This is a genomic window from Vibrio sp. B1FIG11 (assembly GCF_905175335.1).
Classification (GTDB): domain Bacteria; phylum Pseudomonadota; class Gammaproteobacteria; order Enterobacterales; family Vibrionaceae; genus Vibrio; species Vibrio campbellii.
Window position 1 is genome coordinate 403,700 of the sequence record NZ_HG992751.1, and the last position, 57,671, is coordinate 461,370.

At 46.4% G+C, this 57,671-nt stretch carries 52 protein-coding genes, 1 tRNA gene and 1 pseudogene (2 of these 54 running past the window's edge); 28 read left to right on the plus strand and 26 right to left on the minus strand.

The features are described from left to right. The 6 genes from KHO06_RS01915 to KHO06_RS01940 all read right to left on the minus strand — a co-directional run. Positions 1-210, minus strand: the 5' end (the start) of a protein-coding gene (locus KHO06_RS01915; RefSeq protein WP_212582026.1) for an HAD family phosphatase. Its footprint begins 435 nt before the window's first position; 210 of the gene's 645 nt are visible here — the first part of the coding sequence; the start codon lies at positions 208-210; its stop codon lies off the left edge, out of view. Between the two features lie 105 nt (positions 211-315). After that, the gene (locus tag KHO06_RS01920) at positions 316-846 is read right to left on the minus strand and encodes an MltR family transcriptional regulator (RefSeq protein ID WP_038890856.1); all 531 of its coding nucleotides are present in this window, start codon (positions 844-846) and stop codon (positions 316-318) included. A gap of 87 nt (positions 847-933) precedes the next feature. Continuing rightward, positions 934-2,082, minus strand: a complete 1,149-nt coding sequence (locus KHO06_RS01925; protein ID WP_212582027.1) for a mannitol-1-phosphate 5-dehydrogenase — start codon at positions 2,080-2,082, stop codon at positions 934-936. Positions 2,083-2,195: 113 nt separating this feature from the next. Then, entirely contained in the window at positions 2,196-4,148 is a 1,953-nt protein-coding gene (locus tag KHO06_RS01930; RefSeq protein WP_212582028.1) for a PTS mannitol transporter subunit IICBA, read from the minus strand. A gap of 591 nt (positions 4,149-4,739) precedes the next feature. Further along, positions 4,740-6,503, minus strand: coding sequence for a GNAT family N-acyltransferase (locus tag KHO06_RS01935; protein ID WP_212582029.1), 1,764 nt, complete (start codon positions 6,501-6,503; stop codon positions 4,740-4,742). Positions 6,504-6,644: 141 nt separating this feature from the next. After that, complete coding sequence (locus KHO06_RS01940) at positions 6,645-6,911, minus strand: hypothetical protein (protein ID WP_005528797.1); 267 nt, start codon at positions 6,909-6,911, stop codon at positions 6,645-6,647. Between the two features lie 163 nt (positions 6,912-7,074). On the opposite strand from KHO06_RS01940, the gene KHO06_RS01945 reads away from it, so the two are divergent. Further along, entirely contained in the window at positions 7,075-7,794 is a 720-nt protein-coding gene (locus KHO06_RS01945) for an SIMPL domain-containing protein (protein ID WP_045402380.1), read from the plus strand. 87 nt (positions 7,795-7,881) lie between these two features. On the opposite strand, the gene KHO06_RS01950 is transcribed toward KHO06_RS01945, so the two are convergent. Next, positions 7,882-8,928, minus strand: coding sequence for a DUF4382 domain-containing protein (locus tag KHO06_RS01950; protein ID WP_045370058.1), 1,047 nt, complete (start codon positions 8,926-8,928; stop codon positions 7,882-7,884). A 315-nt stretch (positions 8,929-9,243) separates the two neighbouring features. On the opposite strand from KHO06_RS01950, the gene KHO06_RS01955 reads away from it, so the two are divergent. Further along, complete coding sequence (locus KHO06_RS01955) at positions 9,244-9,516, plus strand: hypothetical protein (RefSeq protein ID WP_005430451.1); 273 nt, start codon at positions 9,244-9,246, stop codon at positions 9,514-9,516. Between the two features lie 108 nt (positions 9,517-9,624). Here KHO06_RS01955 and KHO06_RS01960 read toward each other — a convergent pair. The 5 genes from KHO06_RS01960 to rpsU form a co-directional block, all read right to left on the minus strand. Beyond that, a tRNA-Ile gene (locus KHO06_RS01960) sits at positions 9,625-9,700 on the minus strand. Between the two features lie 146 nt (positions 9,701-9,846). Then, positions 9,847-11,709 (minus strand): RNA polymerase sigma factor RpoD, encoded by a 1,863-nt coding sequence (rpoD, locus tag KHO06_RS01965; RefSeq protein ID WP_045370054.1) that lies wholly within the window; start codon positions 11,707-11,709, stop codon positions 9,847-9,849. A 99-nt stretch (positions 11,710-11,808) separates the two neighbouring features. Next, complete coding sequence (dnaG, locus tag KHO06_RS01970; protein WP_005430490.1) at positions 11,809-13,569, minus strand: DNA primase; 1,761 nt, start codon at positions 13,567-13,569, stop codon at positions 11,809-11,811. Positions 13,570-13,717: 148 nt separating this feature from the next. Beyond that, positions 13,718-14,161, minus strand: coding sequence for a GatB/YqeY domain-containing protein (locus tag KHO06_RS01975; protein WP_005430430.1), 444 nt, complete (start codon positions 14,159-14,161; stop codon positions 13,718-13,720). A gap of 28 nt (positions 14,162-14,189) precedes the next feature. Next, complete coding sequence (gene rpsU / locus KHO06_RS01980) at positions 14,190-14,405, minus strand: 30S ribosomal protein S21 (RefSeq protein ID WP_001145625.1); 216 nt, start codon at positions 14,403-14,405, stop codon at positions 14,190-14,192. 230 nt (positions 14,406-14,635) lie between these two features. On the opposite strand from rpsU, the gene tsaD reads away from it, so the two are divergent. Both tsaD and KHO06_RS01990 read left to right on the plus strand, forming a co-directional pair. Beyond that, positions 14,636-15,652, plus strand: coding sequence for a tRNA (adenosine(37)-N6)-threonylcarbamoyltransferase complex transferase subunit TsaD (tsaD, locus tag KHO06_RS01985; RefSeq protein WP_038890849.1), 1,017 nt, complete (start codon positions 14,636-14,638; stop codon positions 15,650-15,652). 187 nt (positions 15,653-15,839) lie between these two features. Further along, complete coding sequence (locus tag KHO06_RS01990; protein WP_212582030.1) at positions 15,840-16,655, plus strand: alpha/beta fold hydrolase; 816 nt, start codon at positions 15,840-15,842, stop codon at positions 16,653-16,655. A gap of 37 nt (positions 16,656-16,692) precedes the next feature. Here KHO06_RS01990 and plsY read toward each other — a convergent pair whose 3' ends face one another. Beyond that, the gene (gene plsY / locus KHO06_RS01995) at positions 16,693-17,304 is read right to left on the minus strand and encodes a glycerol-3-phosphate 1-O-acyltransferase PlsY (RefSeq protein WP_005528783.1); all 612 of its coding nucleotides are present in this window, start codon (positions 17,302-17,304) and stop codon (positions 16,693-16,695) included. 265 nt (positions 17,305-17,569) lie between these two features. On the opposite strand from plsY, the gene folB reads away from it, so the two are divergent. Genes folB through KHO06_RS02010 form a run of 3 tightly spaced genes read left to right on the plus strand, consistent with a single transcriptional unit; the run spans position 17,570 to position 19,227 of the window. Then, positions 17,570-17,929 carry a bifunctional dihydroneopterin aldolase/7,8-dihydroneopterin epimerase gene (folB, locus tag KHO06_RS02000; protein ID WP_212582031.1) on the plus strand — a complete coding sequence of 120 codons (360 nt, stop codon included), beginning with the start codon at positions 17,570-17,572 and terminating at the stop codon, positions 17,927-17,929. After that, positions 17,926-18,408, plus strand: a complete 483-nt coding sequence (gene folK / locus KHO06_RS02005; RefSeq protein WP_010646484.1) for a 2-amino-4-hydroxy-6-hydroxymethyldihydropteridine diphosphokinase — start codon at positions 17,926-17,928, stop codon at positions 18,406-18,408. Before folB ends, folK begins: the two co-directional genes overlap by 4 nt. 15 nt (positions 18,409-18,423) lie before the next feature. Then, entirely contained in the window at positions 18,424-19,227 is an 804-nt protein-coding gene (locus tag KHO06_RS02010) for an undecaprenyl-diphosphate phosphatase (RefSeq protein ID WP_009707763.1), read from the plus strand. Positions 19,228-19,299: 72 nt separating this feature from the next. On the opposite strand, the gene KHO06_RS02015 is transcribed toward KHO06_RS02010, so the two are convergent. Next, entirely contained in the window at positions 19,300-20,520 is a 1,221-nt protein-coding gene (locus tag KHO06_RS02015; protein WP_212582032.1) for a multifunctional CCA addition/repair protein, read from the minus strand. Between the two features lie 148 nt (positions 20,521-20,668). Between KHO06_RS02015 and KHO06_RS02020 the strand changes: the two genes are divergently transcribed. Together KHO06_RS02020 and KHO06_RS02025 are read left to right on the plus strand one after the other, a co-directional pair. Continuing rightward, positions 20,669-22,294: an ExeA family protein gene (locus tag KHO06_RS02020; protein WP_212582033.1), complete on the plus strand. Its 1,626-nt coding sequence runs from the start codon at positions 20,669-20,671 to the stop codon at positions 22,292-22,294. Next, the gene (locus KHO06_RS02025; RefSeq protein WP_212582034.1) at positions 22,294-23,016 is read left to right on the plus strand and encodes a general secretion pathway protein GspB; all 723 of its coding nucleotides are present in this window, start codon (positions 22,294-22,296) and stop codon (positions 23,014-23,016) included. The genes KHO06_RS02020 and KHO06_RS02025 overlap by 1 nt, the downstream gene beginning before the upstream one ends. Positions 23,017-23,235: 219 nt before the next feature. Here KHO06_RS02025 and KHO06_RS02030 read toward each other — a convergent pair whose 3' ends face one another. The 3 genes from KHO06_RS02030 to KHO06_RS02040 all read right to left on the minus strand — a co-directional run bounded on the left by KHO06_RS02030 (position 23,236) and on the right by KHO06_RS02040 (position 26,099). Then, entirely contained in the window at positions 23,236-23,847 is a 612-nt protein-coding gene (locus tag KHO06_RS02030) for a TIGR04211 family SH3 domain-containing protein (protein WP_005528771.1), read from the minus strand. A gap of 181 nt (positions 23,848-24,028) precedes the next feature. Next, positions 24,029-25,288, minus strand: a complete 1,260-nt coding sequence (locus tag KHO06_RS02035; RefSeq protein WP_005431976.1) for an inorganic phosphate transporter — start codon at positions 25,286-25,288, stop codon at positions 24,029-24,031. Between the two features lie 130 nt (positions 25,289-25,418). Further along, positions 25,419-26,099: a TIGR00153 family protein gene (locus KHO06_RS02040; protein WP_005431974.1), complete on the minus strand. Its 681-nt coding sequence runs from the start codon at positions 26,097-26,099 to the stop codon at positions 25,419-25,421. 205 nt (positions 26,100-26,304) lie between these two features. On the opposite strand from KHO06_RS02040, the gene KHO06_RS02045 reads away from it, so the two are divergent. Next, entirely contained in the window at positions 26,305-27,837 is a 1,533-nt protein-coding gene (locus KHO06_RS02045) for an inorganic triphosphatase (protein WP_005431972.1), read from the plus strand. A 24-nt stretch (positions 27,838-27,861) separates the two neighbouring features. On the opposite strand, the gene KHO06_RS02050 is transcribed toward KHO06_RS02045, so the two are convergent. Beyond that, entirely contained in the window at positions 27,862-28,680 is an 819-nt protein-coding gene (locus KHO06_RS02050) for an ion transporter (RefSeq protein ID WP_005431971.1), read from the minus strand. A 48-nt stretch (positions 28,681-28,728) separates the two neighbouring features. Here KHO06_RS02050 and KHO06_RS02055 point away from each other — a divergent pair, with 48 nt between their 5' ends. From KHO06_RS02055 to hldE, 3 genes are all read left to right on the plus strand, one after another. Beyond that, on the plus strand, positions 28,729-29,985 hold the full coding sequence (locus tag KHO06_RS02055; RefSeq protein ID WP_038890844.1) for a methyl-accepting chemotaxis protein: 1,257 nt from the start codon (positions 28,729-28,731) through the stop codon (positions 29,983-29,985). A gap of 120 nt (positions 29,986-30,105) precedes the next feature. Next, positions 30,106-32,949, plus strand: coding sequence for a bifunctional [glutamate--ammonia ligase]-adenylyl-L-tyrosine phosphorylase/[glutamate--ammonia-ligase] adenylyltransferase (glnE, locus tag KHO06_RS02060; RefSeq protein WP_081234257.1), 2,844 nt, complete (start codon positions 30,106-30,108; stop codon positions 32,947-32,949). A gap of 77 nt (positions 32,950-33,026) precedes the next feature. Beyond that, positions 33,027-34,457: a bifunctional D-glycero-beta-D-manno-heptose-7-phosphate kinase/D-glycero-beta-D-manno-heptose 1-phosphate adenylyltransferase HldE gene (gene hldE / locus KHO06_RS02065; RefSeq protein WP_077261913.1), complete on the plus strand. Its 1,431-nt coding sequence runs from the start codon at positions 33,027-33,029 to the stop codon at positions 34,455-34,457. A gap of 301 nt (positions 34,458-34,758) precedes the next feature. Here hldE and tolC read toward each other — a convergent pair whose 3' ends face one another. Further along, a complete protein-coding gene (gene tolC, locus KHO06_RS02070; protein WP_038890841.1) occupies positions 34,759-36,096 on the minus strand; it encodes an outer membrane channel protein TolC in 1,338 nt (445 codons plus the stop codon). A 229-nt stretch (positions 36,097-36,325) separates the two neighbouring features. On the opposite strand from tolC, the gene nudF reads away from it, so the two are divergent. The 6 genes from nudF (at position 36,326) to parC (ending at position 43,350) form a co-directional block, all read left to right on the plus strand. After that, positions 36,326-36,976: an ADP-ribose diphosphatase gene (gene nudF, locus KHO06_RS02075; protein ID WP_038890840.1), complete on the plus strand. Its 651-nt coding sequence runs from the start codon at positions 36,326-36,328 to the stop codon at positions 36,974-36,976. Then, positions 36,976-37,419 carry a DUF1249 family protein gene (locus tag KHO06_RS02080; RefSeq protein WP_005395930.1) on the plus strand — a complete coding sequence of 148 codons (444 nt, stop codon included), beginning with the start codon at positions 36,976-36,978 and terminating at the stop codon, positions 37,417-37,419. Before nudF ends, KHO06_RS02080 begins: the two co-directional genes overlap by 1 nt. 61 nt (positions 37,420-37,480) lie before the next feature. Beyond that, positions 37,481-38,287, plus strand: a complete 807-nt coding sequence (cpdA, locus tag KHO06_RS02085) for a 3',5'-cyclic-AMP phosphodiesterase (RefSeq protein WP_038890839.1) — start codon at positions 37,481-37,483, stop codon at positions 38,285-38,287. 55 nt (positions 38,288-38,342) lie between these two features. After that, entirely contained in the window at positions 38,343-38,927 is a 585-nt protein-coding gene (gene yqiA, locus KHO06_RS02090) for an esterase YqiA (RefSeq protein WP_212582035.1), read from the plus strand. Between the two features lie 250 nt (positions 38,928-39,177). After that, positions 39,178-41,058, plus strand: coding sequence for a DNA topoisomerase IV subunit B (gene parE / locus KHO06_RS02095; protein WP_010445819.1), 1,881 nt, complete (start codon positions 39,178-39,180; stop codon positions 41,056-41,058). Positions 41,059-41,061: 3 nt separating this feature from the next. Then, on the plus strand, positions 41,062-43,350 hold the full coding sequence (gene parC / locus KHO06_RS02100) for a DNA topoisomerase IV subunit A (protein WP_212582036.1): 2,289 nt from the start codon (positions 41,062-41,064) through the stop codon (positions 43,348-43,350). Between the two features lie 37 nt (positions 43,351-43,387). Here the strand turns inward: parC and degS are convergent. The 3 genes and pseudogenes from degS to zapG all read right to left on the minus strand — a co-directional run bounded on the left by degS (position 43,388) and on the right by zapG (position 46,672). Next, a pseudogene (degS, locus tag KHO06_RS02105) lies at positions 43,388-44,454 on the minus strand (outer membrane-stress sensor serine endopeptidase DegS). A 204-nt stretch (positions 44,455-44,658) separates the two neighbouring features. Next, on the minus strand, positions 44,659-46,026 hold the full coding sequence (locus tag KHO06_RS02110; protein ID WP_005528743.1) for a Do family serine endopeptidase: 1,368 nt from the start codon (positions 46,024-46,026) through the stop codon (positions 44,659-44,661). Positions 46,027-46,228: 202 nt separating this feature from the next. Further along, entirely contained in the window at positions 46,229-46,672 is a 444-nt protein-coding gene (gene zapG, locus KHO06_RS02115; protein ID WP_005528741.1) for a Z-ring associated protein ZapG, read from the minus strand. Positions 46,673-46,869: 197 nt separating this feature from the next. Between zapG and zapE the strand changes: the two genes are divergently transcribed. The 8 genes from zapE to sspB all read left to right on the plus strand — a co-directional run bounded on the left by zapE (position 46,870) and on the right by sspB (position 53,433). Continuing rightward, positions 46,870-47,973 (plus strand): cell division protein ZapE, encoded by a 1,104-nt coding sequence (gene zapE, locus KHO06_RS02120; RefSeq protein WP_038890835.1) that lies wholly within the window; start codon positions 46,870-46,872, stop codon positions 47,971-47,973. A 253-nt stretch (positions 47,974-48,226) separates the two neighbouring features. Further along, positions 48,227-48,655, plus strand: a complete 429-nt coding sequence (gene rplM, locus KHO06_RS02125) for a 50S ribosomal protein L13 (RefSeq protein ID WP_005372872.1) — start codon at positions 48,227-48,229, stop codon at positions 48,653-48,655. 15 nt (positions 48,656-48,670) lie between these two features. Beyond that, positions 48,671-49,063, plus strand: a complete 393-nt coding sequence (gene rpsI / locus KHO06_RS02130) for a 30S ribosomal protein S9 (protein ID WP_005436094.1) — start codon at positions 48,671-48,673, stop codon at positions 49,061-49,063. A 549-nt stretch (positions 49,064-49,612) separates the two neighbouring features. Continuing rightward, positions 49,613-50,203, plus strand: a complete 591-nt coding sequence (petA, locus tag KHO06_RS02135) for a ubiquinol-cytochrome c reductase iron-sulfur subunit (protein WP_005436095.1) — start codon at positions 49,613-49,615, stop codon at positions 50,201-50,203. Next, positions 50,203-51,468 carry a cytochrome bc complex cytochrome b subunit gene (locus KHO06_RS02140; protein ID WP_005436097.1) on the plus strand — a complete coding sequence of 422 codons (1,266 nt, stop codon included), beginning with the start codon at positions 50,203-50,205 and terminating at the stop codon, positions 51,466-51,468. The genes petA and KHO06_RS02140 overlap by 1 nt, the downstream gene beginning before the upstream one ends. Further along, positions 51,465-52,202, plus strand: a complete 738-nt coding sequence (locus tag KHO06_RS02145) for a cytochrome c1 (protein WP_005436103.1) — start codon at positions 51,465-51,467, stop codon at positions 52,200-52,202. Before KHO06_RS02140 ends, KHO06_RS02145 begins: the two co-directional genes overlap by 4 nt. Before the next feature lie 96 nt (positions 52,203-52,298). Beyond that, entirely contained in the window at positions 52,299-52,934 is a 636-nt protein-coding gene (gene sspA / locus KHO06_RS02150; RefSeq protein WP_005428584.1) for a stringent starvation protein SspA, read from the plus strand. 19 nt (positions 52,935-52,953) lie between these two features. After that, positions 52,954-53,433, plus strand: coding sequence for a ClpXP protease specificity-enhancing factor (gene sspB, locus KHO06_RS02155; RefSeq protein WP_005528731.1), 480 nt, complete (start codon positions 52,954-52,956; stop codon positions 53,431-53,433). Between the two features lie 104 nt (positions 53,434-53,537). Here the strand turns inward: sspB and KHO06_RS02160 are convergent, their stop codons facing one another. Genes KHO06_RS02160 through KHO06_RS02175 form a run of 4 tightly spaced genes read right to left on the minus strand, consistent with a single transcriptional unit; the run spans position 53,538 to position 56,979 of the window. Then, positions 53,538-54,197, minus strand: coding sequence for a BON domain-containing protein (locus KHO06_RS02160; RefSeq protein ID WP_005528729.1), 660 nt, complete (start codon positions 54,195-54,197; stop codon positions 53,538-53,540). Between the two features lie 21 nt (positions 54,198-54,218). Continuing rightward, positions 54,219-54,809: a phosphoheptose isomerase gene (locus tag KHO06_RS02165; RefSeq protein ID WP_005428581.1), complete on the minus strand. Its 591-nt coding sequence runs from the start codon at positions 54,807-54,809 to the stop codon at positions 54,219-54,221. A gap of 3 nt (positions 54,810-54,812) precedes the next feature. Beyond that, positions 54,813-55,181, minus strand: coding sequence for a YraN family protein (locus tag KHO06_RS02170; protein WP_005428580.1), 369 nt, complete (start codon positions 55,179-55,181; stop codon positions 54,813-54,815). Beyond that, on the minus strand, positions 55,168-56,979 hold the full coding sequence (locus KHO06_RS02175) for a penicillin-binding protein activator (RefSeq protein WP_045370013.1): 1,812 nt from the start codon (positions 56,977-56,979) through the stop codon (positions 55,168-55,170). The genes KHO06_RS02170 and KHO06_RS02175 overlap by 14 nt, the downstream gene beginning before the upstream one ends. Before the next feature lie 68 nt (positions 56,980-57,047). On the opposite strand from KHO06_RS02175, the gene rsmI reads away from it, so the two are divergent. Further along, positions 57,048-57,671, plus strand: the 5' portion of a protein-coding gene (gene rsmI, locus KHO06_RS02180; RefSeq protein WP_077201105.1) for a 16S rRNA (cytidine(1402)-2'-O)-methyltransferase. The gene runs 240 nt beyond the window's last position; the window shows 624 of its 864 coding nt (coding positions 1-624); its start codon is at positions 57,048-57,050; its stop codon lies off the right edge, out of view.

Sequence of the window (57,671 nt, forward strand, 5' to 3'; positions counted from 1 at the left end):
GGCTTTATAGCGCGGCATATCGATGGCGTCTTGAAAATGCTCGGCGAGTATTCTTTCACATTCAGGGTCTTGGACACCGATGAACTGTTGGTAGAAATCATCGGTGATAGTTAAGCCTTGCTTGGTGGCGGCGTATTGCCAACTTTGTTTGTAGATGGATTCGGTATCGAAAATCAGTCCATCCATATCAAAAAGTACCGCTTTTAACATTGGGTAGGGCTCCTACGTTTTTGGGCAGAGCGGCTGACATTACTGCTTGTTATACCTAAGCAACCTCGAATCCTTTTGAAGGGAGCTTGGGTATACAATGTGGCGTTAGAATGGGCTCTCTTTACCTAGTTCATTACATATCTCGACAATCGCAAGTGAGAGCCCTGACTTAATGATTTGTTGTTGACGTTGCAGTTGCAGCTGATAAAACTCAAGGTCGATGTCGTCATCTGGTTCGCTGACTTCCAGTTGCACCATGCCCATTTTCTTTACCAGATGCAGTTTTTTGATTGGGTCTAGAATATTTGGGTCGGTAAACTCGTAATCACAAGCGTCACTATTGAGTTGGTTCTTGAGCTTAATGATGTCTTCGATGTCGTGGTAAATATCATCAGGAAGTACACCCAAGCCAAACAGTAACTTTAAACGAACAGATAGATCGCCCAGCGGTCCTGAGTCTTGTAGCAGCGGACCAACCACGGATTGAACGGCGAAGTTATCTTTACGAAAGATCCTTTGTACTAGCCCATCGATCGAATCGTTAAAGACGTCGACTGCCGCAATAAAAAAGCCTCGTACCGAAGGTGCGCTGTTTAATCGCTCAATGATCTCGGTTTCGTTGATGTTATCTGCCATATACTGAATACATTTCTAGTTATTAGGTATCCCAATCTCTTCAAGCGGAAAAGGATACAGAAGGGGAGCTAAGCTCCCCTAGGTAAATCAAAGTTGGTGGTAAAGCGCCTCAATTTGAGCTACTTCTGCACTGTCTTCTGCAAGACCTGTGTACACCGCCAGCGTTTTCTTCACGCCCACTTCTTTTAATGAGTTTTGCAGCTCTATGGCTTGTGGGTCAGTGTCGTTAGTGTACTTCAACGCAGCGGCAATGCCTTTCAAAAGTGTTTGATTTTCAGTGCCATACTCAATTGTACCGAGTAACGGCTTCACTAATCTATCGTTTGCGCCCAATTTGCGAATTGGTTGGCGACCGACACGGTCAACTTCATCGACTAAGAACGGGTTGGCAAAGCGACCTAGAATCTTCTCGATGTACGCATTGTGCATGTCGCGATCAAAACCGTAACGTTTGATCAGCACTTCACCACTCTCTTGCATTGCCTGTTTTACTTCAGCATAAATGCTTGGATCTTCAATCGCTTCACGAATGGTGCGGTGGCCTTTTAAGCAACCTAAGTAAGCGGTAATGCAGTGACCCGTATTGAGGGTGAACAGCTTACGCTCGACAAACGCCATTAGATTGTTGGTTCTTTCCATGCCTGCGATGTCAGGGATTTCGCCTTTGAATTGCTGTTCATCCACAATCCATTCGCTAAAGCTTTCTACCGTCACTTCGAGTGGATCATCGTTCGCCGCTTCTGCTGGTGGCACGATGCGGTCTACCGCTGAATCGACAAAGCCAACCAAATCGTCTGCTTTTGCATGTAATGATTCATCTAAGTGTTTGTACACCTCACCTTTTAGGTGCGTCGTGCCGCGAACCATATTTTCACACGCGATGATGTTCAATGGTTTATCGTTGCCTGCAGCAAAGCGCTTAGCAATGCCTGTGGCGATGGTTTTTGCAATGATGTCCAGTACGTTAGGGCCCACTGCTGTTGTTACTAAGTCGGTTTTTACAATGCGCTCGATGACATCTTCACTGGCGGAGTTAACCGCGGTGACGTGAGTCACGGTGTCGATTTGGCACTCAGTGCCGACCACTTTTACTTTGTATTCTTGCTTGTGACTCAGTTGGTCGATGAGTGGAGCGTCAACGTCCGCGAATGTCACCTCGACTTCTGCGTCTGCTAAGAGTTTACCGATGAAGCCACGACCAATATTACCTGCGCCAAAATGAACTGCGTTTTTCATAATGCTTACCTACCAATGTCTGAAATATTGACTAAAACGAATCTAGGGTGAGGCCAACCGCATAGGGGGTGACAGCTGACCTCAGTTTGCTCAGGAGCAAATAAAAGGAGTGATTAAGCCGCTTGCTGGCCGCCAAGGATGTTCAGAATCTCTTCCACATAGTTGGTGCTAGTTAGCTTCTCAATTGCCTCCGGCTCATCGAGCGCGTTTGTAATGGTGGTAATCACCTGGATGTGCTCATCGTTCTTAGCGGCAATGCCGATAACCAGTTTCGCTACATCATCGTCGTCTTCAGTAAATTGGATACCCGATGGGTATTGGCAGATTACAATGCCAGTTTTCTTCACGCGGTCTTTCGCTTCTACCGTACCGTGAGGTACTGCGATAGATTCGCCGAGGTAAGTTGGAACCAACGCTTCACGCTCAAACATCGCGTCTACGTATTCTGGTTCTGCGTAGCCAAGTTCAACCAATTTGTTGCCTGCAAAGCGAATGGCTTCTTCTTTGTTGGCTGCTTTCAAACCGAGATGAATGTTCTCACGCTGGATTTGGAATACCGATGGTTGTTGTGGCTCAAAGCTGTCGTCGTTCGCCGCCATGACGGACACTTTTACCATTTGGTCGTCATTGGCTGCGGATTGGTTTTGTGCTGCTAGTAGTTTGGTGACTAGCTGGTTGTACATTTCGCTGTCTAGGAAGTTAGTCAATGAAATGTGGTGTGCGTTTGGAGCATGCTTACGTGCACGATCCGTTAAGTCTTTATGAGTAATCACGATATCTGCACTCTCTGGTAAGCTGTTAATAGCAAGGTTGGTTACGTGGATGTTCAGGCCAGCGCCTTGAACCTTTTTGCGTAGCATGCTCGCACCCATGGCGCTTGAGCCCATGCCCGCATCACAAGCGACAATGATGCTTTGAACTGTCGCTAGGTCTACGTCACCTTTGCTTTGGTTGTTTACCACCGCATCGTTTTTAGATGCAGATTTCATGTCTTTCATTTGTGATGTTGCTTTTTCTAGTGCTGCTTCATCACCGTCTTCTTCCGTTGACGTTTGTGTCTTCATTAGCAGTGCTGCTACAGCGAATGACACGCCTGTTGCTGCTGCGATAGAGGCTAGTACACCAACGATTGAACCTTTCTGAGTCATCAATAAGATTGCAAAGATTGAACCTGGTGATGCTGGAGAAACGATACCTGCGTTAAAGATAGTAAGGACGAATACGCCAGTCATACCACCTGCGATAGCCGCAAGGATTAGACGAGGGTTCATTAGGATGTATGGGAAGTAAATCTCGTGGATACCGCCGAAGAAGTGGATGATTGATGCACCACCTGCAGTTTGACGAGCCGTACCTTTACCAAACACCATGTAAGCTAGCAGGATACCTAGACCAGGACCTGGGTTTGCTTCGATTAGGAAGAAGATCGATTGACCTGTCTCAGACGCTTGTTGGATACCTAATGGAGAGAAGATACCGTGGTTGATCGCGTTGTTTAGGAAAAGGATCTTTGCTGGTTCAACGAAGATTGAAGTCAGTGGTAGAAGGTGAGCTGATACTAGGAAGTTAACGCCTGCCGCCAAGCCACCAGAAAGAATTTTTACGAATGGACCGATAAACAGGAAAGCAAGGATCGCACACAGCATACCGATGATGCCTGCAGAGAAGTTGTTGACCAACATCTCGAAACCGCTTTTCACTTTACCGTCGATGTAGTTATCGAATTTCTTGATAGCCCAGCCGCCCATCGGGCCGACCATCATTGCGCCCATAAACATTGGGATGTCGGTACCGACAATCACGCCCATTGTTGTGATTGCACCGACTACCGCACCGCGATCGCCACCAACCAATTTACCACCGGTGTAGCCGATAAGCAGTGGCAGCAAGTAGGTAATCATAGGGCCAACCATAGATGCCAAGGTCTCGTTTGGCAGCCATCCAGTTGGGATAAATAGAGCAGTGATAAAGCCCCACGCGATAAACGCGCCGATGTTTGGCATTACCATGTTTGACAGAAAACGACCAAAATTTTGTATCTTGATCTTGGCATCTGGTGATATCATAACAATTCCCCGTTCGATGTTCTGATGAATTTTGTTGTAGTAAACGGTTCGCCAAAACCGTTTGTTTGATTGCTTAGTACCCAATCAATTTACCACACATTTTCCAATTGGAACTGACAACGGGTTTTTCGTGATCAACCCCCGCATTTCTTAGGCTGAGAAACGGTTTTTAAGTGACTAACTTCAACTTATTGACTTGTAACTTAATAACAAAAAGCCACTTTCAAATCTGTCAATAAAAATCTTAGTGATCAATTCGATCTTCTGACAAATTTAAAATCAAAATACTTTGTGACTTTGATCACTTTTGATTTCTTTTGAAATTCAAATTAAATGCTAGTAACGATCGATGTCACATTTTGTGTTGATTTGGTCTGGGAGCTTAATGTGATCTGACTCGACTTTGGTGTTTTGTGAAAGTTTGTGACGGGACGGGTGTGATCAATGTCATTGCGACTCTTCGATAGAATGTATTTATAAGAGTCTTTTCGGCGTACTTCACGAAGTGTTCTTATCTCATTGATAGAAAAATAAAAGAGAGTCGCAACCCTGCTTTTTATTGGCTCACAACTCTCTTTTTACTGACTGCTCTTACTTATGGTTGCTATTTGCATGATAGGTGAGGTACTCATGAGTTTGCTCGCGTCCCATATACCTCGCCAACGTCTTTTCTTGAACATCGCGCAAGTCAACCATGATTAACCCATCTAGAGCATTATTGAACGCAGGATCGACATTAAAGCACACCAGTTTGCCATTGAGGCTTAAGTACTGACGCAATAAAACTGGCACACCTTTTCCTTCATCGATTCTGGCAATGACGCGTGATAATAGCTGTAAGTCCCCTAATGCGGTGAGCATGCTGGTATTCCAGTCACGTTGGTGGTCAGGAAGTGGATTAGAAGGCGTGACGTACTCTGCGCAGTTGTTATCGTAGTGGTGCAGTGTCATTGATTGAGCTAGCAGTTGGCGTGCAGTATCGCTGTAGTCGTTGCTAATGCTCACCGGACCAAATAGGTGAGTGTAATCTGGGTTTTGATGCACAAAGGTTGCGATGCCTTTCCACAGCAGCAGTAGCGCGCTCATACTCTTTTGATATTGCTGCGCAATCACTGAGCGTCCCATCTCAATGGATTTACCCATTTGGTCGATAAAGCGTTGGTCATAGTTAAACAACGTTCGTGAATACAGACCGACTACGCCGCGCTTTTCAATCAGTTGGTCAACCAGACCTAAACGATACGCGCCCACCAAACACTGGTTTTCTCTGTCCCACACAAACAGATGCAGGTAATCATGATCGAAATGGTCAATGTCTATTGCCAGCCCAGTTCCTTCGCCAACCTGTCGAAAATTGAGCTCACGCAGGCGACCAATTTCATGCAGTAGGGAAGGGATATTCTGCGACTCCGTGCAGTAGACATCGAACTCACCACTTGTTAGCAGCTTGGACTCTTTTGGTAAGTTGTTCAGCTCTTCAAGCAATTCGCCTACGGGTAACCCTGCCGCTATTGGAGAGAGCAGTGCTGATGATGAAGAGGGCTTCACTGATTGGGTTTCGCGATTGAGCAAGTAAGTGTTGAGCCGCAAATAGTTCACCACTTGATCATCGCTAAGTGTGTTGAGCTCTTTAAATTTAATCGCTTGGCCAAAAGACAAGTTGATGGTTTGCGCGTGTTTGTTCAGCAGCTCTCGACCAAGCATTAGGGTGCGTAGAAGCGGATGGATTTTTCCCGCCATATAAAAACGTTTCGAGTTTTGACCGCTGATGAAGACCGGAACTGTCGTGGCTTTGTTTTTGCGGATAAGGCTACTTACGCTTCGACTCCAATCCTTATCTTGCAAACGTTGCTGTTTGGCATCGACTAACTGGGACACTTCACCGGCGGGAAAGACAAGCAATAAGCCGCCACTTGCCAGATGTTTATTGGCCGCTCTCAGGGCTTTCATATTGGACTTGACCGCGTCTTTACCTTCAAATACATCGACGCCAATAAAGAGCTTGTCTAACTCTGGCACGGTTTTAAGGTATTGATTAGCTAGGATTTGGATATCGTCTCTGACCATCAACAGTAATTCAGCCAAAATCACGCCTTCTACACACCCAAGCGGGTGGTTCGCCACAATGACGGTAGCACCTTGTTTGGGTACTGAGTCTAGTGAACCATGAGCAATGCGATAGTCGATGCCTAAGATATCCAGCGTGAAGCGGAGAAAAGTTTTTGTATCGGTATTAACGGGGCGTTGGGCGTAGAACTTATCGAGCTGGTTTAAACCGGTTGCCCATTCAGCAACGTTTTCACCAATGCCAAACGGCGTCTTACGTGGGAGACGAAAAGGGGTCGAACTATCCATATTTACCTCAGCGTACAAGTTGCTGATTGGATAGTAGAAATTACAGATGACAGTTCAGAGGCAAAAACATGAGCCTTTGGTGACAAACCAATGAAGCTTTATTGACCAAAGACTCTGAAATGAATGAGTGTGAGGGACTATTTAAGTTTTATCACCAGCAAACATCAGGATGCTCATGGCGTTGAGAGTCTTACTGATTGATTCTATCGAGCTCAATACCTGCTTGGTTGGCTCGTTTTCAAGTAGCAAGCGTCCATCAAAGCCTTTGCCTTCGCAATGTTCTTCGCTGCATGCGAGCTCTTGAGACTCTTCTGACATTGCATCTTCAATCAGGCTCTCGCTACTTGCAAAGCAAGAGGAAGATACAATCAAGCCACCGAGCATTATCATCAATTTTGTTTTCAACATGAGTATTAGGCTCTTAATAAAACACTGTTCGATTTTATATTGTTGTGCTCATTATTTCGAGCGAAATGACACAAATTTAGCTTCCGGTCGTTATTTTATTGCCATAACTGAACTATCTTATCGAGATAACAAATTGATCAATTTAGTGAAATTAGGAGGGTGAATGGAGAGAATTTCTAATAAGTCGTCAGTGTGGCTTGGGTTGAGCTTGATTATTGGTTTGGGTGTGTTGGGCTTTTTCATTCAACAGACCGCCGTCAAATATAAAGCTTATGAACGGGTCGTGACGGTAAAGGGGTTATCTGAGCGGGAGTATCCAGCGGACACGGTAATTTGGCCAATTCAGTTTACCGTCGCGAGTAATGATATGCCGACGATGTTTGATGAGATTGATCAGCAGACCAAACTAGTGCTCGACTTTCTCGCATCAAAGGGGTTGGATGAGTCCAACTTTTCGTTGTCTTCACCTGCTGTAACAGACCGTAAGGCGCAGCAGTATGGAAACGAACAAGACATTGAGTATCGCTACTTAGCAAACCGCACTGTGACGGTTTATAGCCAGAATATTGATGTTGTTAGAGCAGCCATCAATGAGATCGGTGAGTTAGGTAAACAGGGTGTTTTACTTAACCAAGACCCATATTCAAACCGGGTTGAATACAGCTTTACTAAGCTTAATGACATCAAGCCAGATATGATTGAGGAAGCGACCAAGAACGCTCGAGAAGTGGCAGAGAAGTTCGCCAAAGATTCACAAAGCTCACTCGGTAAAATCAAGCGTGCGACGCAAGGTCAGTTCTCTATTTACGATCGTGATAGCAACACACCGTATATTAAGAAAGTACGCGTTGTCTCAACCGTTCAGTATTATTTGTCGGATTAATGATGTCTTTGTGTATTTTTGAAGGGTAAGTAAAAACCGCTCAAATGAGCGGTTTTTTTCGGCCTTGTATTTTACAAGGTAGGTGCTTTACAAGATAGGTTCAATATCCTGCTCGGTGTGCTCACCCTCTACAACTTCCACTGGCGTGTAGTGTTGGTAGATCAGGAAGCCATCTTCTGAGGTTTCATGCGAGTTTGGATCGTCGATGTAAGCCGTACAAGTGTAGCCAAGCGTGTAAGTACCTGGGCCAACAAAGCCAAACTCGTAGTCGTAAGTTGTGTTGCCTTCTTCATCAACTGACTCATTTACGTTTGCGGCCGCAACCGGTGTATTAAACGGTTCTGGAGCGCCCATGTCACCCATGGTAGAGCGATCCATTGCGCCTGCGTAAAGGTACACGGCGTGTACTGGAGGCACATCGTTAATTGCATTCCATGCGGCGCTGTCTGCCTCACAAGCTTGATACTGAACTTCACTAACTTGGCCACCAATATGGCCTGCTTCTGAAGCATTGACTAGGCTTACGGCATTTGAATTCATGTTCATGTAATCAAGGCCAACAGGGTCTGCAAGGCCGTTACGTAAATCAAACTCCACCACGTAGCTGTTGTGGCCGACATTAATTTTTACATACTCGCCTTTACCAGAGAACTTAAGGCGACCTTGATCACTGGTATCTGGTTTAAAACCAAAACAGCTGCCACGGCTTGGTACGACTAAGCCTTTCACAGAACCATCGGTTTTCTCTACATAAGAGAGAGTCGTGTCGTTCAACTGTCTGCCGTCTTTTGCGTAGACACACATTGCGTAGTCACCCGGTGGGATATCTTGTTCACTGATGATGGTTTCTGCGTTGCTGCCTTGGTACTGCATCAAATCAACTTGATTCAGTTCGCCGTCGTCGCTGGCATCTAAAAGGATATGTTCACCTGTTTGCTGACCCGTTTCAGGATCGAAAGGAACGAGCACAACATCTTTGAAGGCTAAAACGACTTTGTTGGCATCATCCACGGGTGCGTCAGAAACACTGAGAGAAAAAGTTGCTGCATCTGGGGATGATGAATCGTCACTACCACAGCCAACCAGTAACAGTCCGCCGGAGAGTGCAAGGATAGGGTAAGTGTAATTTTTCATAGCTTCCTACTGCTTTTTAAATGAGATCATTCAAAGTTTAGTTTCAGTCTTGAGAAACCATGTCAAGAAAGAGTCTTTAGTGAGTAAATTAATAATAGCGGTGGTGGTCAATCACCTTTATGTGTGGGTATAGAAATTAAAGGGTATTGAGCATATTAATTGAATGCTAGATCAGTGGTCTTGCCTGCTATGCAAGTGATTTTTTATAAAACTAAGTTCTTATTTGTTTGGCGCTGAAGTTGATAAAAGTCAATTCAGATAAGGAGTGAGAGGCGTAGCTTTGACCGCACTGGTTAGCTAGAAGGAATTACTAGAATGGCATTTAAACATTACCTCAGAGAGTTACTGGGTTTGGCTATCGTAGTCTCTGTGGTGTTCGGGGCTTTGAGCATCTTATTGGATTTCTGCGCCCTTGCGGCACTGTGCGAGCATCAAGAAGACATCGCACACATCTTCTTCCATGAGTCGTTTTACTTCGTCGCATTTCTGATCCCACCTTACTTCTTATGGAAAGTGATTAACCGCCCAGACCTCGTTGCGGCAACAGAAGAGTACCAAGCCAATAAGCTGGAGTTGGAGCGCTCGTAGGCAGCTCCCTGAATAAGAGTAAGTTTTGGTGTGATGGGGGACTGGATGGAATCTCTATCTTCCAGATACAACAAAGGCCCGTAGATTTCTCTACGAGCCTTCTGAATTTGGTGGCCCCTCCCAGACTTGAACTGGGGACCAATCGATTATGAGTCGACTGCTCTAACCACTGAGCTAAGGGGCCTTAATAGGTCAACGATTATAGGGGAAGCATTACGAGGTGTCTAGCCACTAGGTAGGGCAATTGCGCTTAGTTTTTATTCACTTAGCTTCACAGATAATAAAAAAGGTGACGCTCGGTCACCTTTTTTTTGTTTTTAATCGCTGCGATTACTCGTCTAGGAAGCTGCGCAGTGTTTCTGAGCGGCTTGGGTGACGAAGTTTACGTAGTGCTTTCGCTTCGATCTGACGGATACGTTCACGAGTAACGTCGAACTGCTTACCAACTTCTTCTAGAGTGTGGTCAGTGTTCATGTCGATACCAAAGCGCATACGAAGTACTTTTGCTTCACGTGGCGTTAGACCTGCAAGTACGTCTTTCGTTGCCATTTTCAGGCTCGTTGCCGTAGCAGAATCTAGCGGTAGTTCTAGCGTAGTATCTTCGATGAAATCACCTAGATGCGAATCTTCGTCGTCACCAATTGGTGTCTCCATAGAGATTGGCTCTTTAGCGATTTTCAGTACTTTACGAATCTTGTCTTCTGGCATTTGCATACGCTCTGCCAGTTCTTCCGGTAATGGCTCACGACCCATCTCTTGCAGCATTTGACGAGAGATACGGTTTAGCTTGTTGATCGTTTCGATCATGTGTACCGGGATACGAATCGTACGTGCTTGGTCCGCGATTGAACGAGTGATTGCCTGACGGATCCACCACGTTGCGTAAGTCGAGAACTTGTAACCACGACGGTATTCGAACTTATCTACCGCTTTCATCAGACCGATGTTACCTTCTTGGATTAGATCCAAGAACTGTAGACCACGGTTGGTGTATTTCTTCGCGATAGAAATTACTAGACGTAAGTTCGCTTCAACCATCTCTTTCTTCGCACGGCGAGCTTTTGCTTCACCGATAGACATGCGACGGCTGATGTCTTTAATGTTTTGAACGTTTAGAGAAGTCTCTTCTTCAATCATTTTTAGTTTAGCGATTGAACGACGGATTTCTTCTTCGTTACGTTTGATCTTTTCAGCGTATGGCTTGTCAGATGCTAGGATCTCATCTAGCCATGCTTCGCTTGATTCGTTGCCTGTGAACAGCGCGATGAATGATTTCTTCGGCATTTTGCCGTATTCAACTGCAGACTTCATGATCAGACGTTCTTGAGTACGAACGCGATCCATTGCTGTACGCAGTTCATTCACTAGGTGATCGAACTGTTTTGGCGTTAGACGGAATTCTTTGAATACGTCTAGCATCAACTCGTTAGCTACGGTCGCTTTAGGACTCTCGTAACCGTGTTCGTTGATTGCAAGCTGAAGGTTTTGGTACGTGCTGCGTAGCTGGTTGAATTTCTCAAGCGCTAGCTCTGGGTCGATACCAACATCTTCTTCAGATTCATCTGAATCGTCATCGCTTTCTTCGTCGTCATCAACGTCTTCTTCATCTTCTTCTTCTAGCTGAGATTCAGTCAGCTCAGAACCGATGTGCGTTGCTGTTGGTGCAGCTGTATCGTCTGCATCAGGGTCAACAAATCCAGAGATTAGGTCTGTTAGACGAAGTTCTTCTGCTTGAACTTTATCAAACTGCTCAAGAATGTATGGGATAGTGCCAGGGTATTCAGCAACAGACGATTGAACTTGGTTAATACCTTCTTCAATACGTTTTGCGATGTCGATTTCGCCTTCGCGAGTCAGCAGCTCCACAGTACCCATTTCACGCATGTACATGCGCACTGGGTCTGTTGTACGACCAATTTCACTTTCTACGCTAGAAAGTGCTGCTGCTGCAGCTTCAGCTGCATCTTCATCGGTAATGTTTGTGTCATCGTTCAGCGCTAGATCATCGGCATCAGGAGCAGTTTCTACTACCTTGATACCCATGTCGTTGATCATCTGAATGATGTCTTCTACCTGTTCTGAATCTACGATTTCAGCAGGTAGGTGGTCATTTACTTCGGCGTAGGTCAGATAGCCTTGTTCCTTGCCTTTAATAACAAGTAACTTTAGCTGTGACTGCGGATTTTGATCCATAGACGGTATCCAACTTCGTAATCTGGTGAAGGAATCAGTATGCGAAATGCAAACCACTTACTATAACAAATTAAATTGTTGCTGACTAATTAAACAGGGTTACGCTTTTAAATCTAGCATCAAAGCTAGCAGCTCCCTTTTCTCTTCGGCTGATAAACCGACACTTCTTGCTTTGGCCTGCAGGTTTTCAATTTGCTTTTCTACGCACTGGGCAATAATTTTATCCAGTGAGTCTAAAAATATTTCTTCTTGGTTGTCTTCATCGAGGGGAATGTCCCAGCTCGCTAGACGAGACAGAAGGGTCTCATTTTGGCTATTTCGCCAATGCTCTAATAATTGGCCTGTGTTTATATGGGGATGTGCCTGGCATTTATCAAGTACATCAACAAATAAACTTAGTCCCGGTATTGATAATTCTCTTACCGAAGACAAATCAGGTACCATTTGAGCATAGCTCGGATTTTGAATAAGTAGAGCGATTACCTCGCGCATCGGAGTTCGTTTGATCTCTTTGTGCGGCTGAGGTCGAGTTTCACTCGTCTTTTTACGCGGTTGGCGTAAGCGGTTATCAAAGCCCGTGCGTTCATCAAGCAGCTTTTCGAGTAATTCCTGAAAGTAGGGATCAGGTATCTTGTCGATCAACGCACTTGCGTAGGCGCGTAGTGCGGATTTACCTTCATTGTTGCCCAAGTTGATTTGGTGCAATTCAATCAAGTTATCAAACAGATAGCTCGAAAGCGGCGTCGCTTGTTCAATTTGTTGTTCGAAGGCTTGTTTGCCATATTTGCGAACGTAGCTGTCCGGGTCTTCACCATCAGGCAAGAACAAGAACTTCAATGTGTTACCTGTTTTTAGGTATTGAAGTGCGTTCTCTAATGCGCGCCATGCGGCTTCTTTACCTGCTCGGTCACCATCGTAACAACACACTACCGTGTTGGTTTGACGGAACAGCATTTGAATGTGGTCACCCGTAGTGGATGTGCCCAATGATGCGACAGAGTAATCTACGCCATATTGCGCTAAAGCCACCACATCCATATAGCCTTCAACGACCAAAACTCGTGGCGGTTCACGATATGCCTGCAAAACTTCATAAAGGCCGTAAAGTTCTTTACCTTTATGGAAGATAGGCGTCTCTGGTGAGTTGAGGTATTTCGGTGTGCCATCACCAAGTACACGGCCACCAAAGCCGATGACTCGACCACGACGATCACGAATCGGGAACATGATACGACCACGGAAGCGGTCATAGCGGTTGCCTTTATCGTTTTCAATCAACATGCCGCCAGTTACCAGCATGTCTTGGTTGTCTTTATTCTGGCCGAAGTTTTTACGGACTAAGTCCCATTCATCAGCCACATAGCCGATGCCAAACTTCTGTACGATTTCGCCAGATAGACCACGATCTTTCAGGTACTCAATCGCCACTTTACTTGCTGGCTGTTTGAGTTGGTTACGATAGAACTGAGCAATGCTGCCCATTAAATCGTACAGATTGCGTTTTTCACTGCTGCTTGCTTGAGGACCAGAATTAAACTGTCCACCGCCGCCACTGCGTTGTTCACGCGGTACATCCAAACCGAGGTAAGACGCCAGCTCTTCAATTGCTTCGACAAACTCTAACCGTTCGAACTCCATGATGAAGTCGATGGCATTGCCGTGAACGCCGCAACCAAAACAGTGGTAAAACTGTTTCTCTTGGCTGACGCTGAATGAAGGGGTCTTTTCGTTATGGAAAGGACAGCAAGCACCGTAGTTTTTGCCTTTTTTCTTAAGTTTCACGCGTGCGTCGATGATATCGACAATATCGAGTCGAGCTAGGAGGTCATCAATAAAACTGCGAGGGATGTGTCCAGCCATAAAACCTAACAAAAAAAGAAAATCATGATTGGTGTGAATGGGTTACAAAGAAAAGCATATGTGAGGCTTTTTGTTATTCCATTCTGCCAGATACAAACAAGCCGTGCGTTCCAAAGGATAGCACGGCTTGCTGCAATTGGGTGGGGTATTAAGCCAATTTAGCGCGAACTAAACCGCTCACTTTACCCATATCTGCACGCCCTTGAATTTGCGGTTTCAGAACGCCCATTACTTTGCCCATGTCTTGCATGCCAGCTGCGCCAGATTCAGCAATTGCGTTCTCGATAAGAGCAGCAACTTCTTCGTCTGTCAGTGGTTGAGGCATAAAGTCCTCAAGAACGGTAATTTCAGCTTGTTCCGCATCAGCAAGATCTTGACGACCTGCTGCTTCAAATTGCGATACAGAGTCGCGACGTTGTTTAACCATCTTGGTCAGTACAGCAAGGATGTCGTCATCGCCCAGAGTAATCTGTTCGTCAACTTCACGCTGCTTAACTGCTGATAGAGCTAAACGAATAGTACCAAGGCGCAATTTGTCCTTGGCTTTCATCGCTAATTTTTGCTCTTCTTTGAGTTTATCAATCAGAGCCATAACTAAATTCCTTTCCGGAGCTCAGTTATTAGTACAGGCGAACGCGACGAGCGTTTTCGCGAGCTAGCTTCTTAGCGTGACGCTTTTGAGCTGCTGCTTTAGCGCGTTTGCGAACTGTAGTTGGTTTTTCGTAGTGCTCACGACGACGCACTTCAGAAAGGATACCTGCTTTTTCGCAAGAGCGCTTGAAACGACGTAGAGCAACGTCGAACGGTTCGTTTTCACGTACTTTAACTACTGGCATATGCCTTTCACCTCAGGGGTTATTCGTTAACGCTGGAATTTAATGAACCAAATCACAATTGTTTGGTCAGTTACCAGCTTGATCAAAAATGGTGCGGAATTTTAATCCGATCAACACAGCTTTGTAAAGCCTTTTATCGCTTATTGTCTGTACAAAATTTGTTTGAAGCACCAAGGCAGGGTAATATGACGCCCAAATTTCCTCTATATAGAAAGCATACTGAGAAAACCATGCGCATTATTGGTATTGAAACCTCTTGTGACGAGACTGGCATCGCGATTTATGACGATGAAAAAGGTCTGCTATCACACAAGCTTTACAGCCAAGTAAAACTTCACGCAGATTACGGCGGCGTGGTGCCTGAGTTGGCTTCACGTGACCATGTTAAGAAAACCATCCCTCTTATTAAAGAGGCACTGAAAGAAGCAAATCTGACTTCTAAAGACATTGACGGTGTAGCATACACGGCAGGTCCAGGTTTGGTGGGCGCACTCCTTGTTGGTGCTACCATCGGTCGCAGTATTGCTTACGCTTGGGGTGTACCAGCGGTGCCTGTTCATCACATGGAAGGTCACCTACTGGCGCCTATGCTAGAAGATAACCCACCACCGTTCCCATTTGTGGCGGTATTGGTATCGGGTGGTCACTCAATGATGGTGGAAGTAAAAGGCATCGGCGAGTACAAAATCCTAGGCGAATCAATTGACGATGCGGCGGGTGAGGCATTTGATAAGACAGCGAAGCTCATGGGCTTAGATTACCCAGGTGGTCCGCTGCTTTCTAAGCTGGCTGAAAAAGGCACGCCGGGTCGCTTTAAGTTCCCACGTCCAATGACGAATGTACCAGGCTTGGACATGAGTTTCTCTGGTCTAAAAACCTTTACGGCGAACACGATTGCTGCCAACGGTGATGATGAGCAAACACGTGCAGATATCGCTTTAGCATTCGAAGAAGCCGTGTGTGCTACGCTGGCTATCAAATGTAAGCGCGCACTTGAGCAAACGGGTATGAAACGCATTGTTATTGCTGGTGGTGTAAGTGCGAACCGCCGTCTGCGTGCCGAGCTTGAGAAGCTGGCGAAGAAAGTTGGCGGCGAAGTTTACTACCCACGCACTGAGTTTTGTACCGATAACGGTGCGATGATCGCTTACGCAGGTATGCAACGTTTGAAGAACGGTGAAGTGGCTGATATGTCAGTTGAAGCACGCCCACGTTGGCCGATCGATCAACTAACGCCAATCGCGTAATCAAACTTCTGCTAAAGGTTTGAAATAGATTAACGAAGATAAAGGTCTCTGCTCATCAGAGGCCTTTATTTTTAGATATCTAATTGAAAGGCTTTGTGTAATTGATGGTAAGAGCCTGACTGATGCGAGCAGTTTTATATCGTTTCAGTGATAGGATGGTTCTCAAAAATAATAGATGGATATAACAATGAACAAGTTTGAAATTGAAGGCCAGCAACTTGCTTACTTAGATAAGGGTGAAGGCCCTGTGCTTCTGTTTGGTCACAGCTACCTTTGGGATTGCCAAATGTGGGCACCACAAATTGAAGTGTTGAGCCAATCGTACCGCTGTATTGTGCCAGACCTTTGGGCACACGGTGAGTCGGATGCTGCACCCGCTTCAACACGATCTTTGGTGGATTACGCACAGCACATGTTGGCGTTGATGGATCATCTGGAGATCGAGCAGTTCTCTATTGTTGGTTTGTCTGTCGGTGGTATGTGGGGGGCTGAGCTGACTTCTCAAGCTCCTCAACGTGTGAAGTCATTGGTTCTGATGGATACATTCATCGGTCTAGAACCTGAAGTGACGCATAAAAAGTATTTCGCAATGTTAGATACCATCAGCCAAGTGCAAGCTGTTCCGGCACCGATTGTTGAAGCTGTAACGCCACTATTCTTTGCTAATAATGCAGAGCAAGTGAATCCGGCATTGGTTGCATCATTCAAGCAAAGCCTTGAAGCATTGCAAGGTGAGCGTGCAGTCGAAGTCGCCCGTATTGGTCGTATGGTGTTTGGCCGCCGTGATGTGATTGAAGATTCTGAAATGTTTGCATTGCCAACGTTGATTGCGGTTGGTCGTGAGGACAAGCCACGTCCAGTATTTGAATCTTACTTAATGAATGACTGTATTACTGGCAGTGAGTTGGTGGAGATCCCTGAAGCAGGCCACATTAGTTCGCTAGAGCAGCCAGAGTTCGTCAATCAAATGCTGTTAGACTTTCTAAACAAAGTGCACGCATAGTTCTGCGTTCGAAAGCTTAAAACTAAAAAACTCGGCATCAAGCCGAGTTTTTTTCTATCAGTTTCTTTTCGCCAATTTTAGGCTCTTCGCCAGACAATAAACGGCGGATATTTTGGTGATGCTTAAATACAATCAAGCAGCACAGCATGGCAACGGGCAGAGTATATTGGGGTTTGAACATCCACGTATAAAACGGGGTAACTAAGACCGTCACTAATGCAGCCAAAGAAGAGTAGCGAAATAGCACCGCGACCGACAACCAAGTCAGCATCACCAACCCTGTTAAATCCAAACCGATAGGGGCAATTGCGCCAAGTGCCGTTGCTACACCTTTTCCACCTTTAAAATGGAAGAAGATCGGATACATATGACCAAGACAGGCTGCAATAGCGATGACGCCAAGTATGATAGGGTCGATACCAAGGAAGTAACCGCCCCAAACAGGTATGGTGCCTTTGAGCATATCGCAGAGCAATACTGCGACCGCCGCGCCTTTTCCGCCGATGCGTAACACATTGGTTGCACCTGGGTTATTGGACCCCACTTTACGCGGGTCTGGCAACCTTAATAAACGACAAATCAGCACCGCACTGGAGATCGAACCCAGCAAATAGGCGGCCATTGTCATTATCAGTGCCAGTGCGTCCATAGAAGTCCTTGATGGATTGGAATTTAATGCTCAGTTCCTGAGTAGTTGCTATCATACCGCGATTCGGCGGTGAGCAAAAATACTCTCTGCGATAGAGCTTGCATTATGGGATTTCTTGTATATAAAGAGTCTTCGCAGTTTATACCCAAGTGACTTTTACCGCTAATTGACGCGCTTAAAGGTCTCTATAGGTTACTTGGGTATAGAATAGTACGATCAAATTGCCCAAATCGGGTATCCGACCTCTGAAATAGAAGGACATAAGATGGCTCTGGATAAAGTTTTTATTGAACAGTTAGAAGTAATCACCACCATCGGCGTTTACGATTGGGAACAGCAAATTAAGCAGAAGCTGGTTCTGGATATCGAAATGGCGCATGACAACAAGCCGGCGGGTAAGAGTGATGATGTTCAAGACGCGTTGGATTACTCACAAGTGAGCGAAGCGGTGTTAAACCACATCGAAAATGGTCGCTTTTTGTTGGTTGAACGCGTTGCAGAAGAAATTGCAGAGCTTATCATGCAGCGCTTCTCTGTGCCTTGGGTCAAAATTCGCTTAGCGAAACCAGGTGCGGTTCCTCAAGCACGCGCGGTGGGCGTTGTGATTGAGCGAGGCCAAGCATGATCAAAACGTATATCGGCGTAGGCACCAATATTGAAAGAGAGCACCACGCACTTGTGGCTTATCAAGAGCTGCAAAAGCTTGGCTGCGATCTGTGTGTTTCGCCGATATATGAATGCGAGCCTATTGGCTTTAGCAGTCAAAATTTCTACAACTTCGTGATTAGTTTCTTCACGGAGTTGTCACTCGAAGAGTTGAGTCACCGCTTACGCGAGATTGAATTTCAGTGGGGGCGTGAAGAAAACGCGCAAAAGTATCAGGATCGAACCTTAGATCTCGATATAGTCTTGTTCGGTGAGTGTATTTCGCAGCAAAAACCTGAGCTACCTCGCAGTGATATCTACAAATATCCTTTTGTAACAAAGCCCCTGTATGATCTCGAACCTCAATTGGTGATCCCCGGCGATGGCAGAACAATCGCAGATATTTGGCAGGCGATGCAGCCCGTCGATTCACTCAAACCAGTTTCCTTTTCACTTTAATCTTGAGTTGTTTACATGAGTTACTTTGAAGCCTTTATTCTGGCTCTGATTCAGGGTCTGACAGAGTTTTTGCCAATTTCCAGCTCTGCTCACTTGATCCTGCCTTCAGCCATTCTTGGTTGGGAAGACCAAGGCTTGGCATTTGATGTTGCCGTTCACGTTGGTACGCTAATGGCGGTGGTGATCTATTTCCGTCAAGAAGTGATCACGCTTTTCCAAGCACTGTTCGCCTCGATCTTTAAAGGTGATCGCAGCAAAGAAGCTAAACTGGCGTGGATGATCGTGATTGCAACGATCCCAGCGTGTGTATTTGGCCTACTGATGAAAGACATCATCGAAGTTTACCTGCGCAGTGCTTACGTGATCGCAACCACCACGATCATCTTTGGTCTGCTGCTTTGGTGGGTAGATAAGAATGCAGAGCTAGTGGCGGATGAGTACCAAACTGGCTGGAAGAAAGCCTTGTTCATTGGTATTGCTCAAGCGTTGGCGATGATTCCTGGTACGTCACGCTCAGGTGCAACCATTACTGCTGCACTTTACCTAGGCTTCACTCGTGAAGCGGCCGCGCGTTTCTCATTCCTAATGTCTATCCCAATCATTACTTTAGCAGGTGGCTACCTAGGTATGAAGTTGGTGACAAGTGGTGAACCAGTACACATTGGCTTCCTGCTAACGGGTATTGTGACGTCATTTATCAGTGCCTACATCTGTATTCACTTCTTCTTGAAGATGATTTCACGTATGGGCATGACACCATTCGTAATTTACCGTCTGATTCTAGGTTTTGGCCTGTTTGCGTTCTTGCTAATGGCTTAAACCCAATCCGAATGAAAACGCCCGCTTGGTTAAGCGGGCGTTTTTGTTTGTCTCTCTTTTCTTTTGAGTCACTTACTTACCTAATGCCACTTTAACCGCTTCTGCACGACGTTTCTCTTGTTCATCACGGATTGCTGGGCCTTTGAAACCGTCTTTAATAATGGCTTGCACATCAACCGATGCCGCGGCTTGATAAGCGCGCATAAACAGTTCTGCTTGCGGGTACGGTTGGTCTTCTAGCCCCTTTCGGCCAGCATGATCGGCTTGGCAGCAAATTAAGATATCTTGCAGACGCTCAGCCTTGCGCCACACATCAAACTTGTTGAGGATCTTGATGATGGTTTGTGGTTTTAGCTCGGCTGCTCGGTGGATGTTAGAGTGTTGCTCGCACACCATTAATGCTAAGTCGCGGAACTCATTTGGCACTCGTACGCGATCGCACAGCTTCTTGATAAGCTTTAAACCTGTGTGGCAATGCATTTTATGACTTGGCCATTCGCTTTCTGGCGTTACACCTTTACCCAAATCATGCACTTGCGCTGCAAAGCGTACTGGCAGTGAATCGCTGAGCTTCGCAGCTTGCTGCGCGACCATTAAGGTGTGGATGCCCGTATCGACCTCTGGATGCCATTTCTCTGGCTGAGGTACGCCAAACAGTGTGTCAATCTCTGGCAAGACAACGCTTAATGCACCGCAGTCTCTGAGAACAGATAAGAACACATCAGGGCGAGAGGTCGAAAGTGACTTGTGCCATTCTTGCCAAACACGCTCCGGTGTCAGCGTACTTAGCTCGCCGGATTCAGCCATGTCGTGCATTAGCTGCATGGTTTCTTCTGCCACACTAAAACCTAAGTGGGCTAACTTTGCCGCAAAGCGAGCAACACGCAGAACGCGAAGTGGGTCTTCAACAAACGCATCGGATACATGTCGCAGCACTTTCTTTTGCAGATCGCTTTGGCCACCATAAGGGTCGTAGAGGTTGCCGTCGTCATCCATTGCCATCGCGTTAATGGTTAAATCACGGCGAATTAGGTCTTCTTCAAGTGTCACGCTTTGGTCAAAGAAACATTCAAAGCCGGTGTAACCCTCGCCAGATTTTCTTTCGGTTCGTGCAAGGGCATGTTCTTCTTTGCTTTTCGGGTGCAGGAAGACTGGGAAGTCTTTTCCTACAGCCGTGTAGCCTTGGCTGAGCATGATCTCTGGAGTAGCACCAACCACCACCCAGTCTCTGTCATAAATATCAATACCGAGCAAATGATCTCGAACTGCACCGCCGACTAAATAAACTTGCACGAATAACCTCTTAATTTATTGATATGACGTTGGACATTGTAGCAAGCAATGGTACTTTTCTTCACATCTAAAAGAACTTAGCGCTTTGTTTAAGTCTAATAAGGAATATCCCGATTTGATTGCGGGTGGGTTTTAGCTGGAGATCCTAATGTATAAGGACTTTTTCGGGTTTGTTGAACTGCCATTTTCGATTGTTCCAAACTCGCGTTATCTGTATCTGAGCCAACGTCATAAGGAGGCGATCACACATCTCCAAGCAGGGTTAGGTGATGGTGGTGGTTTTGCCATGCTAACTGGCGAGGTGGGGACAGGTAAAACCACGGTCGCAAAAGCCATGCTGGCGAATTTGGATGAGAACACCAAAGCTGGGTTGATTCTAAACCCAACGTTTTCGAGCCGAGATCTGCTCGAAGCCATCTGTGACGAATTCAAAGTCACTTATCCTCAAGATGCGACACTCAAACAGCTTAACCAAGCGATTCATGATTACCTGCTGCGCAATCATAAATCGGGTTGGACAACCCTGTTGGTGATTGATGAAGCTCAGCACTTGGCAGCAGATGTGCTTGAGCAATTACGCCTGTTAACTAACTTAGAAACGGATACACGTAAGCTGCTCAAAGTGTTGTTGGTTGGTCAGCCAGAATTACAGCGTTTGTTGCAAACCACACAACTGCGTCAGCTTGCTCAGCGTATTACCGGCCGTTACCACTTACTGCCACTGGATGACAAAGAAACCGCAGACTACATCACCTTCCGTTTGCATACTGCTGGTGGCGATAAACAGCTGTTTGACCGCAGTTCGACTAAGTTGATTGCCAAATACAGCCACGGTATTCCACGCTTGATTAACCTGATTTGTGATAAATCACTGAACATGAGTTATCACAAAGGCAATGTGACGGTGGATAAGCAAACCGTGCATCAAGCGTGTGAAGAGGTGATGCAGTTCCAAGCCGAGATTTACCAACAAGACAAACCTGTTCGCCACAATTTTGAATGGCCGACTTGGGGCTCGGCAGCAATCGGTGTTTGTGCCGCTGTTGGTATTGGTTGGGCTGTGATGCAACAAATGCCTTTAAAGCCGACCGCAAGCACTCAGCCAGTTCAGGTCGCTCAAGTAACGGCACCACAAGCCGTTGCGCCTGTGGTTAATGATCAATTGACGAATGAACAGCGCAATATGCTGCTAGAGCAGACTCAGTCGAATCTAGCGGTGAACGAGCTTTACAAGCTTTGGGGGTATCGAGCTTCGGTACGTGACAACTTGTGCTTATCGGAGCCTCAATCGACCATGCGTTGTGAACGTAAAATGGCGACATGGCCATTGCTGGTACAACAAAACCGTCCGGTGATTTTAGAGCTCAACTACCAAGGCCAAGTGGGCTATGTGATTCTTTACGCGATTGGTGACAACAAAGTCGAAGTACTCAACGGTAGCCAACGCCTTCGTTTGCCTGTGTCATGGCTCAAGCCGTTATGGCAAGGCAACATCATCGAACTTTGGCAAGCGCCGCTTAAAGATACTCTGCGCTTAGATATGGAAGGACCTGCGATTGACGTGCTTGACCAGTTATTAGCACAAGCCGTGAACGAGCAACCGCTTGGCAGTGACATTTACGATGGCGCACTGAAAGAGCGGGTCGAGTTGTTCCAGCGTTGGCAAGGAATTGGTGTTGATGGCATTGCAGGTAAACACACCTTAGAACGTTTGCAGCAGAGCGTTCAAATTGATGCTCCACAGCTAAAACAGATAAATGAGGAGGACGCATAATGTCAGTCATGAAGCATGTTGGACTCTTCCTGTTACCAATCAGTGTTACTGCGGTTGGGGCAGCTTGGTACTTGGAGCTGTTTGCTCAAGAGGCGCCTGAATCCGTGGTCGTAGAGAAAGCACAAGCGCTAGCTAAGCCAGTAACGCCAACGGTGAAAGCAAAATTTGAAAGCTTGAGTTATCCAGACGAACCACAATTGGCGCAGTTAGAACGAGAGTGGCCTACCGCTGAGCTATCGCAAGATTACGGTACTTTTGTCGATCAAAACTATGCGGCTAACAACGCAATTCCTGGAGAGCAAGATCTTTTAGAACCTTCACAACAAACGGTGAAAACCAGCCCGAGCATTCAGAGTCATGATGACCTTGGTTTATCGCTCGATGATCTCGATTTGTCCTCGTTGTCGCCAGATTTGGCGTTGAAAGTTGAAAGTGCTTTATCAAACAATGATCAACCGTCACTAAATAGCTCTTCATCTGTTGGTGATCTGGAGCGTGAAGCTCGCCAGTGGCATGGTCGCTTGCCAGCTCTGAACTTACAGACGCACATGTATTCAAGTGATGCAAACCGTCGTTGGGTGAAGATCAACAACGTCGAGTACCATCAAGGTGATGTGGTTGATGGACAAGTCACGCTAAAAGAGATCCAACCGCAAGCAGTGATCGTCGAATTCCAAGGGGAACAAATCCGCATACCTGCGCTGTATGAGTGGAAAGGGTAATAATCCCGCTTGATTCTATTCCAAATCCAATTAGCCAGTGAGCTTTTGCCGCTGGCTTTTTTGTAGCACCAACTTGGATTGGCTTATCGATTATAATTGTGCCCACGAACGCATTAGACGGGCTTAGAGAGCGAACATCACAGAGCCTCGTTGAACCAAACCAACAAAAAAGCCAGTCGAGTACGACTGGCTTTTCTTTATCGATTCAATTCGGAGCTATTATGCCCAACCTGCTGGCGATTTCTTTCTGCGAGGAATCAGGTGTGGCAGTACCAAACCAAATAGCAGGCCAAGACCTGCAACACCACCACCGTAAGTGAAGTACTTCAGTAGCATGTCATCTTTTTGCGTGTCTAGCTTCGCGCGAAGTTCGCGGTTTTCTGTTTCAACAGAAGTAAGCTGGTCGCTGATTTCAGAGTATTTCTTCTCTAGGTCAGAAATCTGTTGGTTGCGCGTTTCTAGTGATGTCACTAGACCCGCTTTTTCGGTGTCTGAGTTCTGGCGTGCGTTTGCTAGTTGCTCTTTCACTTCTTTCAGCTCTTTCTCTACGCGAGGAAGGCGAATTGCCATGCTTTCTTGGTTCGTAACAAACTTGCTTTGTACCCAGCCTGTACGGCCACGAGCGTCACGGATTTGTGTGTAACCCGTGTCTTTGTTTGTTTGAAGAAGTTGTACTTTAGAGCCTGCGTTAACACTGCCCATAATGCGGTAAGTGTTGTTTGGACCAGAGTGCATAAAAGTGAATAGGTCATCAGAAATATAACGGTCTGCCGCTAGTGCCGCTGGCGCTGCTAGCAAAGTAAACAAAACCGTGATGATTAGTTTTTTCACAGTAAATCCCTTAACGATTTTCTTGGATACAGCTTTGGCACCGAATTATTGGAGCCGGAAATAGACGAATATTATGCAGTTTCAAACTTCGGTGCAACAAAGAAGGGAGGCAAAGCCTCCCTTTCTGTGCGTTTGAGTCAATAATGACAAAGCGCTTACATTGTATTGACGGTGCTTACTCTTACGAGAACATCGCTTGGATGCCGTAGAAGAATACTACTGCCAATAGTGCGCCTGCTGGTAGCGTAACGATCCAAGATGCAACGATGTTACGAACCACGCCTAGGTTAAGTGCTGCGATACCGCGAGCAAAACCTACACCTAGAACCGCACCTACTAGAGTTTGAGTAGTAGAGATAGGTAGACCAGTACCTGATGCTAGAACTACCGTACATGCTGTTGCTAACTGAGCTGCAAAGCCACGGCTTGGTGTTAGTTCAGTAATACCAGTACCAACGGTAGCCATTACTTTATGACCTAGCGTTGCTAGACCAACTACGATACCAAAACCACCTAGAGGAAGAATCCACCATGCGATTGTGCTTTTCGCTGTAACTTCACCCATGTGTTCAACCGTTGAAACAACGGCAGACAGTGGACCGATCGCGTTAGCTACGTCGTTTGAACCGTGTGCGAATGCCATTGCACACGCTGTGATAACCATTAGTACGCTGAAGATGCCTTCTACGCCAGCAAAGCTGCGGTCTTCTTCACGGTTCGCGAATTTCTTCTGAATGTAGAAGTAACCGCCTGCCATTACTGCAGCAGAGACGATTGCTGCCCACATCCACGCTTCACCGTTACTTAGGTGAAGGCCAACGTGTTTCAGACCTTTCTTAATCGTTACAAGTGCAATCACCATAGTCGTGATGAACATGTACACTGGAACGAATCGTTTCGCGTTGAATAGTGGGTTCTCAGTATCAAAGATCAGACGCTGTGCGCTGACAAAGATAACGTAAGCAAAGAAGCCTGAGATAACCGGAGTAATAATCCAGCTACCGACAATCCCTTGAACACTGCTCCAGTCAACTGCTTCTGTACCTACAGACACACACGCAAAACCGATGATTGCACCGATGATTGAGTGAGTCGTTGATACAGGCCAGCCCATGTAAGAAGCAAGTAGAAGCCAAGTACCAGCCGCAAGAAGCGCTGACATCATGCCGTAGACAAGAATGTCAGGTTGGCTAGCAAATAGAGATGTTTCGATAACACCTTTACGGATAGTGTCGGTTACTTCACCGCCTGCAAGATATGCACCCGCAAATTCAAAGATCATTGCAATAATGATCGCTTGTTTAACGGTAAGCGCTTTTGAGCCAACAGATGTACCCATAGCATTAGCAACGTCGTTCGCGCCAATACCAATCGCCATCATGAAACCAAAAATCGCTGCAACAATAATCAGGACAGTGCCGTAGTTCGCAAGGATATCCATCGTAATACCTAGTTGTTTTATAACAAGCGGAGCAAAATTTTGCGCGCGTCAGCCCATAAGACGGTGAAAATAGTCATCGTCCATCTGACACGCGTTAGTAATGCTCTTCGTTATGTCGTTAACTTATGTTTTAAGATCGAGATAGCATGACTTCCAAACGAGCACCTACGCGCTGCGCTTGGTCGGCAATACCACCTACCCATTCAAGAATCTTGTACAAGAACATGACATCGATAGGATTCATGTCAGCTTCAATCGCCATCAGTTGTTGGCGAAGTTCAATCTGCATTGCATCGGTGTCATCTTCAATTACGTCCAACTGATGAATCATTTCAGCAACGAGCGTTACTTCACGGCCTTTGAAGCCGGTCTCTAGGAGTTCATCAAGTTCGTTGATCACTTTTTGCGCCTGATCAGCCGCATCAAGACAACGTTGAACGTATGCGAGGAAGTTTGGTTGGAGAGCCTCAGGAATGACAAGTTGACGACCATATACACGGCCAGCAATGTCTTTTGCCAGGTTAGCAAGCTTGTCTTGTTGAGTCAGAAGCTCAAGCATGTCAGTACGATCGACTGGCATAAACAAACCGCGAGGCAGTTTTAGACGGATTTCACGTTTCAGCACGTCCGCTTCTTTCTCTAGATGAGAAATTTGAGCACGGATTTCAGCTGCTTTTTCCCAGTCACCCTTTGAAGAAACTTCAAAGAACTTAACCAGGTGTGAACAACATTCGTTGACACACACAACGTGGCGCTGCAAAGGCTTAATTGGGGACTTTGCAAATAACCCCATAATTGTATTTACTGGCATGGTCATTCAACCTAATAACTATAACCTTAAAAAAACATACACCATTTCTTGGCGAAATGTTGAACGATGGCTATAAAGGCGCGCATGTTAACGCATTAAATCGCTCATTAAAACTGTTTTAGATCATCATTCGGGCGATATTTCTTTCTTGCCGTGTGAGAAATTAGGCAATATCCTGTTTCTATCTGCTTTGAAAGGTATAGCTATGGAAACCGAGATAGAACTGAAGTTTTTTGTTTCTCCTGAATTTTCAGAAACTTTAAGAGCTAAAATTTCCGAAACAAAAGTACTTCAGCACAGTAGTCGTGACTTAGGTAACACCTACTTTGATACCGCTGATAAATGGTTAAGAAAGCACGACATTGGTTTAAGAATTCGCCGTTTTGATGATGTTTTTGTCCAAACCGTAAAAACAGCAGGACGCGTTGTTGCGGGCCTTCATCAAAGACCAGAATACAACGCTGAGCACACCAGTAATGAGCCAGACCTCACGCTTCACCCTTCTGACATCTGGCCAACAGGTAAAGATGTCGAAACACTGCAAGCTGAGCTGACGCCTCTGTTCTCTACTAACTTCACACGCGAACAGTGGCTTATTGGTATGCCTGATGGCAGCCAAATTGAAGTCGCTTTCGACCAAGGCGCAGTGATTGCCCAAGGTGAAGATGGCGAAGAGAAACAAGATCCTATCTGTGAAGTTGAGCTAGAACTGAAATCTGGTCAAACAGAAGCGCTGTTCACGCTTGCTCGCAGCTTGTGTGACGCAGGCGGTATGCGTCTGGGTAACTTAAGCAAAGCGGCTAAAGGCTACCGTTTGGCAAGTGGCTACGCTGGTGATGAAGTCAAACCACTAGCATTAGTGGACAGCACGAAAAACGACACCGTTGAATACTGCCTAATTAACTCACTAGAGCATGCGTTATCGCATTGGCACTACCACGAGCAAATCTACGCTGAGCGTGATTGTGTTGAATCACTGCGTGAAATCGTCAATGCGATTCGCTTTATCCGCCAAACTTTCACAATTTTTGGCAGTATGGTGCCGCGCCGAGCAAGTGCCATTCTGCGCCAAGAAATGAAGTGGCTAGAAGAAGAGCTAGAGTGGCTGGATGAACACGCGCACTTGGAAGAGCTGCTGGATGATAAAGGCAACGTGCTGCGTAAGCTTGATGCACGTAAATTCTTAGTGTCTGAGTTGACTCAACAATTAGGTGAGCTCCCAAGTCGCGAAGCAGTGCTAGAACTACTGAGTTCGGCACGTTACACCAGTTTACTGCTGGATTTGAGCCGTTGGATCTTAACGCGCGGCTGGCAGCCATTCCTTGATGACAAGGCGCGCGAAAAGATGTCGAGCAACATCCAAGCCTTCTCTGTGAAGCAATTGGATCGCACTTGGGCTGAGCTGATGGAAGCTTTCCCTGCTGAGCGCGACTTATCAGCACAAGAGTATGTGGATCAACGTTACCGCTTGCTGCGTAACCTTTACACAGGTATTGGTTTTGCGAGTTTGTACGATGCCGAGGAGCGTACCAGCTTCCGTCTACCGTGGGCGGATTTAGTGCACGGCATTGATGACCTACTGATGCTTAACCATCTGTTGCCATTAGTTGGCATGTTAGAAGGGGAAGAGCAGGAGCAACTTGAGCGTTGGTTACATCGCCAAGAGCGTTCCATTCTGCATGCGATGGATCAGACTCGAGCCATCAGTGTTGAAGTCGAACCCTACTGGCAAGAATAAAAACGAAAATAGGACCACAAGGTCCTATTTTTTTGTCTGTTGTTTTTGCTCATGCAGTTCATCTTCGATCGATTGCAATCGATTTAAGATCTGTTCCTGCCTATCCAACACTTGTTCCAACAGTTTCTCTTTGTTCTTTGAACGATTGTCTTGCTGGCGAGTTGGTGCTGTGAGAATCGACGTAATCAAACCTGAAATCATACCGAAGATACCCACGCCACAAATGATGATCAGCACCGCTAACAATTTGCCAGCCGTCGTGACTGGATAATGATCGCCATAACCTACGGTTGATATGGTGACAAAAGCCCACCACAAAGCGTCCGTACCCGTCTGAATATTTGCCTCGGGGTTTTGTCCTTCGATAAATAGCATCGCGCTCGAACCAAGCGTAATGAGCACTACCATCAACAACAAGATTGAGGCTAATGTGGTTTCACGACGGTTTTGCTTGAGCTGGAAAAGAATGAATTTAGAAGAGCGTAAGACCAAGATGACGCGCAAGATGTGAAATAAGCGTGCGTAGCGCAATGGCTCGATCATTGGGATGCTCGCCACAAAATCGATCCAGTGATGTTTGAGAAATGACCAACGATCTGCGGCTCGGATCAAATCTACGATGAGCTGAAGTAGAAAAATACTACAGATTATAAAATCCAGACCGATAAGTACTTGTCGGGTTTCGTGATCAAGCGGGAAAAACAACAGGCCAGAGATCACAAATAGCGCCATGAAGGACAAGATTAGTGATAGCAACCCCATCGGTTTAGTGCTGTCTTTGATATCATAGTTTTTCATACGAAGCTCGAAATAAATCGCGCAACCAGAGCCAAGTGCGCGCATAACTATAAGTAATACAAAGACTATATAAGACTCGGTGGAGAACTGACAATGGAAAAGCTGGCATTTAAGCCGTGGGAAAGGGTGATATCCGACATCAAGCTCGTTCCGAAAATGGTCATGTTGATGGTATTCAGTACCATCCTGATTGTGGCAAAACAACTTTGGGACGCTAATACGTTCTACAACTCATTACTTGCGGCGACACAGAATGAGCAAGTTGCCCAACAACATTATGAAGCTTATCTCACTCAAGTTGCATGGCAAACGGCGTTGTTGATCGTTGTTTTTGTCGTGCTGTTGCTGGCGGCGGCACGCGTCATGCTGCGTCAAACGCAGTACTTGAATGATGCGATCAAGCTAATGGCGAGTAAAAACCTATCTGTGCCTTTCGGTATGGATTGTAAAGACGAATACGGTGACGTAGCTCGTGAGCTAGAGAAAACACGTCGTCAGTTGCACGATGTAATTCAAATGCAGATCAACGCCTCAGATGAACTGGCGACACTGACAGAAGTAATGACACTCAGCATGTCGGAAACCAAAGAGTCAGCGCAAGAAGAGTTCAATGAGATCGACCAACTTGCAACAGCTATGAGCGAGATGTCCTCGACGGTTCAAACGGTTGCAGATCATGCTCAAACTGCCTCGAGCTTAACTGAGCAAGCTTCAACACAAGCGGTGACAGGTCAGCAATTCCTACAGAAAACTGTGTCTAAGATGAGCGAACTGTCATCGGATATCGCTTCTTCGGCAAGTGCCGTTAACCAAGTAGAAGAACGTGTTGATGCCATCGGCAGCGTAGTTGGCACCATCCAAGGCATTTCTGAGCAAACTAACTTGCTCGCTCTAAATGCCGCAATTGAAGCAGCGCGAGCGGGTGAAGCGGGTCGTGGCTTTGCGGTGGTTGCAGATGAAGTTCGTAACCTTGCACAACGCACTCAGCAAGCGACAGTGGAAATTCAAGAGATGATCACCCAGCTTCAATCAAGCGCAACCTCAGCGGTTGAGTTGATGGAGAAGAGTGTGGTTGAAGCGGCAGAAGGTGTAGAACTGGTTTCGAATGCGGGCAGCGAGCTTGACGGTATTGTTGGTCAAGTGACGCAAATCAACGACATGAACTTCCAGATCGCAACGGCGTCAGGTCAGCAAAGTAGCGTCGCAGAAGAAATGAGCCAGAACCTAACAAACGTCCGTGAGTTAGTAGAAGCATCGGTAGTGGTTGTCACCGAGTTATTGGAAACTTCTGAGATGATGCAAAACAATGCCGAAGAGCTAGACAAGAAGATTAAATCTTTTGAAGTCTAGTTTCAGTAAGCTTTGATAAAACGCCCACAAACCTTTTGTGGGCGTTTTTATTTATACCAACTCTGGTATAAAAGAGTGTATACCTCTCAAACCACAGTGCTTTTCATACAAGGAAGAAAAATGCAGCTGCCTTCGTCACTGATTTCTGTCGCGGATTCTGCGGTTCAAAACGCCGAGCAAGCGGGATATTTTCAACAATGGCCAAGTGAGATTGCCGAGCAGTTTCGTTTTGTCTCTGGCCTTAGCAAGTTCATTACCGAAGCTATTCATCGTGATGAGAAGCTCGCGCAAGACTTGCCCTCTATGCTGTCAGAAAGCAGTCGACAACAAGCTTATCGTGCACGCCTCGCCGATCTCTTAGCTGAATGCCAAGATGAAATGGCAGGCCACCGTGTGCTGCGTCAGTTCCGTAACCGCGAAATGGTCTACATTGCGTGGAAAGACTTTACCCACACTTGGACACTAGAAGAGTCGCTCAGTCATTTGTCTCAATTGGCCGAAGCGATGATCTTCGAAACATACCAATGGCAGTACAAGATTTGCTGCAACGAGTGGGGCACGCCAACCAATGCGGAAGGTGAAGCGCAACCTATGCTGATCATCGGCATGGGCAAGCTTGGTGGCGGTGAGCTGAACTTCTCTTCTGATATCGACCTTATTTTCACTTATCCAGAAAACGGTGAGACCCAAGGCGCGCGCCGCAGCATTGCTAATGCGCAGTTCTTTACTCGCTTAGGCCAACGCATCATTAAAGCACTCGACCAACAAACCTTTGATGGCTTCTGTTACCGCGTGGACATGCGTTTGCGCCCGTTCGGTGAAAGTGGCCCGTTGGTGATGAGCTATGCGGCACTCGAAGACTATTACCAAGAACAGGGAAGGGATTGGGAACGCTACGCTATGATCAAAGCGCGCGTGATGGGCAGCGAGATGTATCCGCAATATCAAGAGTTGCGCCAGATGCTGCGTCCGTTTGTTTTCCGCCGTTATATCGACTTCAGTGCGATTCAATCCCTGCGCCGCATGAAATCCATGATCAGCAGTGAAGTACGCCGTCGTGGTTTGAGTAACAACATCAAACTGGGCGCGGGCGGCATTCGTGAGATTGAGTTTATCGCTCAAGTGTTCCAGTTAATTCGTGGTGGTCGCGAGCCATCTTTACGTGGTCGTGGCCTGCTAGAAACTTTGAATGCCATTGGTGAACTAGGTCAGCTGACTCAACCAGAGGTCGATAACCTTGAAGCGGCTTATAAATACCTGCGCCAACTAGAAAACTTGCTGCAAGCGATGGCAGACAAGCAAACGCAAACCTTGCCTGATTGTGCAGACGAGCAGCTAAAACTTGCTACTGCGATGCGCTTTGATAGTTGGGAGGCGCTCATTGCTCAAACGCAACAGCACATGGCAAATGTGCACAAGGTGTTTGAAAGTTTGATTGGTGATGATGAAGAAGACGAAGCGGAAGCCGTCGCTCGTCATTTCCATGAGTTGTGGGACATGGCGACTAAACAAGACGTGCTTGAACACGTTCTACAAGAGGACATCAAAGCTGAGAACCCAGAACACTTGGCGAAAACCATCATGCAGTTCAAAGCGGATTTGGCGAAGAAGACACTTGGACCACGTGGCCGAGAAGTGCTGACCAAATTGATGCCAAAAGTGTTTGATGCAGTATTTGCCCACCCAGATGCGCAATTTGGTTTGCCGCGAGTTTTGCACTTGCTGCACAACATCTGTACTCGAACAACGTACCTTGAGTTGTTGGATGAGCATCCGGCGGCGTTAGTGCAATTGGTTCGCCTGTGTACCGCTAGCCCGATGATTTCAGAGCAGCTATCGCGTTACCCGATTCTGCTCGATGAGTTGATCGATCCTCAGCATCTGTACAACCCAATTCCACTCGATAGCTACCGAACAGAGCTACGTGACTTCCTTGCTCGCATTCCAGAGGATGATATGGAACAGCAGATGGAAGCGCTGCGTCAGTTTAAGCAGATCTGTATCCTCCGCATTGCTGCTGCAGACATTGCTGGTGTACTTCCTGTGATGAAAGTGAGTGACCACTTAACCTACTTGGCAGAAGCGATTGTCGAAGCGGTAGTGAACCAAGCGTGGTTACAAGTGTCGGAAAAATATGGCGAACCGACGCATGTCAAAGATCGTGAAGGGAAGGGCTTTGCTGTCATTGGTTACGGGAAAGTTGGCGGCTGGGAGCTGGGCTATAACTCAGACCTTGATATCGTCTTCATGCACGATTGCCCAGTGAACGTCTATACCGATGGTAAGAAAGAAATCGATGGTCGCCAGTTCTATCTTCGTTTGGCGCAGCGCATCATTCATATTTTCTCAACCCGCACTGCATCAGGCATTCTGTACGAAGTGGATACGCGCTTACGTCCATCTGGCGCTTCAGGCTTGTTGGTAAGCCCAACCGATGCGTTTGACGACTACCAACATAAAGACGCTTGGACGTGGGAGCATCAAGCCCTAGTGCGTGCGCGCATGATTTATGGTGATGAGCCTTTGGCGATTGCCTTCCACAACACGCGTCATGACGTGCTGTGTAAACAGCGTGACCAAGACACGCTAAAGAAAGACGTGGTCGATATGCGTGAGAAAATGCGTGACCACTTGGGCGGGAAAAAGTCCGGTCGTTTTATGCTTAAGCAAGATAACGGCGGCATTACCGATATTGAATTTCTCGCTCAATACCTTGTGCTCAACTACAGTCACAGTAAGCCGAAGCTGATTCGCTGGTGCGATAATGTACGTATTTTTGAAACCCTGATTGCACAGGGAGTCATGGAAGAAGATCAAGCGATGCAACTGACGCGCGCATACACATCAATGCGTGACGAGATTCATCGTCGAAACTTGCTTAACTTGGATGCCGATGTGGCGGAAGAGAAATTTGTTGCAGAGCGAGAGTGGGTGAAGCAAGCGTGGAATCAATGGTTTGCCTAAGCAGAAGTCGTGCACAAGGTTCAGCCTAGAAAAAGGCTGTGTTAAACTCACCGTGATTTAATTTTTGGAGACCAATAATGAAACCAATTCTACCTGATTACAGCAGCGCTGGTGTGCTTATCATCGGCGATGTCATGCTAGATCGTTACTGGTATGGCCCGACTGGACGTATTTCTCCTGAAGCGCCAGTACCTGTTGTGAAAGTAGAAAACAATGAAGAGCGTCCGGGTGGTGCTGCGAACGTAGCAATGAACATTGCTTCACTTGGCGGTCACGCTCACATTGTTGGTCTAACGGGTATGGATGAGCCAGCGAAAGTACTGACGGAAACGCTGAACTCGCTAAAAGTGAAATGCGATTTCGTTGCGCTGCCAGAGTACCCAACTATCACTAAGCTTCGCGTGATGAGCCGTGGTCAGCAATTGATTCGTCTGGATTTCGAAGACAAGTTCGAGAACACAGACGCAGAACCAGTTCTATCTCGTATGGAAACTGCACTACCAAGTGTGAAAGCAGTGATCATGTCTGACTACGCGAAAGGTTCTCTAGAGCACGTTCAGGCTTACATTCAGAAAGCACGCGCAGCAAACATCCCAGTCTTCATTGACCCGAAAGGCGCGGACTTTGAACGCTACCGCGGAGCAACACTGCTTACTCCAAACATGAAAGAGTTCGAAGACGTTGTGGGTAAAGTGAAATCTGACCAAGAGCTAGTTGAGAAAGCACTGGCTTTGGTGGAAGAGTTCGAATTTGAAGCGCTATTGGTAACACGCAGCGAAAACGGTATGACCTTGATTCGCCGTGGCCAAGAGCCATTCCATTTGCCGACCCAAGCGAAAGAAGTGTACGACGTGACTGGTGCGGGTGATACGGTTATTTCTGTATTAGCTGCTTCTGTTGCTGCGGGTAAATCGTTTGAGGAAGCGTGTGCACTAGCAAACGCAGCCGCAGGTGTTGTGGTTGGCAAACTGGGTACATCAACGCTTTCTGAGATTGAGTTAGCAGAAGCGATTCACGGTAGCCAAGACACAGACTACGGTGTGATTTCAGAACAAGCACTGATTGAAGCAGTGAAGAAAGCACGTGCGAAAGGCGAGAAGGTTGTAATGACTAATGGTTGTTTCGACATTCTACACGCGGGCCATGTGTCTTACTTAAACCATGCCGCTGAGCTGGGCGATCGCCTAATCGTTGCGGTCAATACCGATGAATCAGTGAAACGCCTTAAAGGCCCTGGTCGTCCAGTAAACCCAACTGATCGCCGTATGGCGGTATTGGCAGGCCTTGGCGCAGTAGATTGGGTTGTGCCTTTCAGCGAAGACACGCCTCAACGTTTGATCTCTGAAGTGTTGCCAAGCTTGCTAGTGAAAGGCGGAGACTACAAACCAGAAGAGATTGCTGGTGGTAAAGAAGTGATTGCTGCAGGCGGTGAAGTGCGCGTACTGAACTTTGAAGATGGTTGCTCAACCAGCGAAATCATAAACGCTATCAAAGGTGGTAAAGGGTAATTCCTTATCTCCTTTCATAGAAACAAAGGTCGCTTTCGAGCGGCCTTTGTTGTTTTTGGAGGAGTGAACCCAACCATAAACGCATTCCAGTCCTCCTCCTTTTCAAGGGGGAGTTAGAGGGGGTTAATGCTCGATGATTGAAAACCAGTGTCGTCAATTAGATCGAGAAGCAACCCCTGCCGAACCCTCTCCTTCGAAAGAGGAAGGGATCTAAAGCGCACTTGGCTTGGTGACTTACCCCAACAAAAAACGCCAGTTGAAAAATCAACTGGCGTTTTGCGTGTTACTTAAATACCGATGCTTATTTTGCTGGCTTAAGGCCTGCATCTACATCTAGGATATCTTGCTCGCTCAATGTACCCACCGCTTGACGAAGCTGTAGGCCTGCAAGAATGTAGTTGTAACGTGCGTCTGATAGGTTCTTGTTCGCATCGTATAGACGACGAGTTGCGTCTAGTACATCAACGATAGTACGAGTACCTACATCGAAGCCTGCTTCTGTTGCTTCAAGCGCAGATTGTGCTGACACTACAGATTGCTCGTACGCTTTTAGTGCGCCGATAGAAGCGTTGATGTTGTTGTTCTGTGCACGCACTTCTTTCACAACACCACGGTATTCTTTCTCTAGTTCTTCACTTGCTGACACATAGCCGTATTCTGCTTGTTTCACTTCAGACGTTGTACGACCACCTGTGTATAGCGGCACTGCTAGGTTCACGCCAACATTGAAGCCGTCGGTTGTGTTATCTGCTGTACTTTCTGCTGTGTCGGAGTAGTTGTAACCACCGTCTAGAGATAGCGTCGGTAGGTGACCAGAGCTCGCTAGCGAAATGTTATCGCGAGCGATGTCTTGTGCGATACGTGCAGAAAGTAGACTCAGGTTGGTTGTCTTCGCTTCTTCAATCAATGTTTCTGCTGATTCAGAAGAGCGGCTTGCAGAGAAACGCGCTGTATCCAGAACGTTTAGGTTCTTGTGCTCTTGGCCTGTGATTTCACGTAGCGATTCGTAGCTGTTGATCAGATCGTTTTCTGCCAATACTTCATCGGCTAGTACTGCATCGTACTGTGCTTGCGCATCGTGTACGTCAGTGATGGCTGATAGACCTACTTCAAAACGTTGCTTAGTTTGTTCAAGCTGACGGCCAACCGCTGCTTTTTCTGCACGAACAAATACTAAGTTATCTTGTGCACGTAGTACTTCAAAGTAAGCTTGAGAAACTCGAAGGATCAAACCTTGTTGTGTTGCGGCGTATGTTGCATCCGCACGACGAGCCGTTTTCTCTGCGGTATCTAGAGTGATCCAAGATGCACGGTTGTATAGCTCTTGCGAGAATCCAACACCAGCAGAAAGAACATTTTGGTCGTTATCACGGTCTTCTCTGATGCCAGGGATGTTTTTGTCGTAGTCAGTCTCACCACGAGCGATGTCGTAACCCGCAGTTAAGTTGATTTGTGGTAGTAGGGCACTGCGGCTAGAGTTGATTGCTTCAAAAGCTTGATCACGCTGCGCTGCTACACTGAGCAATTGAGGGTCGTTTTGTTTTGCTAAGTCATAGATTTCAGCAAGAGAGTCTGCCCATGCAGATGTGCTCATACTGCCTAGCGCTGCACTGATAAATAGTGGAAGCAGTTTTTTCATTTTCTATTCCCGCGGTCTATAGATTGGTTAATTCTCAGTAGTTTAACTCAATTTGGACGATATTTACTCGAAACTTTGCACTTTTTTACACGTAATTATCCACTTGTGCAATAAGTAATTGGCAAAGGCTTAAAATAATTTATAACTATTGTACAAAAAGTTGAGCCAAGTCCTTTGAGCAAGCGAATAACAATGAGTAAACTACAAGATTCACTCAGAGAGGTGCTGAATGCAACAGTGTGACAAGCAACAGAACGATCTTACTTCCCAAGATGTGGAAATAATCTCGAAAGAAACCGTGTTTAAAGGTTTCTTTAAAATGGTGAAATACCGTTTTAAGCATAGGTTATTCGCTGGTGGTTGGAGTGGGATTGTCGAACGAGAAATGTTCGAACGTGGTCATGCTGCCGCCATGCTCCCGTATGATCCTGTGACTGATCAGGTTGTGATCATTGAACAGATCAGAGTGGGAGCCTTGGAACATTCACACCCATGGCAGTACGAGATTGTCGCTGGCATGATTGATCGTGACGAATCTGCTGAAGAGGTGATTCGTCGAGAAGCGGAAGAAGAAGCGGGTATTCAAGTCGGACGTGTGGCTTCGGTAACCTCTTATTATCCTTCTTCTGGCGGTTGTTCTGAAAAGCTGGATGTATTCATTGGCGAAGTAGATGCAACTAAAGCGCATGGCATTCATGGTTTAGACTATGAGAATGAAGATATTCGAGTCCATGTCATGAGTCGTGAAACCGCGTATCAGTGGGTGAAAGATGGAAAATTCGAAAACGGTGCCTCAATCATTGCGCTTCAATGGTTGCAGTTAAATCACCAAGAATTGACATCGCAATGGGAAGTTTCCCCGAAAGTGGAGAGTAAGTAATGGCACAAGTAGCTGAAAAACAGCGATACCATGTCGACTTAGCCGGTCTAATGAGAACTTATGAGACCAACTACGCTAAGTTGAACGCCTTGTTGCCTGCCTCTGCTGAAGTTGGTGATGTTCGCTGCTATCAAGCTGCAAACATGGTTTACCAACTGACCGTGAATGAAATCACAAAATACACCACAGTTGTTGAGATATGTCAGAGTGATGAAACACCAGTGTTTCCTTTACCGACGATGTCTGTCAGGCTTTATCACGATGCGAGAGTTGCTGAAGTATGCTCAAGCGGAGAGTTTTCTCGCATCAAAGCTAAATATGATTATCCCAACGACCAGTTGATGCAGAAAGATGAAAAGCATCAACTTAATACGTTCCTTGGTGAATGGCTGACATTCTGTTTACGAAGTGGCATTAGTAGAACGCCACTTGCCTTCAATTGATTGTCATGTCACTAAAGGAAAATAACTAAAAACTATATAGTGGACGAATCAGGTTTTCATTTTGCAATCATCTAGTGACAGCATAAAGCTATTACAAATCACGGATACTCACCTGTTTGAGGCAGATGAGGGCAGTTTGCTGAGCGTAAGAACCGCTGACAGCTTCGCAGCCGTGGTACAAGAGATTCTTAATCACCAAGTGCAGTATGAATACATTTTGGCAACGGGTGATATTTCACAAGACCATAGTGCCGAGTCTTACCAGCGTTTTGCTGAGGGTATCGCGCCGCTGAAAAAAGATTGTTTCTGGCTTCCAGGCAACCACGACTACAAGCCAAATATGGGCAGTGTACTGCCATCTCCTCAAATTCAAGCTGCTGAGCATGTGATGCTTGGTGAGCATTGGCAGTTAGTCTTATTGGATTCACAAGTGGTGGGGGTACCCCACGGACGTTTGAGTGACCAACAGTTAGCACTGTTAGAAGAAAAACTGGCAGAAAACCCGCAAAGACATACCTTGGTGTTATTACACCACCACCCATTGTTGGTAGGAAGTGCTTGGTTAGATCAGCATGCATTAAAAGATGCGGATGCTTTCTGGCAAGTGGTGGACCGTTTTGAGAACGTAAAAGGCATTTTATGTGGTCATGTGCACCAAGACATGAATGTTCTTTATAATGGCATCCGCGTGATGGCAACGCCGTCGACTTGTGTGCAATTCAAACCGGACTCCGATGATTTTGCACTGGATACAGAATCACCAGGTTGGCGAGAACTTGAGTTGCACAGTAATGGTGACATTACCACAGAAGTCAACCGACTACCCGATGGCCAATTCCAGCCAGACTTTAATTCAAACGGATACTAATCATTATCACGCCCGAACCTTATGTTCGGGCTTACTTTTTTAACGTGAGGCGATCATGAGCAAACCTTCTTTGCTGCTTTATATCCATGGCTTTAACAGCTCGCCGCTTTCCATGAAAGCGAACCTAATGAAAGCGTACTGTGAACAGCAGCGACCGGATATCAAGGTTGTCGTACCTCAACTTCCTTGTTTCCCTGAACTGGCTGCTCAATGTTTGCTTGAGATCGTTGAGCAACATCAAGACGACTACAACATTGGCCTTGTTGGCAGTTCGCTAGGCGGTTACATGTCAACGTGGTTAAATGCGAAATTTGGTTTTCGAGCCGTCGTCGTAAACCCAGCAGTAAAGCCTTATGAATTGCTGGTGGATTACCTTGGTGAGCAAACCAACCCGTATACGCACGAAACCTATACACTTGAAGCTTGTCATATTGACGAGCTAAAAGCACTTGATGTACAAAGCATCGCGTCGCCTGAGTCTTTCTGGTTGTTACAGCAAACGGAAGACGAGGTTTTGGACTATCGCCAGGCCGTAGGAAAGTTCGCGCGAGCGAAACAAACGGTAGAAGAAGGTGGTGATCACAGTTTTATCGGCTTTGAGCGTTATCCTGCTCAAATCATTGAATTCCTAAAACTGTAATACTATCGAGACGATTGGAATAGGCTCATAGTTTTAATTGCCATATCCAACCGTTTCTTGACATAGTTGGCAGGCTTTCCGACTATGTTTTGCCAAAAAAGATCTTAAGGGTATGAAGCCCTGACTACTTTGTTATGCATGACCTTATCTTTGATAAGCACGCAGACGGGGTAGCTTTTTCGTTTCTCGAGTACGCCTGCACATTCGCGGGGCTCGGGTTACAAGTAAACTTTGAGAACAATTCCGTATTATGACTGAACAATATAATGCTGGTGCCATTGAAGTACTGAATGGCTTAGAGCCAGTACGTCGCCGACCAGGGATGTATACGGATACAGCGCGCCCAAACCACTTGGGCCAAGAAGTTATCGATAACAGTGTCGATGAAGCGCTAGCCGGACATGCCTCAAAAGTACAAGTCATCCTACATGCTGACCAATCACTAGAAGTGATCGATGATGGTCGAGGCATGCCTGTTGATATCCACCCAGAAGAGAAGGTATCAGGTGTTGAACTGATCCTATGTAAGCTTCACGCAGGTGGTAAATTCTCTAATAAGAACTACCAATTCTCTGGTGGTCTACACGGTGTAGGTATCTCAGTAGTAAACGCGTTGTCTAAGCGCGTTGAAGTGACGGTCCGTCGTGACGGTCAAGTGTATGAGATTGCTTTTGAACACGGTGATAAGGTTTCTGACCTAACGGTTACGGGCACATGTGGCCGTCGCAACCGTGGTACCAGTGTACACTTCTGGCCAGATGCAAAGTACTTTGATTCTGCAAACTTCTCGGTAACACGTTTGGTGAATAACCTACGTGCGAAAGCAGTACTTTGCCCGGGTCTAGAGATTACGTTTACCGATAAAGTAAACAACAAAGACTACAAATGGCACTACGAAGATGGTCTTAAAGACTATCTAGCGGAAGGTGTGAAAGGTTATCCAGTTCTCCCTGAAGAACCATTTACTGGTGAGTTCTCAGCAGAAACTGAAGCAGCAAACTGGGCGGTGATCTGGCAGCCAGAAGGCGGCGAGATGATCACGGAAAGTTACGTGAACCTTATCCCAACCGCACAGGGTGGTACGCACGTTAATGGCCTGCGCCAAGGTTTGCTCGATGCAATGCGTGAGTTCTGTGAATTCCGTAACTTATTGCCTCGCGGCGTGAAGCTAACGGGTGATGACGTTTTCGACCGCTGTTCTTACGTTCTGTCAGTTAAGATTCAAGATCCGCAATTTGCCGGTCAGACGAAAGAGCGTTTGTCTTCTCGTCAGACGGCTGCCTTTGTCTCTGGTGTCGTAAAAGACGCATTCAGCCTTTGGTTGAACGAAAAGCCGCAGCTGGCTGAACAGTTAGCGGAAGTGTGTATCGCTAACGCACACCGTCGTATGCGCGCGAGCAAAAAGGTTGTACGTAAGAAGGTCGCATCAGGTCCTGCACTGCCAGGCAAACTGACCGACTGTTCTGTACAAGACCTTAACCGCACCGAAATCTTCTTCGTGGAGGGTGATTCGGCGGGCGGTTCTGCTAAACAAGCACGTGATCGTGAGTTCCAAGCGGTGATGCCACTGCGCGGTAAAATCCTGAATACGTGGGAAGTTTCTGCAGACCAAGTGCTTGCATCTCAAGAGGTCCACGACATCTCAGTTGCTTTGGGTATCGACCCAGACAGCGACAACCTAGACAGCCTGCGTTACGGTAAGATCTGTATCCTTGCCGATGCGGACTCGGATGGTCTACACATCGCAACGCTATTGTGTGCTCTGTTTACTCGTCACTTCCGTGCTCTTGTTGAAGCTGGTCATATCTACGTAGCGATGCCGCCTCTGTACCGTATCGACTGTGGTAAAGAAGTATTCTATGCCCTAGACGATGACGAAAAAGATGGCGTACTAGAGCGCTTGTCGAAGAAGAAAGCCAAAATTAACGTGCAACGATTCAAAGGTCTGGGTGAGATGAACCCACTTCAGTTGCGCGAAACAACCATGGATCCAAATACGCGTCGTCTGGTTCAGTTAACCATTGATGACTCGGCGGCGACCATGGAAATGATGGACATGCTGCTTGGTAAGAAACGAGCAGATGATCGTCGTTCTTGGCTACAAAACAACGGCGATATGGCAGAGGTTTAACGGATGTCTACAGAAATTACTTACGATGGCGTTGAACAGTTGCCAATGCGCAAGTTCACCGAAGACGCTTATCTGAACTACTCGATGTACGTAATCATGGACCGCGCATTGCCATACATTGGCGATGGTTTGAAGCCGGTTCAACGACGCATCATTTACGCAATGTCGGAACTTGGTCTTTCGGCATCAGCGAAATACAAAAAATCAGCACGTACCGTTGGTGACGTACTGGGTAAATACCACCCGCATGGTGACTCTGCGTGTTACGAAGCGATGGTATTGATGGCACAGCCATTCTCTTACCGTTACCCATTGGTTGACGGTCAAGGTAACTGGGGTGCGCCAGATGATCCGAAATCATTCGCGGCAATGCGTTATACCGAAGCAAAACTGTCTAAGTTTGCCGAAGTACTGCTGGGCGAATTGGGTCAGGGTACGGTTGAATGGCAACCTAACTTTGATGGCACGATGAAAGAGCCACAAATGTTGCCTGCACGTTTGCCTCATATCCTGCTAAACGGCGTAACTGGTATCGCAGTTGGTATGGCAACGGATATTCCACCTCACAACGTTCGTGAAGTGGCGGATGCGACCATTCATTTGATCGACAACCCGAAGGCGGAACTGCCAGATGTGATGCAGTTCGTTAAAGGCCCAGATTACCCAACAGAAGCGGAAATCATCTCGCCACAGGCGGATATTGAGAAGATTTACCGCAACGGCCGTGGCAGCATCAAGATGCGCGCGGTATGGCACAAAGAAGGTTCAGATATCGTGATCACTTCTCTGCCACACCAAGTATCAGGTGCGAAACTACTTGAGCAAATCGCTAACCAAATGCGTGCTAAAAAGCTGCCAATGGTTGACGATCTTCGTGATGAATCGGATCACGAGAACCCGACGCGTATCGTTGTGGTTCCAAAGTCAAACCGCGTAGATTGCGATCTGTTGATGAACCACCTGTTCGCTTCAACGGATCTTGAGCGCAGCTACCGTGTTAACTTGAACATGATTGGTTTGGATAACCGTCCTCAAGTTAAAGGTCTGGTACAAATTCTGTCTGAGTGGATCGAGTTCCGTCGTACGACTGTACGTCGCCGTCTACAACACCGCCTAGACAAAGTTATGGCTCGTCTACACATCTTGGAAGGTTTGTTGGTTGCTTACCTAAACCTAGATGAAGTGATTGAGATCATTCGTACTGAAGACGATCCAAAAGCAGTGCTGATGGAACGCTTTGGCATTACCGATATCCAAGCGGATGCGATTCTAGATACTAAACTTCGTCACCTAGCCAAACTAGAAGAGATGAAGATCCGTGGTGAGCAAGACGAGCTAGAAAAAGAGCGTGAGAAGCTAGAACAGCTGCTAGGTTCTGAGCGTCGTCTGAACACTCTACTGAAGAAAGAAATCAAAGCAGACGCAGAGAAGTACGGCGATGATCGTCGTTCTCCTTTGGTTGAACGTGCAGAAGCAAAAGCGCTGACTGAACGCGACCTAGTACCAAGCGAGCCAATCACGGTTGTGCTTTCTGAGAAAGGTTGGATTCGTCATGCGAAAGGTCACGATGTGGATGCAGAAGGCTTGAGCTACAAGTCTGGCGATAAATACCTAGCGCACGCGCGCGGTAAGAGTAACCAGCAAGCGGTATTCTTTGGCAGTGATGGCCGAAGCTACTCACTTGAGTCGCATTCACTACCGTCAGCACGAAGCCAAGGTGAACCGATTACTGGTCGCTTGAATATCACTGCGGGCAGCAATATTCGCCAAGTGATCATGGGTGAAGAAGAGCAATTATGGCTGGTGGGTTCTGATGCGGGTTACGGCTTTGTATGTAAAGGCTCAGACTTGTTATCGAAGAACCGCAGCGGTAAAGCATTGGTGACGTTACCGGCCAACTCTGAGGTGATGACACCGAAGACGATTGCTGATTTGGATTCGGATGAAATTTTAGCGATTACCAACCAAGGTCGTATGTTGTTGTTCCCAATTAAAGACCTACCGCAATTGGCGAAAGGTAAGGGTAACAAGATCATCAACATTCCTGCGGCGAAGGCGAAAGAGCGTGAAGAGGTGCTTTCTCACTTGATGGCTCTGCCACAAGGCGCGTCTCTAACCTTGTATGCAGGTAAGCGTAAACTAGGCTTGAAACCTGCTGACCTTGAGAACTTCCGTGGAGAACGTGGACGTCGAGGCAGCTTACTGCCACGTGGTTTACAACGTGTAACACGAATTGAAATTGAGATGGGCGGAAGTCCTGAGATTTCAGAAGAGCCGAGTGATAGCGAATAACGCACAAATAAAAATCCCAGCCAATGGCTGGGATTTTTTATGCTTCTTGTTTGTCTTCGGCGATGGTGACTTTTAAGTTCATTTCTTTACCCTTGCGGATAATGCCAACATCGACGGAGGTGCCCGGACGTAAGTCAGTGACGATGTCCATCACGCTTTGCCTTCCTTGAACTTTCGTACCGTTAATACTGATGATGATGTCTTGTTTCTCAAAACCAGCATCACTCGCAGGACCATTCGGGTCAATGCCTAACACCACGATGCCACCAATGTGTTCGTTACCTAATAAGCGAGCAGTTACTGCATTAATATCTTGGCCATCAATGCCAATATAGCCTCGGATTACGCGGCCATCAGCAATGATCTTCTGCATGATCTTGTTTGCCAGAGGGGCTGGGATAGCAAAAGAAATACCGTAGGTCTCAAGATCGGTTGCTTGTTGAAAAGATGCGGTGTTGATACCAACCAACTCACCTTGCGTGTTGACCAAAGCACCACCTGAGTTACCTTCGTTGATTGCTGCATCGGTTTGGATAAAGGCTTGGCGACCATCACTGATCGACGAACGACCAGTTGCGGAGATAATACCGAATGTGGTGGTTTGACCTAAATTGTACGGGTTGCCAATTGCTAGGACGACATCACCAACTCGAGGTTTGTATTCTGGATTGAGTGGGATAACAGGAAGGTTAGAACCTTGACACGTAGGATCGCAATGTCCGTACGCTTATCAGTACCAACCAATTGAGCTGCAGCGACGCGGCCATCTTGTAGCGCAACCACGATTTGGTCAGCTTGAGCCACTACGTGGTAGTTAGTAATGATGTAGCCTTTTTCGCTAACAATAACGCCAGAGCCCAAGCCTTGAGTTGAAAGCTTGCTGCGGTCATTTTCCACATACTTACGGCTGTAGATATTCACTACCGCGGGCGCTGCCTTTCTTACCGCTTGGTTAAAAGACACCTCGAGTGACGCGATGTTGCTTGGTTGTGGATCAACAAGCGCGGTTGGGATGACATTGCTGCGCAAAGATGGAACGGCGAGTAATACAATGACGGCAGTTGCTAAGCCTAAAAAGACAGAACGTAACAAAAAGCTAAGCATAACCTCTCCATGATTGAGCGCCCAATTGGCATAGAAAACTGAAGGATAGCATTACATTTAAAAATAACAAAAGGGCAAGACGTGATCGTCCTGCCCTTTTAAAAAACCATGACATAAGCAAAGCGTTCGAGTGTCATCACGAATTAAATGACGGACGCCATTCCTTCGCTTCTGTTTGTGTGATTGGCTTATCACTTAGCCCTGTTAACGGATAACCAAGTAAACCGTGCGATCACCACGTTGAACATTGATTGCCAGCACACCTTTGTGCTTTTCAACAATCGCACGCAGTTCGGCAAGGTTCTTCACGCGTTTACGGTTCACACCAATAATGATGTCATCTTGTGCTAGCTGGTATTGCGCCGCAGGAGAGTTCTCCGCAACGCTAGTGACCTTCACACCTTGGATCTTGTCACTTGGCGTGGTGTTACTTAGCTCTGCACCTTTTAGGCCTTCATGCAGTGTTTCCGCTTTCGCTTTCACATTCGTTGATTCACCTAACGTTACATCGAAAGATTTTTGCTTACCATCGCGGATCACTCCAAGTGTGATTTTTTTACCAGCCCCAAGCGTTGCGACTTTTGCACGAAGCTCAGAGAAGGTATCAATCGCTTTACCGTTCACAGAAACAATCACGTCACCTGCTTTTAGGCCTGCTTTATCTGCTGCGCTGTCGGGTACCACTTGGCTGACGAAAGCGCCTTTGCTTGACTCATAACCCAGTGCTTCAGCAAGCTCTGAGGTCACTTCGCCCCCTTGAACACCGAGCATGCCGCGTTTCACTTCACCGAATTCTAAGATCTGATCGGTTAAGTTCTTCATCATGTTGGACGGAATTGCAAAACCAATACCCACGTTACCGCCATTTGGACCAAGAATTGCCGTGTTGATGCCGATCAGTTCACCGTTGAGGTTAACCAAAGCGCCGCCTGAGTTACCGCTGTTAATTGCGGCATCGGTCTGGATGAAGTTTTCAAAGTTCTCGACGTTCAAGCCGCTTCGACCAAGTGCCGATACAATACCGGATGTGACCGTTTGGCCTAAACCAAATGGGTTACCGATCGCCACAGTAAAGTCACCGACACGAAGAGAGTCTGAATCAGCGACTTTAATTTGTGTTAGGTCTTTGGCTTTTTCGAGTTTAAGCAGCGCGATATCTGACATCTCATCGCCACCGACTAATTCAGCGTCATACTCACGACCATCGTACAAGCGGACACGAATTTCATCCGCGCCTTTAATCACGTGGTAGTTTGTGACGATTTGGCCTTTTTTCGCATCAATGATGACACCAGAACCTAAACCTCTAAATGGGCGCTCTCGGGTCTGCTCTGTTGGGAATTCAGGGCCAAAGAAGAACTGAAACTGCTCCGGGATACGGCTGGTTTGCACTTGTTTCCCTTCCACCGCAATGCTCACAACTGCAGGGGTGACTTTTTCGAGCATAGGGGCAAGACTAGGTAACTGCTCCCCATCCACACTAAGTGGAAGTGCCGCGGTTGCGGTAACTGGGGTGATGATTGAACCCAAGCTTAAAGAAAGAACGGTTAACGCAAGCAATGGCTTTTTCATCCAATAACTCCTCTTGAAAAACAGGTCTGCCAAAAAGAAATATCCTAACCATTAATTATGTATGTATTAATTAGGACAATCGAAACGGGGTGGCAGGTCACTGAAAGTTAGAGATGAGTTGCTTAAGAAAAGTTCAAAAAGGGTCAATACAAATTGATAAGAAATGCGTATGTATTGACCCAGTTAGGTAGGAAAGGGGGGATTAAGACGCTTTAGCCGTGACAGCTTCTGGTGCGTCGATGATTTCTTTTTCCTGATCCTTCAAAAGACCGGTTGCGCCGTTGGCATAGTCTTTCGGTTGTTCGCTGACGTCTGATTGGTCTTCTTCGATCGATTCAGTCGACATTGCTGTCTTCTTATCAAACGGATTATCTTGCTCAGGCAAGTTGGGTAGAAGTTCTGAAGACGTTTTCGCCATATGTTGGTATAGCTTAGTGTAATCTTTACCTAAGGTATCCAACATTTCTGCAGTTTGTGCAAAGTGATCGACGAGCTCTTGACGTTGTTGCTCTAGTTCAAACTTGGCTGCTTCGAGTTCTTTTTGCACAGACTTTTGTTTTTTGTATTCGGGGGTGGTTAGTCGACTAATGACTACGCCAACGATTGTACCGACCAGCAAACCCACAATGGCATAAATCCAAGGCATAACTGCTCCTTATAGTTGTTTTAACAAGTCTTTTACTACTTAGTTACACGCGGTGCTTGTCCATGTTACTATGGCTTGAACAGCCGATAAAGAAAAATAGCGGTATGTTTTCGGGGACTGATATCCACTTCTCTCTATTCTCAAAGCTGTCCCCGAGGTGACAAATTTTCTCTGTACCTCTGATACGACTCAATGCCATGACACCATTACAACGATACCAACAAGACATAGCAGAGCATGGATTCCAGCGTGATGAAGCCCAATATAACGCTGTCGTTGCTTTAGATAAACTCTACCATGCGATTGCAGAATTTCAGTCTGCACCTATTCCACAGCTTAGCACTTGGCAGAAACTTCTCGGTAAAAAGCCAGAAATGCCAGAGCCACCAAAAGGGTTATATTTTTGGGGCGGAGTAGGGCGAGGTAAAACCTATTTAATGGATGCGTTTTTTGATGCTTTGCCGACGGAAAGAAAGATGCGAGTGCATTTTCACCGTTTTATGTATCGTGTGCACGATGAGCTCAAGCGCCTTGGAGAAGTGGAAAATCCGCTCTCGAAAGTCGCTGATTTATTCAAAAAAGAGGCGGATATTGTCTGTTTCGACGAGTTCTTTGTCTCGGATATTACCGATGCGATGATCTTGGCGACTTTGCTACAAGAGATGTTTAAGCGCCAAATGATTTTGGTCGCAACCTCGAACATTGAGCCAGAAAACCTGTACCGTAATGGCTTGCAACGAGCCCGTTTTTTACCTGCGATAAATATGATCGTTCAGCGCTGTGATGTGCTCAATGTCGACAGTGGGGTGGATTACCGTTTACGCACTCTACAACAAGCGGAAATCTACCATTACCCGCTGGATGAACAAGCCTCCGTCAACCTTAATAAGTATTACCACCAACTGATTGGTGAAAGAAAAGTTGCAGCAAACAGCATTGAAATTAACCATCGCGAAGTGGCGGTGATTGAAGCTAGTGATGGCGTGCTACATGCTTCTTTTGAGCAACTATGCCAAACGCCCCGTAGTCAGAATGACTATATTGAATTATCTCGTATCTACCACACGGTATTGCTGGCAGACGTAAAGCAGATGGATCGTAAGATAGATGATGCCGCGCGACGCTTTATTGCGTTGGTGGACGAGTTCTACGAGCGTAACGTCAAACTGATTATTTCTGCAGAAGTGGCGATGGAATCCCTTTATACGCAAGGGCAGTTGGAATTTGAGTTTAAACGTTGTCTGTCTAGATTGACCGAGATGCAAAGCCACGAATACCTCGCTAGAGAGCATCTGGCGTAAAAATCAGCAACTCATCTTAAAAAAGTGAAGAAAAAATTCGTGATTTAACGCAAAAAAAGGTGATTTTTTCTTCGCTCTTCTCTATAATCCTGCGACCCACCGTTACTGCAGACCTGATTATCGAAGTTATTTCGACATAGAAGGTCGAGAGAACCAACGACTCGAAGGGGTGATGACTGGGCTCTTAGACAGTGTGGGAGCACTATTGGGTGTTCCTTAAAGTTTAAATTTTAATTAACGGGTTATTATTAGCATGAAAACTTTCGTTGCTAAACCAGAAACTGTAAAACGCGACTGGTACGTTGTAGACGCAGAGGGTAAAACTCTTGGTCGTCTAGCAAGTGAAATTGCATCTCGCCTACGTGGCAAACACAAAGCTGAATACACTCCTCACGTTGACACTGGTGATTACATCATCGTTATCAACGCTGAGAAAGTTGCTGTAACTGGTAACAAAGCTAAGAACAAAGTGTACTACCGTCACTCTGAATTCCCAGGTGGTCTAAAATCTATCACTTTTGAAAAGTTGATCGATCGTAAACCTGAGATGGCTCTTGAGCTTGCAGTTAAAGGCATGCTTCCACGTGGTCCTCTAGGCCGTGCTATGTACCGTAAGCTTAAAGTTTACGCGGGCGCTGAGCACAACCATGTTGCTCAACAACCACAAGTACTAGACATCTAATTGGGGATTTCGAAAATGGCAGAGAATCAATACTACGGCACTGGCCGTCGCAAAAGCTCAGCTGCGCGTGTTTTCATCAAACCAGGCAGCGGCAACATCGTAATCAACAAGCGTAGCCTTGATGAGTACTTCGGTCGTCCAACTTCTCGCATGGTTGTTAAACAACCTCTTGAGCTAGTTGAACTAACTGAGAAGCTAGACCTATACGTTACTGTTAAAGGTGGCGGTATTTCTGGTCAAGCAGGTGCTATCCGTCACGGTATCACTCGCGCTCTTATGGAATACGATGAGTCTCTACGTCCTACTCTACGTGCAGCTGGTTACGTTACTCGTGACGCTCGTTGCGTTGAACGTAAGAAAGTTGGTCTACGTAAAGCACGTCGTCGTCCACAGTTCTCTAAGCGTTAATTTCCTCTTATCGGAAATTATGCTGGTCCAGAGTTACTCTGGATACTGTGTACCAAAGCTCGGCTATATGCCGAGCTTTTTTGTTTTTCTAAAGCTTGAAAAAGTCCGTTTTTCTTCTCGCGTTTGCTTTCACTTTCTTACTTAATATCCTCGCAACATTTGATCGCTTTATCTGCATGTTTTCTGGTTTTCTTCGTGCTACAAAACTGAGATAACAAAAGTGGAGAGTACCTTCACATTCTTGAAAGATCTTTCTACGTAATTGACTGAAAACAGCCGGAATACAAGGCTTTTTATCCTATTTCTAGCCATTCTTCGTTTCGCTTTCTTGTTACAAATCACATCTATTTTTTATAATTTTGCCGCTTTTGTGACGGCGTGAGCGATTTGCCTCACAATTGTTACAAAAAGGTAGCTTTATCTTGTCAAAAAGTAGGGTTTTCTTTATCATTTCCCCCCAATAAATAGAACTAAATTCATTATTTGTTAGCCATGCTCTTATAAGCGGAATAATAACGATCCAAAGGGAGCAAATGGGAGAATGTTTGGATGAGCAACGCGCCTTTAAATAACGGTCGCAGGCGTTTTCTAACCGCTACAACGGCAGTTGTTGGTGGATTAGGGGCAGCTGCCGTCGCCGTGCCTTTTATCAAATCATGGAATCCGAGTGCCAAAGCAAAAGCTGCGGGTGCACCGGTGGAAGTGGATATCAGTAAAATCGAAGCCGGTCAGATGGTTCGTGTTGAGTGGCAAGGTAAGCCTGTATGGGTTGTACGTCGCACTCAAGAAGTGGTGGATAACCTAAAGAACATCGACGGACAGCTTCGTGACCCACAATCGGAAATGGAACAACAGCCAGTTTATGCTCAGAACGCGCATCGTTCGATCAAACCTGAGTATTTCGTGGCAGTTGGCTTCTGTACTCACTTAGGTTGTTCACCAACCTATCTACCTGACACCTTCTCAGAGCAAGTACAAGGCGTTAAGTCTGGCTTCTTCTGTCCATGTCACGGCTCTAAGTTTGATATGGCTGGTCGAGTGTTCCAAGGTGTTCCTGCACCTCTGAACCTTGTGGTTCCTAAGCACATGTACTTGAGTGATACGAAGCTCATGATCGGTGTTGATGAGGGAGACGCATAATGCAAGCACTATTAGACTGGGTTGAAAAACGAATTCCCGCGATGAATGCTTACAAAAAGCATTTGTCTGAATACCCAATGCCTAAGAACTTCAACTTTTGGTACCTTTTCGGTTCTCTGGCAATGTTGGTACTGGTTAACCAAATCCTAACGGGTATTTGGCTAACGATGAACTACGTTCCTTCTGGTGATGGCGCGTTTGCTTCTATCGAATACATCATGCGTGACGTTGATTACGGTTGGTTGCTGCGCTACATGCACTCAACTGGCGCGTCGGCGTTTTTCGTCGTTGTTTACCTGCATATGTTCCGCGGTCTGATCTACGGTTCATACCAAAAGCCTCGCGAGCTACTTTGGATCTTCGGTATGTTGATCTTCTTGGTTCTGATGGCAGAAGCATTTATGGGCTACCTACTACCATGGGGCCAGATGTCCTACTGGGGTGCTCAGGTAATTATTTCTCTGTTTGGTGCGATTCCTGTTATTGGCGACGACCTAACGCTTTGGATCCGTGGTGACTACATCATCTCTGGTGCAACGTTGAACCGTTTCTTCGCACTACACGTTATTGCATTGCCTATCGTGCTACTTCTTCTTGTCGTGCTACACGTATTGGCGCTGCACGAAGTTGGTTCTAACAACCCAGATGGTATCGAGACTAAGCTACCAAAAGGTTCGATGGGCGACGATTACGAAACGCAATTCAAGTTCCACGATTACTACACGAAGAAATACGACATCATCGACTCTATTCCTTTCCACCCTTACGGTACGGTTAAGGACTTGGTTGGTGTCGCTGGCTTCTTGTTCTTCTTCTGTTACGTGCTGTTCTTTAACCCAGAGATGGGTGGATACTTCCTTGAGCCGCCTAACTTTGAAGCTGCAAACCCGCTGAAGACACCTGAGCACATTGCTCCTGTATGGTACTTCACGCCGTTCTATGCAATCTTGCGTGCGGTTCCAGACAAACTATTGGGTGTAATCCTAATGGGTGCGTCAATCGCAGTGCTGTTTGTTCTACCTTGGTTGGACCGTTGTAAAGTACGTTCATACCGTTACCGTAGCAAACTTCACCTGTTGAATATTGTTCAGTTCACTATCGCCTTTATCGCTCTGGGTATTTTGGGTGCACTGCCGGCAACGCCGCTGTACACAATTCTGTCTCAGATCTTTAGCTTGTGTTACTTCATGTTCTTTGTACTGCTGTTCTTCTACAGCAAAAATGAAGCAACCAAACCATTACCAGAGAGGGTGACATTCAAATGAAGAAGTGGATTGTAATTCTATTTGCTATGTTGCCATCTCTAGCGATGGCAGCGGGTGCCAACGTACCGCTAGACAAAGCGAACGTGGACCTATCGGATAAAGCTTCGCTGCAAAACGGTGCGAAGCTATTCATGAACTACTGTTTTGCTTGTCACTCAACGCAATACCAGCGTTACGAGCGAGTAGCGACAGACTTGGACATTCCTGCAGACTTAATGAAGGAAAATCTGATTTTTGACCCTGAAGCGAAAATCGGTGACCTAATGGTGAACGCGATGCCTGCGAAGCAAGCGGGCGATTGGTTTGGTGCTCCGCCACCGGATCTAACACTGGTTGCTCGAGTTCGTGGTGCAGACTGGCTGTACACTTACCTGCGCTCATTTTATGTTGATCCATCTCGTCCATTCGGCGTGAATAACATTGTTTTCCCAAGTGTTGGTATGCCACACGTTCTTGAAGAGCTTCAAGGTATCCCGACGCCAGTTTACGGCACGAAAGTTGTGGACGGTGAAGAAGTACAAGTGGTTGTTGGTACTGAAACTAACGGTACGGGTGAGCTAAGCTCTGGCGAATACGACAAAGCCGTTGGTGACCTAGTGAACTTCCTAGTCTACTCAGGTGACCCAGTTCAACTTGAACGTCATGCGCTTGGTTGGTGGGTAATGGGCTTCCTAGTTCTATTAACTATCGTTGTCGTGATGCTCAAGAAAGAGTATTGGCGTGATGTGCATTAATTGTGCTACCATACCGTGCTAATTCCCAATTTTAATTGATGGATAATGGAGGCTTAGCCTCCATTATTTTTATTTGTAAGTGTACTGGAGGGCTCCATGGCTGTAGCTGCCAATAAACGTTCTGTGATGACTCTTTTCTCAAGTGCATCAGATTTGTATAGCCATCAGGTTCGCATCGTACTAGCTGAAAAAGGCGTAAGTGTTGAAGTTGAGCTTGTTGATGAAGCTAACCTTCCTGCTGAGCTTGTTGAATTAAACCCATACAAATCAGTGCCAACTCTTGTTGACCGTGAGCTAGCTCTTTACGATTCAAAAATCATCATGGAGTACCTGGACGAGCGTTTCCCTCATCCACCTCTAATGCCTGTTTACCCAGTTGCTCGTGGTAACAGCCGTCTGATGATGTACCGTATTGAACGCAACTGGTACTCACTCGCTGAAAAAGTTGTTAAGGGTAACGCTGAAGAATCAGAAAAAGCACGTACTAAACTACGTAATGATCTTCTGACTCTTGCACCAATCTTTGCTGAGTACGAGTACTTCATGAGCGAAGAGTTCAGCCTAATCGATTGTTACCTAGCTCCACTATTGTGGCGTCTGCCTCAACTAGGTATCGAGCTTGTAGGCCCTGGTTCAAAAGAGATCAAAGTTTACATGAACCGCGTATTTGAACGTGATTCATTCCTTGCATCTCTAACTGAAGCTGAACGTGAAATGCGCCTAGTTCGCTAAGCGGCTCAGATAACACGTTATGGATATTGCAAAAATGACTGCTCGCCGCCCGTACATGCTTCGCGCATTTTACGATTGGCTAGTAGACAACGACTTAACTCCGCACTTGGTTGTAGATGCAACTATGCCAGGTGTGCGTGTACCAGTTGAGTTTATTCAAGATGGTCAAATCATTCTGAATATTGCTCCACGTGCTGTTGGTCAACTTGAGTTGGGTAATGATGCGATTACCTTCCATGCCCGCTTCAGTGGTCGCCCACATTCAGTGATCGTGCCTGTGTACGCTGTACAAGCGATTTACGCACGTGAGAATGGCGCTGGTACCATGTTTGAACCGGAAGAAGCGTACACTCACATTGAAGAAGAAGGCATTGTTGAAGAAGAACAATCGCCGACTTTCACTACCGTGAGTGACGAATCAGAAAGCGTGGACTCGGAGTCTGAAGAGGAAGAAGCGCCTCGCCCGAAAGGCAGACCAAGCTTACGAGTTATCAAATAAAAAAAGCAGCGTGAATACGCTGCTTTTTTTTTTATCTATTTTTTCGATTCAAGCAATGAAACGGCTAGCCACTGAAGTTATTGCCGTCACCTGATGCCAATGGCTTAGTTTGCTTGTCCATCTATTTCTTTCACAGTGACTTCTTCTGTCACTGCCGTCTCAGAGTTCGCTGCTTCTGGCTCTTCTACTTCTAACGGCTTTTCATCGCCATACTGGAAGCCCTTGACGACCTGCTTCACACCAGAAATATTACGTGCAATCTCCGTCGCTCTCTCGCTTTGCGCTGGTGTTACGTAACCAAATAGGAACACGTCGCTGTCTTCGGTGATGACTTTCACTTTCACACCGTTGAGCTCACTGTCCGTCAGCAGCGCAGACTTCACTTTGGTTGTGATCCAACTGTCGTTGCTGATTTGTGTGACGCTGAGAGGTTCTTTTTGTTTTATTTGGTTGTGAATGTTCTTCACACCTTTCACTTCACGGGCTTTGTTTTCAAACTCGTTAATCAAGTCTTGAGTAGGAGCTTGGCCCATTAGGACTACGGTGCCATTGTATGAGCTAGCCACGACGCGGGCTTTTCCTTTAAAAGGTGCTTTATTCCCGATCGCTGCGACTTCGAATTCAATGTTGTTGTCTTGCCAAATTTCTTTGGTGGTACGGGTATCCGTGACGATATTAGCCGTAGTGGCTGCACCTGCAATAAACAAACCTGCACAGCCGCTCATGCTGAGCGCGGCACATAAAATGACAAGACTACGTATCATAATTCTAAACTCTCAATTCAGTTATTCTTCGTGAGCTGGGAAAAGTACTTGGTCGATTAGATCACACAGGCAGTGAAGTGTCACCATGTGTACTTCGTGAATGCGCGCTGTGCGATGTGATGGGATTCGAATTTCAACATCATTCTCGCCAAGTAGGCCGGCCATCTCACCGCCATCCTTACCTGTTAGAGCAATGATGGTCATGTCACGTGTTACCGCCGCTTCCATTGCTTTGGTTACGTTCTTGCTGTTACCGCTGGTCGAAATTGCCAGAAGGATGTCGCCAGGTTGGCCAAATGCGCGTACTTGCTTAGAGAAGATCTCTTGGTAGTGGTAATCGTTCGCTACCGCAGTCAATGTTGTGTTGTCTGCTGTTAAAGCCATTGCTGGAAGGCTAGGGCGTTCAGTTTCGAATCGGTTCAAAAGGCAAGAGACAAACTGTTGCGAGTTCGAGGCACTGCCACCGTTGCCACAGCATAGGATTTTATTGCCATTGAGTAGGCTCGACACCATTGCTTGAGCGGCGTGAGTGATGGCATCTGGCAGCGCTTCTGCTGCCGCAATTTGAATTTGAATACTTTCTGTAAAACTGTCTTTAATGCTGTCTAGCATCGTTTATCCTTCAGAGATTGCATTTTGTATCCAGTTGATGTCTCGACCACTGTCGTGAATGGCGACCACATCAAACCGATAATCGATATTGTACGCCGAGCGTTTTTGCTGGCTTAGCCAAATTTGGGCTGTTTTGACTAGTTTACGCATTTTTGCGCGGGTGACCATTTCTGCTGCTGAGCCAAAGCTATCATTCTTACGATATTTGACCTCAACAAAGACGATAGTTTCACCTTGTTGGAAGATTAAATCAATTTCGCCGACTTTAGTCAGAAAATTTTGATCTAAAAAGCGCAAACCCTGGCGCTGCAAATACTGCTTCGCCAGGGTTTCGTATTGATTACCAATTTGTCGCTTACTAAAGAGCCCCACGCTCAGCCCAGTCTAGCTCACGCTCAACAACACAATTGTTGTTAATGCTTAGCACACCAGTTTGACCGCTAACCGAGTAACCCGGTAGAAGCTTCATTTGTGGTAGCTCACCGATCAGCTTGTATGCATCCATACCAAGCGCTTCAAGGCGTTTTTCCATGTTAGATTGATCTGGCCATAGCTCATTCATTTCTGCCGCGATGGTTGGATCTGGGTTAATCAACATTGGAATGTCGCTGTATGCTACGCCAGAAAGATCTTCGTACGTTGCACCACCGCTGTTACTGCGTGAGTTGGAGAATAGTTTAGGTGGCTTCGCATCAGGGTTAATCGCCACTTCAATAAATGGCTTGATTAGTGTGAGCTCAGAGCTACGAGCAACAATGTAAACCGCATCCACATCACGACGGCTACGTGGTGGGCTTTCTAATGAAATGCGCATCAGAGACTGCATTTGTGCGATACGCTGTTGGCTTTCTTGTAGGCCAAATACGTTGTTGATGTTCTTCTGCAGCTGGCGTTTGTCACCAAAATAGCTTGAAGCCACTTTGTTTGAGCTGTACTTGCGCCATTCTTCATTAAACGCTTCAACCACGCGCTGACCGTAAGCACCGTTCGGTGCCAAAATCATTGGGAATTGGTAGCCTTGATTGAACAAGTACTTCGCCGCTTGCGCCACTTCTTGCTCTGGAGACAGTGCTAAGTAACACATGTCAGTACCCGGTTGAACGTCTTCAGGAATGTTCAATGCAAGAGCTGGGATTTTTACGCCAGTTTCAGAGCCATCCAAGGTCGCTTGTAGTTTCTCTACGTTTTCTTTTTGCAGAGGACCCACAACAAAATCGATGTTCTCGTTGATCAGGCGTTGCTTGATTTGATCCGCACTGTAAGCGTGGGTATCAATGACTGTTAAGGTTGCGCTCGGCTCGCGCATGTCATCGTTCATCATCGCAAAAATGAAGCCATCACGGATCAACTGAGCTTGCGGAGCAAACTTACCCGTTAGAGGTAACAGTAGCGCCGTGTTGTTAGGCTTAACGATTTCTAACGATAAGATGTTTTGGATTTCAGCGGGTGTGTAAACAGCTGCTGGGTGTGAAGGGTTTTCACTTAGCCAGCGCTCAAGGGTGTTTTTTAGCTGAGGAATATTACTTGAAAGCGTCTTTGCATAAATAGCTAGCTGTAACCAGCCATCAAGCACATCTTCGTTTGGTTCGGTTTGCAGTGATGTCAGTTCGCTCTCTGAGTAGCTGCCAAAGTTCATCCAAATACGGCTAGAGATTTCACGCTGCTCGGCAGACGAAGCATATTGACCTTGTGCGACTAGCTGGCGGTTTGCTTCGAATGGTTGGTTCAAGCTTTGGTAAGCATCCGCACGCAGCTCATAATAGTCTTTCCACTGTTCGCTCGGTAGTTTCCACCAAGGTTTAAAGTTCAGTGTTTGTAGCAATTGAGAGTAATTGCCCTGCTTTTGCTGTATGGTCGCACGGGCTAATTGCCACTCGGCTTGTTGAACTTCGGTCAATTGTTGACGAGAAAGACGTTTGATCAGCAGTTCAGCTTGATCCAATTCGTTTGCTTGGATGGCTGCTTTGGTCGCCATGATCAACCAGTCGTTTTGCAAGCTGCCTTCGGTGCTATCCGCTTGAATCATGTAGTTCTGAACAGACTGTGTCGGCTCAAGTGTAATGTCTACGCTGTCTGGTTGTCGCGGACCTGAAGAACAGGCTGCGAGCGTAATTGCCAGTGCAACAGGAGTGAGTAAGCGTGGTACACTGAGTCTCTTATGGTTCATCATTGCCGTGAGTTCTCTATAATTTTGTACAAAATTGTCTCTATATTAATCGTTGAAGTGATGGTAAACAAATGACAGATAAAAATAAGTTGCCGAATGAGGGGCCAACTCTCTACATCGTACCGACTCCAATCGGAAATTTAGCGGATATCACACAACGTGCTATCGAAGTTCTGTCGAATGTGGACATCATTGCCGCTGAGGATACTCGACATACGGGCAAATTACTGTCTCACTTCAATATTCAAACCAAAACTTTCGCGCTACACGATCATAATGAGCAGCAAAAGGCGCAAGTTTTAGTTGAAAAGCTACTATCAGGTCAGTCAATTGCATTGGTCTCTGACGCTGGTACGCCGCTAATAAGCGATCCAGGATACCACTTGGTAACAAAATGTCGTCAAGCGGGCGTAAGAGTTGTGCCTCTTCCTGGTGCGTGTGCGGTCATCACAGCGTTAAGTGCATCGGGCTTACCTTCTGATCGCTTCAGTTTTGAAGGCTTTCTACCACCGAAAAGCAAAGGCCGTAAAGATAAGTTCTTGGAAATTGCGTCAGTGGAACGCACTTGTATCTTCTATGAATCACCGCATCGCATTTTAGACTCTCTACAAGATATGTTAGACGTTCTTGGTCCAGAACGAGAAGTTGTCTTGGCGCGAGAGTTAACTAAAACCTTTGAAACCATTCAAGGAATG

Excerpts from the sequence above, each read along its gene's own strand:
- KHO06_RS02045 (WP_005431972.1), top strand. The coding sequence starts at position 26,305 with ATGGAAACCGAGATAGAACTGAAGTTTTTTGTTTCTCCTGAATTTTCA.
- KHO06_RS02020 (WP_212582033.1), top strand. The coding sequence starts at position 20,669 with ATGTATAAGGACTTTTTCGGGTTTGTTGAACTGCCATTTTCGATTGTT.
- KHO06_RS01975 (WP_005430430.1), bottom strand. The coding sequence starts at position 14,161 with ATGGCTCTGATTGATAAACTCAAAGAAGAGCAAAAATTAGCGATGAAA.
- parE (WP_010445819.1), top strand. The coding sequence starts at position 39,178 with ATGACTGAACAATATAATGCTGGTGCCATTGAAGTACTGAATGGCTTA.
- folK (WP_010646484.1), top strand. The coding sequence starts at position 17,926 with ATGATCAAAACGTATATCGGCGTAGGCACCAATATTGAAAGAGAGCAC.
- KHO06_RS02140 (WP_005436097.1), top strand. The coding sequence starts at position 50,203 with ATGCAAGCACTATTAGACTGGGTTGAAAAACGAATTCCCGCGATGAAT.
- sspA (WP_005428584.1), top strand. The coding sequence starts at position 52,299 with ATGGCTGTAGCTGCCAATAAACGTTCTGTGATGACTCTTTTCTCAAGT.
- KHO06_RS02050 (WP_005431971.1), bottom strand. The coding sequence starts at position 28,680 with ATGCGCGCACTTGGCTCTGGTTGCGCGATTTATTTCGAGCTTCGTATG.
- KHO06_RS01990 (WP_212582030.1), top strand. The coding sequence starts at position 15,840 with ATGAACAAGTTTGAAATTGAAGGCCAGCAACTTGCTTACTTAGATAAG.
- KHO06_RS02055 (WP_038890844.1), top strand. The coding sequence starts at position 28,729 with ATGGAAAAGCTGGCATTTAAGCCGTGGGAAAGGGTGATATCCGACATC.
- rpsU (WP_001145625.1), bottom strand. The coding sequence starts at position 14,405 with ATGCCAGTAGTTAAAGTACGTGAAAACGAACCGTTCGACGTTGCTCTA.
- zapE (WP_038890835.1), top strand. The coding sequence starts at position 46,870 with ATGACACCATTACAACGATACCAACAAGACATAGCAGAGCATGGATTC.
- KHO06_RS02010 (WP_009707763.1), top strand. The coding sequence starts at position 18,424 with ATGAGTTACTTTGAAGCCTTTATTCTGGCTCTGATTCAGGGTCTGACA.
- KHO06_RS01935 (WP_212582029.1), bottom strand. The coding sequence starts at position 6,503 with ATGGATAGTTCGACCCCTTTTCGTCTCCCACGTAAGACGCCGTTTGGC.
- KHO06_RS01920 (WP_038890856.1), bottom strand. The coding sequence starts at position 846 with ATGGCAGATAACATCAACGAAACCGAGATCATTGAGCGATTAAACAGC.
- KHO06_RS02080 (WP_005395930.1), top strand. The coding sequence starts at position 36,976 with ATGGCACAAGTAGCTGAAAAACAGCGATACCATGTCGACTTAGCCGGT.
- tsaD (WP_038890849.1), top strand. The coding sequence starts at position 14,636 with ATGCGCATTATTGGTATTGAAACCTCTTGTGACGAGACTGGCATCGCG.
- KHO06_RS01925 (WP_212582027.1), bottom strand. The coding sequence starts at position 2,082 with ATGAAAAACGCAGTTCATTTTGGCGCAGGTAATATTGGTCGTGGCTTC.
- rpsI (WP_005436094.1), top strand. The coding sequence starts at position 48,671 with ATGGCAGAGAATCAATACTACGGCACTGGCCGTCGCAAAAGCTCAGCT.
- yqiA (WP_212582035.1), top strand. The coding sequence starts at position 38,343 with ATGAGCAAACCTTCTTTGCTGCTTTATATCCATGGCTTTAACAGCTCG.
- KHO06_RS02165 (WP_005428581.1), bottom strand. The coding sequence starts at position 54,809 with ATGCTAGACAGCATTAAAGACAGTTTTACAGAAAGTATTCAAATTCAA.
- KHO06_RS01930 (WP_212582028.1), bottom strand. The coding sequence starts at position 4,148 with ATGATATCACCAGATGCCAAGATCAAGATACAAAATTTTGGTCGTTTT.
- KHO06_RS01955 (WP_005430451.1), top strand. The coding sequence starts at position 9,244 with ATGGCATTTAAACATTACCTCAGAGAGTTACTGGGTTTGGCTATCGTA.
- KHO06_RS01950 (WP_045370058.1), bottom strand. The coding sequence starts at position 8,928 with ATGAAAAATTACACTTACCCTATCCTTGCACTCTCCGGCGGACTGTTA.
- parC (WP_212582036.1), top strand. The coding sequence starts at position 41,062 with ATGTCTACAGAAATTACTTACGATGGCGTTGAACAGTTGCCAATGCGC.
- KHO06_RS02040 (WP_005431974.1), bottom strand. The coding sequence starts at position 26,099 with ATGCCAGTAAATACAATTATGGGGTTATTTGCAAAGTCCCCAATTAAG.
- zapG (WP_005528741.1), bottom strand. The coding sequence starts at position 46,672 with ATGCCTTGGATTTATGCCATTGTGGGTTTGCTGGTCGGTACAATCGTT.
- sspB (WP_005528731.1), top strand. The coding sequence starts at position 52,954 with ATGGATATTGCAAAAATGACTGCTCGCCGCCCGTACATGCTTCGCGCA.
- KHO06_RS02025 (WP_212582034.1), top strand. The coding sequence starts at position 22,294 with ATGTCAGTCATGAAGCATGTTGGACTCTTCCTGTTACCAATCAGTGTT.
- rpoD (WP_045370054.1), bottom strand. The coding sequence starts at position 11,709 with ATGGATCAAAATCCGCAGTCACAGCTAAAGTTACTTGTTATTAAAGGC.
- KHO06_RS01945 (WP_045402380.1), top strand. The coding sequence starts at position 7,075 with ATGGAGAGAATTTCTAATAAGTCGTCAGTGTGGCTTGGGTTGAGCTTG.
- nudF (WP_038890840.1), top strand. The coding sequence starts at position 36,326 with ATGCAACAGTGTGACAAGCAACAGAACGATCTTACTTCCCAAGATGTG.
- glnE (WP_081234257.1), top strand. The coding sequence starts at position 30,106 with ATGCAGCTGCCTTCGTCACTGATTTCTGTCGCGGATTCTGCGGTTCAA.
- plsY (WP_005528783.1), bottom strand. The coding sequence starts at position 17,304 with ATGGACGCACTGGCACTGATAATGACAATGGCCGCCTATTTGCTGGGT.
- KHO06_RS02110 (WP_005528743.1), bottom strand. The coding sequence starts at position 46,026 with ATGAAAAAGCCATTGCTTGCGTTAACCGTTCTTTCTTTAAGCTTGGGT.
- KHO06_RS02145 (WP_005436103.1), top strand. The coding sequence starts at position 51,465 with ATGAAGAAGTGGATTGTAATTCTATTTGCTATGTTGCCATCTCTAGCG.
- KHO06_RS02035 (WP_005431976.1), bottom strand. The coding sequence starts at position 25,288 with ATGGATATCCTTGCGAACTACGGCACTGTCCTGATTATTGTTGCAGCG.
- hldE (WP_077261913.1), top strand. The coding sequence starts at position 33,027 with ATGAAACCAATTCTACCTGATTACAGCAGCGCTGGTGTGCTTATCATC.
- folB (WP_212582031.1), top strand. The coding sequence starts at position 17,570 with ATGGCTCTGGATAAAGTTTTTATTGAACAGTTAGAAGTAATCACCACC.
- KHO06_RS01940 (WP_005528797.1), bottom strand. The coding sequence starts at position 6,911 with ATGTTGAAAACAAAATTGATGATAATGCTCGGTGGCTTGATTGTATCT.
- petA (WP_005436095.1), top strand. The coding sequence starts at position 49,613 with ATGAGCAACGCGCCTTTAAATAACGGTCGCAGGCGTTTTCTAACCGCT.
- KHO06_RS02175 (WP_045370013.1), bottom strand. The coding sequence starts at position 56,979 with ATGATGAACCATAAGAGACTCAGTGTACCACGCTTACTCACTCCTGTT.
- KHO06_RS02160 (WP_005528729.1), bottom strand. The coding sequence starts at position 54,197 with ATGATACGTAGTCTTGTCATTTTATGTGCCGCGCTCAGCATGAGCGGC.
- tolC (WP_038890841.1), bottom strand. The coding sequence starts at position 36,096 with ATGAAAAAACTGCTTCCACTATTTATCAGTGCAGCGCTAGGCAGTATG.
- rplM (WP_005372872.1), top strand. The coding sequence starts at position 48,227 with ATGAAAACTTTCGTTGCTAAACCAGAAACTGTAAAACGCGACTGGTAC.
- dnaG (WP_005430490.1), bottom strand. The coding sequence starts at position 13,569 with ATGGCTGGACACATCCCTCGCAGTTTTATTGATGACCTCCTAGCTCGA.